The sequence below is a fragment of the Enemella evansiae genome (assembly GCF_002250705.1).
GTDB lineage: Bacteria > Actinomycetota > Actinomycetes > Propionibacteriales > Propionibacteriaceae > Enemella > Enemella evansiae.
Genome location: NZ_NMVP01000004.1, coordinates 55,142 through 112,812, shown reverse-complemented (window position 1 = coordinate 112,812; position 57,671 = coordinate 55,142). Strand labels below are relative to the sequence as shown.

Genomic DNA, 57,671 nt, shown 5'->3' with positions numbered 1-57,671 from the left:
GTCATCGCCTCCGCACCGGCGGCCCAGAGCTCGTTGACCACTGCCTGGATGTCCTGCTGGTGCACCACCAGCAGGTCCTGGTCCACCCCGGGGGCCTGCACCGAGGCCGGCGCGTCGGAGAGCGTCACCGTCACCCCGCGACCCCGCACCGGGGTCAACCCGAGCTCGTCACCGGCGGCCGCCAGCGCGGCGGTGTCACCGGGATTGCCGGCGTTCTGCGCCGACAACCGGTCGACCTCGGCGCGCAGTTCGGACACCCGGTGGGTGAGCTCGGTGTTGCGCGCCGACTCGCTGCGGACCAGCCCGGCGAGATCGGTGTTGCGGGCGGGCCGCAGATCGGTGCCGCGGGCATTGATGCTGCTCACCGCGATCATCAGACCGATCACCAGACAGGTGGCTGTGGTGACCAACGTGCGCCAGCGCACCGCACCTCCTGTTCGCGAATGTGGGAAACCAGACCTCGACCTACTACGCTAGCGTCCCGAACCCACGAGGAGGAGCCTTGCCCGAGTCGAAGGCCCGCAAGTCGGCCGCTGACAAGAAGAAGGCCCAGCGCCACGAGGACGAGGTGGAGACCCGCGCCAAGAAGGCCAAGGTCGCCGCCCCCGGTACCCGGCGCTGGGTGGCTCCGGCCTTCATCGCGGTCGGACTGATCGGGGTGATCTGGCTGGTGCTCTACTACATCGCCGGCCGCGATCTGCCGTTCATGAACAAGCTGGGCGACTGGAACATCCTGATCGGGATGGGCCTGATGGCGGTCTCGCTCGGCATCTCGATGCTCTGGAAATGAGCACGATGGAGCTGCGTACGCCGGCCGAGCTGGCCGAGATGCGGGCCGCCGGCCGGTTCGTCGCCGACACCCTGACCGAGCTGCGGTCCAGTGTCGAGGTCGGTACCAACCTGCTGGACATCGACGCCGAGGTGGGCCGCCGGATCACCGAGGCGGGGGCGACCAGCTGCTACGTCGACTACCACCCGTCGTTCGGGGCGAGCCCGTTCGGGCACTACATCTGCACCTCGGTGAACGACGCGGTGCTGCACGGCCTGCCGCACGACCACAAGCTCGCCGACGGCGACCTGCTCTCCCTCGACCTGGCGGTCGAGGTGAACGGCTGGGTGGCGGACTCGGCACTGTCCTTCGTGGTCGGTACGCCCGATGAGGAGCACGGCGCCGCCGACGAGCGGATGATCGAGACCACCCAGCGGGCGCTGGCCGCGGCCATCAACACCGCCCGGGTCGGCAACCACCTGGGTGACATCTCGGCGGCGATCGGCAAGGTGCTGAAGCGCTCCAGCTATCGGATCAACCTGGACTTCGGCGGCCACGGTGTGGGCCGCACGATGCACGGCGACCCGCATGTCCCGAACGACGGCCGGGCCCGCCGCGGCCCCCGGCTGGAGGCCGGCCTGGTGCTGGCCATCGAACCGTGGGTACTGGCCAGCACCGACCGGATCCGCACCGATGCCGACGGCTGGACGCTGCGCTCGGTCGACGGCTCCCGCGGCGCGCACAGCGAGCACACCGTGGCGATCACCGCCGACGGCCCGATCGTGCTCACCGCGCGCAGCGACGGGCTGGGCATCCCCGACAGCGCCCTGCTGCCCTGACTGACGCTCATCGAGTAGCCAGCCATGTCGGCGGATGAGTTGTCGTCATGGAATTGCTCCTGACCGAGCGAAGCCGTCGACCGGAATCGCACCCCCGATGCGCGATCCCGGCCGTCGACGTCACTGGGTGGCGCCCTGAAGGGCCTTGGTGAAGGCGGCGGTGTCCTTGCTGGTCCAGTTGCACCTCCGGCTTGCCGAGCACCGCGGCGAAGTCGAAGCTCAGTCGTTGATCCCGAACCCGCGACGTCCGGTCGCGTTGAGCTGGTCGAACCGGAACCGGTTGTCCCAGTCGGCCTCGTAGTGCTCGTCGGGGAAGTCGGGCGCGCTCAGCCCGGCCTTGAACGCGGCGAGCTGCGGTTCGGCGTACGCCTCGTTCTTGGCGCACCAGGGCGCGGCCGGGATGTACATCACGTTGCCCCAGCCCTGCTGGTCGGTGACGGCACCGACGGCGTGGATCATGTCGCAGTGCCACCAGACGGTGTCACCGGGGGCGACCGCCGGGATCGGCACGACGGCCTGCATCAGCAGCGGATGCCACTGCTCGTTGATCGGGAAGGTCCGGCTGACCCGCACCCCGCACATGTCGTCGGCGGGCACGTCGTCCAGCAGCGGACGCAGCAACAGGTAGGCCATCGCCCCCGGGATCGGCACGGTGTGCAGGACGCCCTGGTCGGGCTCCATCTCCGAGAGCGCGGTCCACCCCTGGAAGGTGCGGAAGACCGAGGTCATCGTGGTGCCCGGGTACTGGTTGCCCTCGGTGCGGTAGCTGGCGTCCCAGGGGTCGTAGGCCTCGACATCGCCGCGGTAGAGGGCATCGAAGGCCTGCTGGTAGGCACCGGTCATCCACAGGTCGAGGGTGCCGGCATCGATGTGGGTGCCCAGGCCGCTCGAGTCGGTACCCGGCGGGCGCCGGCGGATGCGGTCGGCGTACAGGGCATCGCGGGAGGGATCGAACCAGGTGCGATCCTCGGATTCCCCGTGCCAGAAGGAATTCATGAACGACTGGGTGGCCGCCATCCGCGGGTGCTGGCGGGCCTCCATCTGCGCCGGGGACCAGTAGATCGGGTAGATCTCGGGCTTGGAATCGACGGTGTCGAAGAAGTCGTCACCCGGTCCGCGGTAGTTCTCGAAGAACTGGTTCGCATCGACGTAGTCGACGATGTCGCGGTCCCACTGCTCGGCCTGGGCGCGGTCGAAGGTGCCGCGCACCACCGCGCAACCGCGGCGCTTGATCTTCTGGATCGTCTCCTCGGGCACGGTGCCGGCCTCGATGTCGGCGAAGTCCACCACGGGCCAGGGCTGCTCGCCCCGATCGAGTTCGGCGCGGATCTGCTCGACCTCGGTACGGATCTGGGCCTCGACCTTGGCGAAGACCTCCTCCGGGGTGGTGCCGGCGGCCGCCATCCGGGCGCGGATCGCGTCCTTGACCTCGCGGATCGCGGCGTGCACGTCGTCGGGGACCTGCTCCCAGCGAGGCAGGTCGGGCAGTGTCTTCGAAGCGGTCTGCTGGCTCATCGTGGCGGCTCCTTCGGCGCGTTCCAGTTCGGAAAGACTCCTTACGAAGGACGATGGTGACATCTTGCGGAATCATTTGCAAGGGGTCTTTACGAAAAGCGTCGCGGGTCTAGGGTGGGCATCGTTGACGAGGGAGGGACAGATGGGGCCGAACGGCACCGTTGAGCACTCGGATCCGGCGCCGTCGCTGGACCTGGTGCGTGACACCACCGACCGGCAGGTGCTGTCCTGCTTCTTCACCGCGCCGGAGCCGACCCGCCCGGCCATCGCCCAGCAGACCGGGATCTCCAAGCCGACGGTGTCCTCCAGCATCCGCCGACTGGCCGCCCGCGGGCTGGTCACCGAGGCCGGGTTGGCCACCGGCGGCGTGGGCCGGGCCGGCCAGCGGTACCGGCTGGGTGACCGGTTCGCCGCGCTGGCGCTGCACATCGGCCCGGGGGGCGCCCGGGCCGAACTGGTCGACATCCGGGGTGAGGCGCTGGGGTGCCACCGCGAGCCGGTGGGGGTCTTCGCGGTACGCCCGGGCGAGGTCGCCGACGCGGTCGGTCGGATCCTGACGGCGGTGCGTGCGGAGCAACCGGGGCCGCTGCCGGTCGCCTGCTCGTTCGCCGGGCCGGTCAACGCCGCCGGGGTGGCCATCGACATGCCGCTGTCCCCGTTCCTGGTCGGCAGCCTGGACCTGGCCGGCCTGCTCGGTTCGGCCGGCGGCCCGGCCCCGGTGATCGACAACGACGTGAACTGGGCCGCGCTCGCCCAGCTCGCCGCCGGTGGCGTGGACGCCCCGCATTCCTTCCTGCAGGTGTATCTGGGCGAGGGTCTCGGCGGTGCGGTGGTCGCCGGTGGCCGGGTGGTCACCGGGCACCGCGGCCTGGGTGGTGAGCTGGCCTACCTGCCGACCGTCGCCCCCGACGGCAGCTCGACCTCGCTGCTGGATGCGCTGCGGCAGTCGGGGCTGCTGGTCCGTGGCGCGACCACCGTCGAGGTGGACCGGGTACGCGAGGCGCTCCGCGAGGGTGGCGCGGTGAGCGAGCAGGTGCATCGGGCCGTCGCCGCGGCACTCAGCGGCGCGGTGGCCCTGCTGGACCCCGAGGAGATCGTGCTCGGCGGCCCCTGGGGGGATGAGTTGGACCACGACCGGTTGCAGCGCGAGCTGGACCAGCTCACCCAGGAATCGGTACGCGTGCGATCCCCGCTGATCCCCGTCGACGGCCCCTTCGCCGGGGCACGTCAACGTGCCGTCCAACTCGCCCGCGACGCCCTCCTCGACCGCGTCGCCGCCCCCTCCTGAGCGCACCCGTTCATCGAGCAGCCAACCATGCGCAGCGAGCGTGTCGAGATGAACCCGTACGCCGGCTGGGCGAGCGCCAGTCAAGTCGAAGCCTGGCGTGCTGGACCCGTCCCACCAGCGCTGCCTGCGAGGGTGAGCGTGCTCGATGAGCGTGGGTGCGTACCGGTTCAGCTCGGCACGCTCGCGGCGGCCGACGGTGGGCCGGGGAGCCGACTGCCCAACAACGCCGCGATCGCCGCCACCACAGCCAATCCGAGGAACAGGGGGCGTACCGGAAGCTCCGGACCGGCACCCGCGACGACACCGGTCACGGTGGCCCCGACGGCGGCGAAGGCCTGCACCGCCATGAACATCGCCGTGGTGCCCTGGGCCGCCTGCTCCGGCTGCAGGGTGCGATAGACGCTGGCGAAGGTCGGCGCGGCGACGCAGCCGAAGGCCAACCCGATCAGCGCGAACAGCAGCATCGCCGCCCACAGCGGCCAGGATGGTGCCACCAGCGCGAAGACCCCGAATCCCAGCGCGGTGCCGATCCCGCCGCCGACGACCAACCGGCGCGGACCCCAGCTGTCGCTGAGTCCGCCGGCCCGCGCCATCGACAGCAGCAGACCAACCCCGAGCGAGACCGTCAGCAGGCTGCGCGCCAGGCCGGTGATCCCGAACCGCTCCTCGACCACCAGGGGCAGCACGGTCAGCTGGGTGTACATCAGCACCCCGACCGTGCACATGGCCAGCAGTGCCGCACGGAACGGGCCGCTGCGCAGCAACCGCAGATCGAGCACCGGCGTACCCGACATCCGCAGCGCGTGCCCCACATACCCCGCCAGCAGTAGGCAACCAGCCAGCCCGAGCAGCAGCACCTGGCCGCCGGCGGCACCCGCACCCCAGCGGTTCAGCGCCAGCAGCAGGCCGACGAAACCGGGGGTGAGCAGCGCCATCCCGCGGAGATCGGGCGCCGCGCCGCCGGAACCACCCGCACCGGCGGCGGCCGGTACCCAGCGCAGCGCGGTCACCAGGATCACCAGGCCGATCGGCAGGTTCAGCAGGAAGATCCAGCGCCACCATCCCGCATCACCGAGCACGGTGCCGACCAGCGGGCCGACGATCGGCGCGATGTTGATGACCAGGGAGAACCGGCTCATCACCTTCCCCACCGCGTTGCGTGGCGCCAGGGCAGCGGCGACGGCCATCGCAGCCGGTTCGAGCAGGCCCCCACCGAGGCCCTGCACGACGCGCGCCGCGATCAGCACCGGCGCGGACCAGGCCAGACCGCTGAGCGCCGAGCCCGCGACGAAGGCCGCCAGACCGGTGAGGAAGACCGCCCGGCCGCCGAACCGGTCACTCGCCCAGCCGACCAGCGGCAGGCTGGTACCGGCAGCCATCAGGTACGCCGAGGTCACCCAGACCAGCAGCGACAACTCACCCCCGAAGGCGGCCGCCAGGGTCTGCAGCGAGGCCGTCACGGCGGTGCCGTCGAGGACCGCCAGGAAGGCGGCCAATCCGAGCACCGCGATCACACCGGGAACGGGCCCGGCCGTGTGCCGGGAATGCAGATCGGACGAGTTCTTTACTGTCATGGTCGCGGACTTTACTACACGGTTTAGTCAGATTCCATAGCGGTTCAGAACCGCCCCGTATGCTTCAACCATGAGCAGCACCTCGGCGGCAGACACCTCGGCCGGTTCGGCGACCCGGCGTGCCGCGGTGGACAAGCGGCGCAGCATCCTCGACGCGGCGGCGCCGGTCTTCGGTGAGTTCGGCTACCAGCGCGCCAGCGTCGATGCGATCGCCACCGCCGCCGGAGTGTCCAAACCGACCATCTACAGCTACTTCGGCGGCAAGGAGCAGCTGTTCCGGGCCTCGGTGGCCGACTCGGCCCAGCACCTGAACGCCGAGTCCCTCGCCGTGGTCCAGGCGCTGGACGTCCGCCCGCAGCACTGGGAGACCAGCCTGCGGAAGGCGGCGTACCAGCTCTCGGTCTGCCAACGCAGCGATTGCGCGGCGGCCCTCGGGAGGCTGATCAATGCCGAGGCCACGCGCGATCCCGAGGTGTTCCGCAGCGTTCGCAGGGCCGGGTACCAGCCGATCGTCGACGCCCTGGCCGGCAAGCTGGCGATGCTCGGCAATGCCGGCCTGCTCGACCTGCCGGATCCGGTGCTGGCGGCGAAGCAGTTCTTCGCCCTGATCCACGCCGAGCTGCCGGACCTCACCGCCCTCGGCACCCAGCAGGCCTCGGATCGCGCGGTCCGCACCGCGGTCGAGGCCGGTGTCGCCACCTTCCTCAGGGCGTACGCCGCAGCCGGCGACTAGCGCTGCGCTCGGCCTAGCGGGCGGCGAGCAGGGCCTCGGCGGTCGGCACGTCGGTGATCAACCGGTTGAACAGCCCGGCCCGCGCGCAGGCGCGGATGCTGCGCACCTTGTTCTCCCCGGCGGCGATGGCGATGCAGGCGTCGATCCGCCGCAACTGCTCGGGACTGATCCGGATCATCCGGTCGCTGCCCTCGAACTCCACCGGCGCGCCCTCGTGGTCGACGAAGTTGAGGCAGACATCCCCCGCGGCACTGCGGATCGAGGCGGACCCCAGTGGCACGTGCGCCGAGATCGACCCGCGGGCCAGCGGCGCCGCACCGACCCCGACCAGGGCCACCCGGGCCCGGTCCCAGAGCGCGGTCGTCGCGCGGAAATCAGGGTCCTCCAGCAGGGTGCGGTAGAGCGCCGGTGACGGCACGGCCGGGGCGAACAGCAACCGCGGGATCGCACCGGTGCGCTGGGCGATGGCCCGGGTGATCTCGTTGGTCTGGAAGTGGGCCTCCGGTTCGCTCACCCCGCCGACGGTGGGCGCAAGCAGCACCCCGGGCAGCGGCGGCAGCGGGCCCTGACTGACTTCATAGGTCGTCTCCCCCGAGGCGACCAGCAGCACCTCACCCGGAGCCATGGCCAACTCCTCGAGCACGGCCGCGACCGCCGGCCGCAGATCGTGGCCGGCATGCCCCGCCCGGATCCGCGGCGCCAGGCGTACCCCCTGCAACCCCAGTGACTCCGCCAGCCGATCGGCCAGCTCCGAGGACTCGGTCGCATTCGGCGGCACGACCTCGATACGGACCAGCCCGGCCCGCCGGGCCTCGGCGATCAGTCGGCTCACCGTCGGCCGGGAGACGTTCAGCCGAGCGGCGATCTGCGCCTGGGTCGCGTCCTCCAGGTAGTACATCCGGGCCGCCCGGTACGCCGCCTCGAGATTCAGCGCCGAGGCACGCCGCGGCGGTTCACCCCGGGAGATCTCGACACTCATGGTGCTGAGACTAGCGGTTCGCCACCCCACAGCACGGGAGTCATGCACATTTGTTCTTGTGAACGTTTGTTCTTGACATCTGTGCAGCCTCGTTCTACGGTCGATCCAAGCCAGAGACGACCAATGGAGGTTCTTCCGATGTCAGAGACGACTCAGCTGCCCGAAGAGATGACCGCGGTCGTGGTGCACGGCCCCGAGGACTACCGCCTCACCACCAAGCCGGTCCCGACCCCCGAGCAGGGCGACCTGCTGATCAAGGTGGAGGCCGTCGGCGTGTGCGCCAGCGACCTGAAGTGCTATCACGGCGCCGCCAAGTTCTGGGGCGATGAGAACCGCGACCGCTGGGTCACTCCCCCGGTCACCCCGGGCCACGAGATCGTCGGCACGATCGTCCGCGGCGACGACGAGGCCCTGGCCAAGCATGGCGTCGCGCTCGATGACCGCGTCGCGGTCGAGCAGATCGTGCCCTGCTGGGAATGCCGCTACTGCCTCAATGGCTCCTACTGGATGTGCGGCCCGCACGACATGTTCGGCTTCCGCCACCACGACGGGGGCATGGCCGAATACATGATCATCCCGCCGCAGGCGCTCGTGCACCGGGTGAGCAAGGACCTGCCGCCGCAACACGCGGCCTTCGCCGAACCGCTGTCCTGCGCGCTGCACGCGGTCGAGCGGGCCAACATCACCTTCGACGACGTCGTCGTGGTCGCCGGCGCCGGGCCGATCGGCCTGGGCGCGATCGCCGGCGTGCGGCAGAAGAACCCGATGAAGGTGATCGCGCTGGACATGCTCGACTCCAAGCTCGAACTGGCGAAGGCCTGTGGCGCCGACCTGACGATCAACATCGCCAACGAGGACGCGAACCAGATCATCCGCGACCTCACCGACGGCTACGGTGCCGATGTCTACATCGAGGCCACCGGCCATCCCTCGGCGGTCAGCCAGGGCATCAACCTGCTGCGCAAGCAGGGCACCTTCGTCGAATACTCGGTGTTCAAGGACGACGTGACCGTCGACTGGTCGATCATCTCCGACGACAAGGAACTCGACGTGCTCGGTGCGCACCTCGGCCCGCACTGCTGGCCGGCCGCGATCAAGCTGCTCGAGTCGGGCGAACTGCCGATGGAGCAGATCTGCACCGACCAGTTCGGCCTGGACAAGTTCCAGGAGGCGCTGGATCTGGTCGCCGATTCGGGCGGCGCCTCGGTGAAGGTGTCCCTGCTGCCCTGAGCGATTCCCTGCTCACACACCCAACCCGTCCATCTCGCCCGCCGAGGGCCTCGACCTGCAAAGGCGCAGCCATGAACTCCGAAACCGCCGCAACCTCAACCACCACAGCACATCCGGACGTCAAGCCCTACGGCTCACCCGATGAGACCCGCTGGGATCGGCTCGGCATCCCCGACGTGCTCAAGTGGGGCTTCATCGGCCTGCTGATCTTCATGACCGGCAACGGTGTCGAATCCAACTTCATCACCCCGCACATGGTCGCGGTGCTGGGCAGCCCCGAGGCCACCGTGTCGACGATCATCACCGGTTACAGCCTGGCCGTGCTGGTCGGCAGCTACCTCGGCGGCGCACTCTCCGATCTGTGGGGTCCGCGCCGGGTGATGCTGCTCGGATTCCTTGTCTGGGTGGTCTTCGAGGCACTCTTCCTGATCAGCCTGAGCATCGGCAGCGTGCCGCTCACCGCGATCACCTACACCCTGCGCGGTTTCGGCTATCCGCTGTTCGCGTTCGCCTTCCTGGTGTGGATCAACATCACCGCACCGGTGCAGCGCAACGGCACCGCCGTTGGCTGGTTCTATGTGATGTTCACCGGTGGCCTGCCGACCCTCGGCTCGCTGTTCGCGCTCGGCGTGATCCCCACCTTCGGTGGCGGCACCCGCGGTGAGACCGCGGCGATGATCGGCTCGATCGGCCTGGTCGTGATCGGCTATCTGGTCGCCCGCTTCGGTGTCCGCGCGACCAACGGCGTGGGCCGGATCGCGCCGCCGGAGGAGACCACCGGCCAGGTCCTCACCGCCGGCGTCCGGCTGACCGCCAGGCACCCCAAGATCCTGATGGGTTTCCTGGTCCGACTGATCAACACCGCCCCGCAGTACGGCATGTTCATCATCCTGCCGACCGTGATCGCGGTCGACCTGGGTTGGGGGCAGTCACGCTGGTTGTCCATGACGGTGGCGGTGTACGCGACCAACATTCTGGTGAACGCCGTCTTCGGTGCGGTCGGCGACCGCTGGGGCTGGCGGCGTACCGTCCGGTGGTTCGGCGTCTTCGGCTCGGCCTGCGGCCTGCTGCTGTGGTGGTACGTCCCGCACTGGGTGCCCGCCGGATCGACCTGGGGCTTCCTGGTCTCCGTCGTCGCCGGCTGCGTCTTCGGCTGCCTGCTGGCCGGCTTCGTGCCGATGGGCGCGATCATGCCGGCGCTGACCCCGGAGCACAAGGGTGCCGCGATGGCCATGTACACCACCGCTGCCGGCGGCGCCGCCTTCCTCGGCGCCGGGGTGGTCGCCCTGGTGCTGAACCTCGGCAATGCCATGGGGTGGAGCAGGTTCGCGACCAACAGTGCGGTCGTCTGGGCCTTCGTCGCCCTCTACGCCGCCGCGTTCGTCATGGTCGGTTTCCTCAAGGTGCCGCAGGACGAGAAGGGCGCCCGCCAGCACTGACCGGCGAGCCCGCGATCCCAACCACAGAAGGACAGTTTCGATGACCAAGATCTTCAACGACCCGGCCGAGTTCGCCGAGGACCAGCTGGCCGGCTTCCTCGACCTGTACGCCGACCGCGTGCGTGGGGTGCCCGGTGGCGTGGTCTCGCTGCGCTCCGGCGATCCCCAGGTCGCGGTGGTGATCGGCGGCGGCTCCGGCCACTATCCCGCCTTCTGCGGCACCGTCGGGCCCGGGTTCGCGACCGGTGCCGTGGTGGGCAACATCTTCACCTCCCCCTCGGCGGCCCAGGCCTATTCGGTCGCCAAGGCAGCGGATCAGGGCCGGGGTGTGATCTTCAGCTTCGGCAACTATGCCGGGGACACCATGAACTTCGGCATCGCCGCGGAACGGCTGCGGGCCGAGGGGATCGATGCCCGGATCGTGATCGTCACCGACGATGTCGCCTCCGCGGACGAGGCCGAGAAGCGGCGCGGCATCGCCGGTGACTTCAGCGTCTTCAAGGTGATGGGGGCCGCGGCCGCGGCCGGCAAGGACATCGACGAGGTGGAACGCCTCGGCCGCAAGGCCAACGACGCCACCCGCAGCTTCGGTGTCGCCTTCTCCGGCTGCACGATGCCGGGTGCCGACGAGCCGCTGTTCACCGTGGCGGAAGGAAAGGTCGGGCTCGGGCTCGGCATCCACGGCGAGCCGGGGATCCGCGACGAACCGTTGATGAGCGCCGACGAGCTCGCGGAACTCTTCGTGGACAAGGTTCTGGCCAATCGCCCCGACGACCCCGCGGGTGACACCGTCGCACCGATCCTGAACGGACTGGGCACCACCAAATACGAGGAGTTGTTCCTGCTCTGGGGCCGGATCGCCGCCCTGCTTGCGGAAAAGGGGATCACCGTCGTCCAGCCCGAGGTCGGCGAACTGGTCACCAGTCTCGACATGGGCGGCTGCTCACTGACCCTGATGTGGCTGGACGACGAACTCGACGAGGCCTGGCGCGCCGACGCGTACACCCCCGCCTATCGCAAGCTGGGCGTCGGAATCGCCGATCTCCGCCCACCGAGCCAGGGGGAGCTCGCCGAGGAGGCGGCCGAACAGCAGGCACCCGAGGCCACCGAGGCCGCTCGCGCGGCGGCCGGCACCGCCCGCACCGCCCTGCAGACGATGCAGCAGGTGCTGCACGATGCGGAGTCGGAGCTGGGCCGGATCGACGCGGTCGCCGGCGACGGCGATCACGGCCGCGGGATGGTCAAGGGCATCGATGCCGCGGTCAAGGCCGCCGACGCGGTGTCGGACGGGGCCGGGGTCGCCTGGACGCTGCGCCGCGCGGGCCAGGCCTGGGCCGAGTATGCCGGTGGCACCTCCGGGGTGTTGTGGGGTGCGGCGCTGGAGGCGTTCGGTACCAGCCTGACCGATGATGCCGAGGCGTACTCCGATGCCGACGTGGTGGCCGCCACCCGGGCGTTCGCGGACGCCATCAGCCAGCTCGGCGGCGCCAAGCTCGGTGACAAGACCCTCCTCGATGCGCTGCTGCCCTTCGTCGACACCCTGCAGGAGAAGCAGAACGAGGGCCTCGCCGTGGCCTGGCCGGCGGCTGCCCGGGTCGCCGACGAACAGGCGAAGACCACCGCGGAGCTGCGCCCGCAGGTCGGGCGGGCCCGACCACTGGCCGAGAAGAGCGTCGGTACGCCCGATGCGGGCGCCACCTCGATGGCGCTGCTGCTGGTCGCCCTCGGTGACCAGCTGAACGACACCTCCCACCGAAAGGAGCAACGATGACCAACCGACTGCGTATTGCGATCGGCGGCGATGACGCCGGATATGACTACAAGACAAGGATCAAGGCCGATCTGGAGAACGACGACCGGGTCGCCGAGGTGATCGATGTCGGGGTGAGCGAGGACGAGGACACCGCGTACCCCCATGTCGCCGCCGACGCCGCCCGACTGGTCAAGGAAGGGAAGGCCGACCGCGCACTGCTGGTCTGCGGCACCGGATTGGGGGTGGCGATCAGCGCCAACAAGATCCCCGGGATCCGCGCAGTGACCGCCCACGACTCGTTCTCGGTGGAGCGGTCGGTGCTCTCCAACGACGCCCAGGTGCTGTGCCTGGGGCAGCGGGTGATCGGGTTGGAGTTGGCCCGCCGGCTGGCCAGCGAATGGCTCGGCTACACCTTCGATCCGCAGAGCTCCTCGGCACCCAAGGTCGAGGCGATCAGTGGCCTCGAGACCGACGACACCCGAGAGGACCGAGGATGAGCGAGTCGAACCAGATCGATCTGTCCTTCGCACTGACCGACAAGATCGTGCTGGTGACCGGTGCCGGATCCGGGATCGGCGCCGCGATCGCCACCGCGGTCGCCTCCCGGGGGGCCACCGTGGCCGCGGTCGACCTGGACGAGAACAGGGCGACCGCGACCGCCGACGCCCTCGGTGGCGAGTCGGCCGCCTGGGCCGCCGACGTCTCCGACCCGGTCGCGGTGGAGCGCACGGTGGCCGCGATCCTCGAGCGGTACGGGCGGATCGATGTGCTGATCAACTCGGCCGGGGTGGCCGTGCTGGCACCGGCCGAGGAGCTGAGCCTCGACCAGTGGGACATCACGATGCGGGTGAACCTGACCGGCTCGTTCCTGATGAGCCAGGCCGTCGGCCGGTCGATGATCGAGCACGGCACCGGTGGGCGGATCATCGGCCTGGCCTCCCAGGCCGCCACGGTCGCCCTACCCGAGCATGTGGCGTACTGCGCCTCCAAGGCCGGGTTGCTGGGGATGACCCGCACCCTGGCGCTGGAGTGGGGCAAGCACCAGATCACGGTGAACACGATCTCGCCGACGGTGGTGCTCACCGAGTTGGGCCGCAAGGCCTGGGACAACCCGAAGGGCGAGGCACACAAGAAGGAGATCCCGGCCGGCCGGTTCGCCGAACCCGACGAGATCGCCGCCGCGGCGATCTTCCTCGCCTCCGACGCCAGCGCGATGATTAACGGCACCGACCTGGTCGTCGACGGCGGTTTCACGATCCGCTGACCAGCAGCTACCTCCAGTGGGTGGCAGAATCGCCGCGTGATCGACAAGAACGTCATCGCCGCCCACGACGCCTGGCGGGCGGAGCGACTGGCGCAGGTGACGGGAGCCGTGGGCAACCTCGCGCTCGTGGACTACCAGCCGGTGGGCACCGAACCGGAGGCCGTCCACCGGATGCCTGCGCGGGTACGTCGAGAACCGGGGGAACCGGGCGTACGCGTGACGTCGACCGGCCCCGGGCTTCGGATCCGTACCGCACAGGGCGAGCGGCCGGTCGAGGATGAGACCCTGTTGCCCTTCCTGCAGCCCGACGGGCTGCCGCTGCTCTCGGCGGGGGCGATGACCGCCGACGCCTTCAGCCTCGACGGCAGCGATGTCGAGTTGCGGCTCTACGACGCGCAGGCGCCGGCGTTCACCGACTTCGACGGCATCGAAGCCGCACCCTACGACCCGGCATGGGCCCTCCCGGCGACCTTCGAGGCGCACCCCGAGCCGCAACGGGTGCCCTGGGCTTTCACCCGGGCAAGCGATTCGGGGCACACGAAGGCCGTCCCCGGCACCCTGCACACGACGATCGGCGGCACCGAACACGCCCTCACCGTCTTCGCCGACGGATCCGCGCTCGTGCTGGTCTTCGCGGACTCAACCACCGGGGACGAGAGTTATGCGCCCGGACGCTTCCTGCGCGTCGACCCGGTCGCTTCCGGCGGAACCATCACCCTCGACTTCAACCGCGCGATCGTGCCGCCCTGCGGCTTCAGCGACTTCTACTCGTGCCCGATCCCCCCGGCCGAGAACCGCCTGGCCGTGCCGGTACGGGCGGGTGAGCTGCGGGCCCGCTGGCACAACCGGAGCTGACCAACGGGCCAGGCCCCTGTGCAATCTGCACAACAGCTGCCGGATTCAAGAAGGAATGCACATCGCGTCCGCGGAGGCGTACCCCTAGCTTGGGCCCATCCGCGTCACGCATTCCAAAGGAGCCGTCATGGCCCACTCCGCTCACGTCGACGACTACGCGCTCGGCCGCGTACCGACCACTGCGCGCAAACACTGGTTCGGTATCGCGGTCCAGCGATTCGGCCAGATCTCGGCACTCTCGCAATTCCTGCTCGGCGCCACGCTCGGTTACGCGATGACCTTCACCGACGCCTTCCTGGCGATCCTCGTCGGTTCGATCATCCTCGAGGTGGTGATGTGCTTCGTCGGCCGCAACGAGGGCCTCAACACCGCACTGATGGCCCGCTGGACGGGATTCGGTGAGGTCGGCGCCTCGCTGGTCGGCCTGGCGATCGGGATCAGTCTGATCGGCTGGTTCGGCATCCAGTCCGGCATCTCGGCCGAATCCCTGAACGCGTTGATGCCCGGGGTGCTGCCGGTGTGGGCGTGGAGCGTCCTGTTCGGGCTCGCCGTGACCGCCGTCGTCGCCTTCGGGTTCGGCGGCATGCAGTGGCTGGCGAACATCACCGTGCCGCTCTTCCTGGTCCTCGTCGGCTGGTCGGTGACCCGCGAGCTGAGCCGCCACGACATCGGCGCCCTGCTCCGCAGCGAACCCGCCGGCGACCCGATGACGATCTTCCAGGGCGCGGGCCTGGTCGCCGGCGGTGTCATCGTCGGCGCGATCATCACCGGCGACATGACCCGCTTCAATCGCACGAACGCCGATGTGGTGAAGCAGACGGTGGTGGGGGTGAGCCTCGGCGAGTTCGTCATCGGTCTCGCCGGTGTGCTGCTCGCCCACGCGGCCCGCAGCGGCGACATCGTCGCCATCGTGACCTCCTCGGTCGGCCTGGTCGGCCTCATCATCGTGATCACCGGCACCCTCAAGATCAACGACTGGAACCTCTATTCCTCCTCGCTCGGCCTGGTGAACTTCGTCTCCACCACCTTCGGCAAGCAGCTGCACCGCGCCTCGACGACGGTCGTGCTCGGCATCGTCGGCACCGTGCTCGCCAGCGTGGGCATCCTGCAGCAGTTCACCGGTTTCCTCAACCTGCTCTCGGTCGCGTTCCCGCCGATCGCGGGGATCATGGTCGCCGAATACTTCATCGTCAAACGGTTCCGCCCCGAGCTCGACGCCACCCGCGAGCGCGGGCTGCTGCCCGCGACGGCGCCGCGGATCGTGCCGGCGACGATCGCGATCTGGCTGATCTCCTCGGCGGTCGGCTTCTTCGTCACCTGGGGCATCCCGTCGGTGCTGAGCCTGCTGCTGTCGATGGTGCTCTACATCATCGCGGGCCGGCTCGGGCTGGTCCGCGGCGTCGGTGTCGCGAAGACCCCGGAGAGCGCCACGGCCCAGCAGGCGGACACCGCACACTCGGCCTGACCGGCCCCATCCCCCATCAACGACACGCGAGAGAGAAACGACATGCACATCGGCATCGACGTCGGCGGCACCAACACCGACGCCGTACTCATGGACGGCAACACCAGCCTGGCGGGCGTCAAGCACTCGACCACCCCCGATGTCACCAGCGGCATCGTGCAGGCGATCGAGGATCTGCGCGCCCAGCACGCCTTCGACGGCGCGGACATCGAGGCGGTGATGATCGGCACCACCCACTTCATCAACGCACTCGTGCAGGCCAAGCGGCTCGCACCGACCGCGGCCCTGCGCCTCGGGCTGCCGGCGACCAGGGCGCTGCCGCCGCTCGTCGACTGGCCCGAGGTGCTCGTCGAGGCGCTCGAGGCACGCTGGTATCTGGCGCATGGCGGTTACGAGTTCGACGGCCGGCCCATCTCCCCGCTCGACCCCGAGGAACTGCGCGCCCACGCCCGCGACATGGGTGAACACGGCATCCGGTCGGTGGCGATCTCGAGCGTCTTCAGCCCGGTCAACCATGATCTGGAGCTGCAGGCCGCGGCCATCGTGAAGGAGGAGCTCGGGCCCGAGGTGGCGATCTCGCTGAGCCACGAGATCGGCCGGATCGGCCTGCTGGAGCGCGAGAACGCGACCATCATCAACGCCGCCCTGCGCGAGCTCGCCGGGGAGATCGTCGACGGTCTGACCGCCGCCGTGCGCGCCCATGGGATCGATGCCCCGATCTTCCTGAGCCAGAACGACGGCACGTTGATGGATGAGGATTTCGTACGCCGCTATCCGGTCGCGACGTTCGCCTCCGGTCCGACGAACTCGATGCGCGGCGCGGCCGTCACCAGCGGCCTGGAGACCTGCGCCGTCGTCGACGTCGGCGGGACGACGGCCGACATCGGCCTGCTCATCGGCGGTTTTCCCCGCGAGACCGCCAACGAGGTCAAGGTGGCGGGCATCCGCACGAACTTCCGGATGCCCGATGTGCTCTCGCTCGGCATCGGCGGCGGTTCGATCGTCGACACCGAGACCGGTGAGGTCGGCCCCGAATCGGTCGGCTACCGGCTCACCTCGGAGGCACTGGTGTTCGGCGGCTCGACGCTCACCGCGACCGACATCGCCGTCGCGGCCGGGCGCGCGCAGGTCGGCGACCCGGCCAAGGTGGCCCACCTGGATCCCGAGCTCATCCAGCGCGTACTCACCCGCATCGCCGAACGCATCGCCGAGGCCGTCGACCGGATGCGTACCTCACCCGACCCCATCCCGGTCGTCGCGGTCGGCGGCGGCTCGATCCTGCTGCCCGACTCGCTGCCGATCTTCGGCGCGGTGGCCCGGCCCGAGAACTATGCGGTGGCGAACGCGATCGGTGCGTCGATCGCCCAGGTGGGTGGCGAGATCGACAAGGTGGTGAGCATCGATCCCGCCGGTCGCGACGAGACGATCGCCGCACTCAAACAGGAGGCGGTCGAGAAGGCGGTCGCCGCGGGAGCCCGCCCCGATTCGGTGGCGATCATCGACTTCGACGAGGTCCCGATCCCTTACCTGCCTGGAAACGCGACGCGGGTACGCGCGAAGGCCGTCGGCGATCTGGAGATGGGTGCCCGATGACCTGGACCATCGACCCCCAGGCCATTCCGGCGCTCGCGCGCGGCGCCGCCGTGCTCGGCACCGGCGGCGGTGGTGACCCCTACATCGGCGAGCTGCTGGCGACCCGGGCACTCACCGAGCACGGTGCGGTCACCGTCGTCTCGGTCGACGAGGTGCCCGACGACGCACTCGTGCTGATGGGGGCGCCGACCGTGATGGTGGAGAAGCTGCCGAACCTCGAATCGGTGATGGATCCGGTGCGCGCGCTCGGCACCTATCTCGGCCGGCCGATCAGCCACATCGCCTGCGCGGAGGTCGGCGGCGTCAACTCGATGATCCCGATCGCGGCCGCCGCCACCCTCGGCCTCCCGCTGCTCGACGCCGACGGCATGGGTCGGGCCTTCCCGGAGTTGCAGATGGTGCTGCCGACGCTCTCGGGCATCACCGCGTCCCCGTTCGCATTCGCCGATGAGAAAGGAAATGTCGGCGTCCTGCAGACGATCGACAACACCTGGACCGAACGCATCGCCCGCGTCGCAGCGGTCGAGATGGGGTGCTCGTTGATGATCGCCGGCTTCGCGATGGCGGGGGCGCAGGCGCGCGAGTCGCTCGTCCGCGACAGCCTCACCCTGTGTGCGGGCGTCGGGGACAGCATCCAGGCCGCGCGGGACGCCAAGCGGGATCCGGTGCGCAGCGCGGCCGACCTGCTCGGCGGCCGCGAACTCTGCCAGGGCAAGGTCATCGACCTGCAGCGCGCGACGACCTCCGGCTTCGCCCGCGGCACCGCACGCATCGACGGGACCGCCGGAACGCTCACCCTGCAGTTCCAGAACGAGCATCTGATCGCCGAACTCGACGGCCGCGTACTCGCCACCACACCCGATCTCATCATGGTGCTCGAACACGAGTCCGGGGAGCCGATCACCACCGAGGGGTTGCGCTACGGGCAACGGGTACGCGTCATCGCCGCACCGGCCGACCCACGCTGGCACTCGGCCGCGGCGCTCGCCATGGTCGGCCCCGGCTACTTCGGTTACGACACCCCCGCCGTCCGCTTCGACGGCTCGATCTCGGAGGGCACCGCATGAGCTGGGAACTGACCGTTGCCGACCTGCCGGACCTGGCGCGCGGAGCGACGCTGCTGGGCACCGGAGGCGGCGGTGACCCCTACATCGGGTCGAAGCTCGTCGAACGGGTGCTCGGCCGGGGCGCCATCACCGTCCTCGATCCCGACGACCTCGACGACGACGCGTTCGTCATCCCGACCGCCCAGATGGGTGCGCCGACCGTCATGGTGGAGAAGATCCCGGCGGGCACCGAACCCACCCTCGCCCTGCGTACCCTCGAGGCGCACCTCGACCGCACCGCGGATGCGACGATGCCGATCGAATGCGGCGGTATCAACTCGATGATCCCGTTCGTGGTCGCCGCCGAGACCGGGCTGCCGGTCGTCGACGCCGACGGCATGGGCCGGGCCTTCCCCGAACTGTCGATGGAGACCTTCGCCGTCTATGGCGTGCACGGTTCCCCGCTCGCGCTCGCGGGTGAGCGCGGTGAGCAGGTCATCATCGACACCGGTGATGACGACCGGCAGATGGAATGGCTCGCCCGCGCGGTGACGATCCGCCTCGGCGGCGTCGGGCACATCGCCGAATATGCGATGTCGGGTGCCGACGTGAAACGCACGGCCGTGCCGCGGACGATCTCGATGGCGCTCGCCCTCGGCCGCTCGATCCGGCTCGCCCGCGAGGCGAAGCGGTCACCGTTCGAGGCGATCGCCGAGACCCTCGCGCCCACGCTGTATTCCCACGTGCGGGAACTGTTCGTGGGCAAGGTCGTCGACGTCGAGCGGCGCACCACCGAGGGCTTCGCCCGCGGCCGCGCGCGCATCGCACCGCTCGACGGTGGCACCTCGTTGGAGATCGCGTTCCAGAACGAGAATCTCACCGCCCACCGCGGCGCGGAGCTGCTCGCGATCGTGCCGGACCTGATCTGCGTCGTCGACCACGAATCGGCCGAGCCGATCACCACCGAGGGCCTGCGCTATGGCCAACGGGTACGCGTGCTCGGCATCTCGACACCGGAGTTGATGCGCACCCCGGAGGCGCTCGCGATGTTCGGACCGGCGGCCTTCGGCCTCACCGAGACCTTCCGACCGGTCGAGGGCTGAGCGCGTCTCGCGGCACCGCCGCGGCAGCCCACCTAAGCTGGCCCGGTGCGGCGCATCGACCTGGCGGATCTGGAGACGCTCGCCCTCGGCTGCGCGCTGCTCGGTTCGGCCGGTGGCGGCACGACGACCCATCTCGAGCTGATGGCGGGCCAGGCGGACTGGCCGGTGACGCTGCTGGAGGTCGACGATCTCGACCCGGCGACTCCGTGCCTCGCGCCGGCCTTCGCGGGCTCGACGATGATCCTGGGCGAGCGGCTGCCGGGTGCGGCACCGTTCGCGCGGGTGGTCGCCGCGGTCGAGCAATGGGTGGGTGCGCCGGTACCGGCGGTGTGCGCGCTCGAGGTCGGCGGCCTCAACGGGCTCACCCCCGTCATCGCCGCACAGGGTCGGGCGATCGTCGATGCCGACTGCATGGGTCGCGCGATGCCGGGTTTCGACCAGGTGACGCTGCTCGTGGATCGCCTGCCCGGTCTGGTGATCGCCACGGGGATCGGTGACGGGGTGGCGATCGTGGCGAGCGAGCGCCCCGAGGATGCCGAACGGATCACCCGCGCCGCGCTCGAACAGGCGGGTGGGACGGGCGTCGTCGTGCTCGGCGGCTTCACCGTCGGCGCGCTGCGCGACCATGCGGTGACCGGCAGCATCAGCACCGCCCTCGAACTGGGACGGGTGTTCCGCGATGCCCTCACCGAGCCGCTCGAAACGCTCGCCGGACGCCTCGGCGGCCGGCTGCTCGCGGCCGGCCGGATCCTCGCCTCCCAACCGGATACCGCCGGTGGCCGGGTGCAGTCCTTCGAGATCGAGGGCACCAGCGGCGCGGTGCACCGACTCATCACCCGCTCCGAGGCGATCGCGTTCGTCACCGACGGCGAGCTCCGGAGCGCGGCACCCGACATCATCGTCGTGCTCGACGCGCGGTCCCGCGCGATCCTCGAGGTGCCGAGCCTCGCGGTCGGCCAGCATGTCGCGGTGCTGGAACTCCCGGGACCCCCGTGGTGGCGGACGAGCACCGAACGACTGCGTCACGTCGTGCCCTCCACCTATGGGCTGGCCGAACTGGACCCCGCCGGATGACCGCGCTCGACCTGGCCGCGCTCCAGGCGCACCTCGCCAACGGCGGCGTACGCCATGTCGCCGGCCCGAGCGACACCGAGTTCGCCGCCGCGCGTCTGGCACACACCGATGCCGACCTCGACACGCAGTCCGGGGACGACCTGGCGATCATCGCGACCGCGGCCCCGGTCGAGCCGTGGCGCGTCGATGCGTTGCTGCGCCGGGTCCGCGAGCGCGGGTACGCCGGGTTGGCGATGCCGGGTGCGGCCGGTGTCAGCCCGGGCGCGACGCGGCTCGCGGACCGCCTGGACCTGACCCTGCTCGAGGTCGAACGACCCTACGAACTGGCGGAGGCCTGCTGGCAGCTCACCCTGGCACGCGACGCGCTCACCCTGGAGATCGTCCGCCGGCTGGCGGTCGCATTCCGTTACCAGGCACGGGATCTGCCCGATCTGCTGACCCAGCTGGCCGCCAGCGTCGGACAGGGCATCGCACTCGTCGACGCCGCCGGCGTGCTCGTCGAGGCGGGCGGGCAGCTCGGCGAATCCCACCGCGCGATCGGCTGGGATTCCTGGATCGATCTCGCCCACGACGGTGACACCGCGATCGCGAGCGTACGCGTCGACAGCCTGTCCCGGCCCGGGCTGCGGCTCGCGATCTTCGGCGACGGGATCAGCAGACCCCAGCTGCTGGCCCTCTCGGTGGCCGCCGAGGTGGCGATGCCGGCCGTCGCCGCGCGGATCCTGGTCGATGAGGTCGCGGCGGTGAGTGACGCATCGGTCTCCTCCGATCTGCTGCGCGACTTCCTCGACCTGCGCGGGGTGCCCGATCCGGAGGTGGAACGGCGGATGCTCGAGCGCGGCTGGCGCACCGACGGGCACCACCTGGGGTTCCGCCTGCTCGGCCGCAGCCGGGTGGACACCCGCGAGCTGCTGCGGCTCGTCTCGACCGAGCTCGCCCGCCTGGGTGTCGAATCGCATGCGACCACCCTCGGCCGCGGGGTGACCGGCTGGCTGCGGTTCCCGACCTCCCCGGATGCCGCGACCCTCGAACGTCGCATCGGTGCGTTGCGGGGTGTGCTCGAGTCCGCGCGGCGCGCGTTCAATGTCGCGATGGGGGTCGGTTCGCTGCAACCCGGCGGTCAGGGCCTGGGACTCACCCTCGGCGAGGCGACCGACGCGGCCCGGATCGCGGTGGACCGCTCCTCGACGGGTTGGTTCGTGCGGGTCGACGGTCTCGGTCTCGAGCAGCTGCTGCTCGCCCGGACCGACGACGACACCTTCATGCCGGCGGCCGAATCGCTGCTCGAACCGCTCCGCGGGGACGGCGATGTGCTGCTCAGCACCCTCGCCGCCTATCTGGATCAGGAATCCAGCATCGCCGCGACGGCCGAGGCGCTCGGTGTGCACCGCAACACCGTGACCAGCCGGGTGCAGCGCATCCAGGGCACCCTCGGGGTCGACCTGCACGATCCGGGGGTACGCCTCGCGCTCCATCTCGCGTGTCGGGCCGTGTTGCGCTGATCTGGTTCGACACGCCAGTTCGCCCCCGGCTTACCGAGTGGTCGAACCCCAGAATGCACCCCGCGTGGTCGAGCACCGACGAGCGGATGCGGGTTTGCGGGCCGCGCCGACAATTGCGGGGCCGATTCTGGGGTTTGACCATTCGGTAACCCGCGGGGTGGCTTCGACTCGCTCGTACCTCGCTCGCTCAGCCGACGTTCCGGGATGGCTTCGACTCGCTCGTACCTCGCTCGCTCAGCCGACGGGGGTTCATCTCGACACGCGCCCGCGGCGCCGCTTCGCTCTGCCGCGGGCGCTACTCGGTGAACGTCAGGCCTGGGGTTTGAGGAGTGGGAAGAGGATCGTCTCGCGGATGCCGACGCCGGTGAAGAGCATCACCAGCCGGTCCACACCAAGACCCATGCCACCCATCGGCGGGGCGCCGAATTCCAGTGCAGCAAGGAAATCCTCGTCCAGCTGCATCGCCTCGGGGTCACCTGCGGCGGCGGCCAGCGACTGGGCGGTGAGCACCTCGCGCTGCACCACCGGATCGATCAGCTCGGAGAAGCCGGTACCGCGCTCCATTCCGCCGATGATCAGATCCCAGGCCTCCACCAGCCGCGGCTCGTCGGTCTTCGGCCGGGCCAGCGGCTGCGCGATCGCCGGATAGTCGTGCACGAACGTCGGCTGCTGCAGGTCCGGTTCGACCAGCTCGCCGAACAGTTCCATCACCAGCTTGCCCTCCGACCAGGCCTCGTCGACCTCGACCTCGTGGGCGGCCGCGATCTCCCGCAGCCGCTGTGCCGGGGTGTCCAGGGTGATCTCCTCACCGAGCTTCTCGCTCAACCCGGCATGCACCCCGAGCCAGCGCCACTCCCCGCCCAGGTCGATCTCCCGCTCCCCGACCCGGACCACCCGCGAACCGAGCGCGTCGGCGACGTCCAGGATGATCCGCTTCGTCAGTTCGGCGATCGTGTACTGGTCCCCCCAGGACTGGTACGCCTCCAGCATGGTGAACTCCGGCGCATGCGAGGAATCCACACCCTCGTTACGAAAGATGCGGCCCATCTCATAGACCCGGTCCGCCCCGCCGACCATCGCCCGCTTCAGATACAGCTCCAGCGCGATCCGCAGCGTCATGTCGATGTCGAAGGCATTGAGGTGGGTGCCGAAGGGCCGCGCGGCGGCACCACCGTGCACCAGCTGCAGCACCGGCGTCTCGATCTCCAGATAACCGTCCGCATCGAGCGTACGCCGGATCGAGCGGGTGATCAGCGCCCGCGTACGCACCATCTCCCGCGCCTCGTCCCGGGCGACCAGGTCGGCGTACCGCTCCCGGACCCGGGCCTCCTCGCTCATCTCCTTGTGCAGCGTGGGCAGCGGTCGCAGCGCCTTGGCGGCGAGCTGCCAGCTGGTCGCCATCACCGAGAGCTCACCGCGGCGGGAGCTGATCACCCGACCGGTCACCGCGACGAAGTCACCGAGGTCGACATCGGCCTTCCAGTCGGCCAGTCGCTGCTCGCCGACCTCGGCCAGCGACAGCATCACCTGCAACCGCTCACCGTTGTCGGTGGCGGTGAACCCGTCCTGCAGGCTGGCGAAGCAGAGCTTGCCGGTGTTGCGGATGAACACCACCCGGCCGGAGACGGTGACCACGTCCTGGGTCTCCTCGCCGGCGGTCAGCCCACCCCACTGCTCGCGGACCGCGCGCAGGGTGTGGGTACGCCCGATGCTGACCGGATAGACCTGCTGACCCGAGGACAGCAGCCGTTCCCGCTTGTCACGGCGGATCCTGAGCTGTTCGGGGAGGTCGTCGGCGGGGGTCTTGCTGGCGGCTTCGTCACTCACCCGGACAGCGTAGCGATCCTCTAGTCGCTGACCCGGAGCGCAGACTAGGGTGGCGCGCATGAGCTACGGTCAGAATCCCTACGGTCAGAATCCTTACGGCCAGCCCCAGCAGCCCTACGGTCAGCGGCCGTACGGGGGCCAGCAGCCGAATCCCTATGGACAGCCGGGTCAGGGCGGTCAGCCGCAGAATCCCTATGGCCAGCCGCAGAACCCCTATGGTCAGCCCGGTCAGGGCGGCCAGCCGGGTCAGGGCGGTCAGCAGGGTCAGGGCCAGAACCCCTACGGCCAGCCCGGTCAGGGCCAGCAGAACCCGTACGGTCAGCCCGGTGGGCAGCCCGGCCAGGGCCAGAACCCCTACGGCCAGCCCGGCCAGGGCGGCCAGCAGAATCCCTATGGCCAGCCCGGTCAGGGGCAGAGCCCCTATGGCCAGCGGACGGGGCAGCCGACGACCGGTCAGCCCGGCCAGGCGCAGTCCGGCCAGTCGGCGACCGAGCAGTCCGGCACGGGCACCGGGGACAGCTGGCGCTCCCCGGGTACCAGCGGTGACGAGTCGACCGGGTCGGTCGGGGTGACGATCGTCGAGCACGCGGTCCGCGTACACACCCTGCTCGATGATCCCGAACAGTTCGTCGGCCGTTCCCTCGGTGAGGTGATCGGGGTGGCGGTCCGGCCGCGGGGTGCCGATGTGGCCGCGCTGACCAAGGCGCGCCAGCAGGCCGTCTCCCGGATGGCGGAGATGGCCGAGGCCGCCGATGCGGACGCGGTGATCGGGCTGCGCTTCGATTCCAACTCCGAGGAGATCGTCGCCTACGGCACCGCGGTCACCCTGGAGGAGGACGACGCGCTGCTGATCGAGGAGGAGGCCTTCGTCGCCACCGGCACGCTGGCCGAGGACGACGCGGACGAGGATTCCTATGACAGCGGCGAGAGCGGCGGTTACGGATCGGGTTCCCGGTACGCCTCCGCGGGCGAGTCCGGTGAGAGTGCGCTGTCCGGCACCGGCAGCGCCGGGACCGGTACCGCCGGGGCGGGCGCTGCGGCCGACGACGACGCCGATGACGACATGACCCGGCTCAGCACCTCCTCCCCCTACTCCGGCACCACCGGCCAGGGTGCGGGTCAGGGCGCGGCCGGCCAGGGCACCGGTGAGCAGCACAGCCCCTACGGCGGCAGCGGCAGCAGCAGCTATGGCCAGCAGGGCTCGGGCCAGTCCGGCCAGGGTTGGTCCCCGGCCGGCCAGGGGCAGCAGCAGGGTCAGGGCCAGCAGTCCGGTCAGCAGGGCAACCCCTACGGCGGCGGCTCCTACGGCCAGAGCCAGCAGGGTCAGGGCCAGTCCGGCCAGCAGGGCCAGTCCGGTCAGGGTCAGCAGGGATCCGGTCAGCAGGGCCAGGGCCAGGGCTGGCCGTTCTCCGGCAACAACTGATCCACCGCGCACCGCGCACCACATCGCGATCCAGCGAATCCTGGGTGCATCCCGCCAGCCCTCCAGGGCAAGGGGGATGCACTCGAGGTTCGCTGGATCGCTGTGTGTGGGTCAGCCGCGGCTGCGCGCCTCGTCCAGATAGGCGTACGCCGTCACCCGCGAGATCCCGAGCCGCGCGGCGATCGCCTCGATGGACTTGCGCATCTGCGTCGCCCCCTGACGCTCCAGGGTCTGCAGCACCCCGATCCTGTCGTCGCGGGTCAACTGGCCGACCGGCTTGCCGGTGTCGTGGATGGCGCGGGTGATCATCGCATCCATCACCGAGACCAGATCTCCGCCGAAGTATTCATCGGGCGCCGCCGGCGGCGTATCGACCCGGGGCAGCAGCGCATCGAGGAGCCCGCGCGCCTGCTGGATCCCGCTGAGGTCCACATTGATGCAGAGTGCCGCGATGATCCGCCCCGCCGGATTGCGGAAATAGATCGACGAGCAGCGCAGCTCCCGGCCGTCGCTGGTGAAGCCGCGGTAGCCGAACGCGTCATGGTCCGCATCCGGATCCTTCTGCACCTCCAGGCCGATGCTGGTCGACGGCCCACCGACCTCGCGGCCGGTGACATGCCCGTTCTCGATCGCCATGATCGTGTGCCCCAGGTCGAGCTCGGGCCCGCCCTCGAGGTTGTGCAGCACCGCCTCGCAGCTCGGCCCGCCGGCGGTGGCGATCGCCTTGAGCACGGGCGCGAACGTGGTCAGCACCGCGTCCGCATCGGCGAAGACGCGTGCCTCCGGGCTGATGGGGGGCTCCGCGCGGGCAACGGCAGCGACATTCGGGCCTGGCATGCCCCGATCCTAGAACCAGACAAACAGTTCAGTCCATAGACGTTCTGTTCAGCGAGTGCTACCGTTTCGTCCGCGACGAACCAAAGGGGGCTCGAATGACCACGGCCGACACAGTGGAGCCGCTGACGAAGAAGCAGCGGAAGATGATCGCGGGCGGTGCCATCGGCACGCTGATGGAGTACTACGACTACTACCTCTACGGCCTCGCCTCGGCGGCGGTCTTCCCGACCGTCTACTTCGCCAGCGACAGCCTGGCGGTGGCGCAGCTGGCCTCGTTCGCGACCTTCGCGGTGGGCTTCTTCCTGCGCCCGGTCGGTGGCATCGTCTGGGGAATCGTCGGCGACCGGGTGGGCCGCAAGGCGGTGCTGATGATCACCGTCGTCGGGATGGGCCTGGCCACCGCCGGGATCGGCCTGATCCCACCGGCGGCGTCCATCGGGATCACCGCACCGATCCTGCTGCTGATCTGCCGGATGTTCCAGGGCTTCTTCGTCGGTGGCGAGATGGGTGGCGCCGCGACCATGGTCATCGAACACGCACCGCCACGCCGGCACGGCTTCTATGGCGCCTTCCTGATCAGCGGCGCGGGGATCGCCAACGTCGGCTCCGCCGGCCTGATGGCCGCCCTCGGCGCCGGGAGCACCAACTGGTTCATGACCTGGGGTTGGCGGATCCCCTTCCTGCTCGGCCTGGTGCTGGCGATCATCGCGATCATCCTGCGTGCCCACCTGGAGGAGTCCGACGACTTCAAGCAGGTGCAGGCCGCCCAGCAGCGGACCGGCAAGCGTCTCAACCCGTTGGTCGAGGTGTTCCGGCACCCGAAGAACGCCATCCTCGGTGTCCTGATCGGCCTGCCCCAGTCGATCGCCGGCTACATCGTGCTTACCTACGCGATCTCCTACCTGGTCAGCAAGGGCGTACCCGCCCAGTACGGCATCCTCGGCACGCTGATCGTCGGCGCCCTGCAGATCTTCGTCGCCCCCGCCTGGGGCCTGGTCTCCGACCGCGTCGGGCGGCGCAAGGTCTACATCTTCGGCTGCATCGCCTTCGCCGTGCTGGTCTATCCGGCCTTCATGCTCTATTCGACCGGGAACATGTGGCTGGTCTTCGCCGGCATGATCATCGGATTCGTGATCCCCGGGGTGGCGATGCAGGCCACCCTGCAGACGATGCTGGTGGAGATGTTCGACCCGGAGGCCCGGACCACCGGGGTGAACCTCGGCTACCAGCTCTCCAACACCATCGGCGGTGGCCTGGCACCGTTCATCGCCGTCGCCCTGGTCTCCGCGGCCGGGGGTCAGTTCTGGCCGGTCGTGGTCTATTCGGCGGTGATCTGCGCGATCGGTGCGATCGCCACCGCGGCCGCGAACTTCAGCCAGAACGGCCAGCGACTGCATGCCCTGCGCGGTACCGAGACCGCAGGTGATGGAGTGGGGACAGGACTGACCGCACAAGGAGGACCCCGACAGTGACCAGCACCAACGCAGCCCCCCGGATCGAGGCCGAGCTCCGATTCGGCCCGCAGGACAAGGGCATCCCGGAAGGGGCGATCGGCCTCACCACCCAGGAATTCCTGGCGACCTCGCCCGAGCTGAAGGATTTCTGGACACCACTGGTGGTCCTCGACGACGCCGCGATGACCCACAACATCGACACCATGGCGCGCTGGGTGGCCGAGCGTGGCCTGGAGCTGATGCCGCACGGCAAGACGACGATGGCGCCGACCCTGTGGCAGCGGCAGCTGGACACCGGCAGCACCGGGATCACGCTGGCCACGATGGGCCAGGTCCGGACCGGCCGCAGCTTCGGCCTGACCTCGATCATGCTCGCCAACAGCGCGGTCGACGAACGCTCGCTGCGCTGGCTGGCGGCCGAACTCGCCGACCCGGAGTTCCGCTTCGTCTGCTGGGTCGACGGCCTGCAGAACGTCGAGGCGATGGAGCGGGTGTTGAGCGGTATCGACCTGCCGCGGCCGGTCGACGTCTGCGTCGAGCTGGGCGTACCCGGCCGGCGCGCGGGTGCCCGCACCCTGGCCGACGGGGTCGCGATCGCCGAACGGATCGCGGCGTCCACCGTGCTCCGGTTGGCCGGGGTGTCCGGCTACGAGGGCGTGGTCGGTTCGCACCGCGACCCGCAGACCCTGGCCGCGGCGCGGGATTTCCTGGAGCGGCAGATCGAACTGCATCAGGCCATCTCGCATCTCTACGACGAGGGCGAGGTGATCGTCACCGCGGGCGGCAGTGGCCTGTTCGACGTGGTGGCGGAGGTGTACGCCGCAGCGGGCGCCGGGCAGAGCGCGACCCGGTTCGTGCTGCGCTCCGGGGCGTACATCGTCCACGACGACGGCATCTACGAGGGGATGTCCCCCTTCGGCGCCGCGGCCGATGCCGGGGGGCCGCGATTCCAGGTCGCCATGCACGGTATCGGCCGGGTCACCTCGGCGACCGAACCGGGCCTGGTGCTGCTCGACGGCGGCAAGCGTGATTTCCCTTATGACGCAGGGCTTCCGGTCCCCCGCGGCCAGGCGGCAGACCTCGGTGAACCGTGGCGGCCGGTCGGCGGCAGCATCACCGAGGTCAACGACCAGCACGCCTATCTGAGCACCGACGTGCCGGTCGGCTCGGTGGTGGCGCTCGGGCTCTCCCACCCCTGCACCACCTTCGACAAGTGGCGGGTGCTGCCGGTGGTCGACTCCTGGGAGTCCGGCCGGGTCGTCGACCTGGTCCGGACCTGGTTCTGATGGTGGCGACCGGTGCCGGCCGGATCGTGCTGCGCGGCGGTTCGATCCCGGCCGGCGGGGACACCCAGCCGGCCGCGGTCGCCGTCGAGGGCGAGCGGATCACCGCCGTCGGCGCCGTCGAGGCCCTCCCCGACGACCGGGTGATCGACGCCGCGGGGCGGTTGCTGCTGCCCGGATTCGTCGATGCCCATTCCCATGCCGACGGGATGCTCGGCGATCCGCAGGTGCAGCAGGCGCTGCTGCGCCAGGGGATCACCACGATCATCGCCGGCCAGGACGGGGTGTCCTATGCACCCGGCCCGGGCAGCTATGCCGAGGAATACTTCGCGGCGATCAACGGACCCGATCCGGCCTACCGGGGTGGCGGGGTGGCCGGTTACCTCGATTCGATCGACGGTGCCGGCCCGATCAACGCGGCCTATCTGATCCCGGCCGGCACGATCCGTCACGAGGTCTGCGGCCGGGGCGCCGGGCCGGCGGCTCCGGAGCAGACCGCCGCCATGGTGGCGCTGGCGTCCCAGGGAATGGCCGAGGGGGCCGTCGGGTTGTCCACCGGACTGGACTATGTGCCCGGGATCTTCCAGCAGGCTTCGGAGATCGCGGCGCTCTGCGCACCGGTGGCGACCGCCGGCGGGGTCTATGTGACCCACATGCGCGGCGGATACGAGGCGAACACCGCCGCCGGGATCGGCGAGATCGCCGAGATCGCGAACCTGACCGCGGCGGCCACCGGAGCCGAGCTGCCGGTGCACGTCTCCCACTTCCACGCCGATGCATCGATCGTGCTCGCCCAGCTCGATGCGTTGGCAGCTGCCGGGATCGATACCAGTTTCGATGCCTATCCCTATGTCCGCGGCTGCAGCCTGTTGGCGATGCCGTTGCTGCCGCCGGAGTTGTCGGTGCTGCCGCTGGCGGAGGTGTTGGACGGCCTGACCGATCCGGTACGCCGACCCGAGCTCCGCGCGGCCTGCCTGGCCAGGGTGACCACCAGCGCCAGCCTCGGCCCGGACTGGGCCCGGATGATCACCGTGGCACACGTCGCCCCCACGGTCGCCGGGGGGCCGGATTTCTCATGGGCACACGGTTTGACGCTGCAGGAGGCAGCGACCCGGGCCGGTGCGGCACCGATCGATTTCGCCCTCGACCTGCTCGCCGCGGCCCGGTTGCAGGCGAACGCGGTGATGGCGGTACCGCACGAGCGGGGTGCCGCCGAGCTCGCCCAGATCTTCGGCCGGCCGGAGATGATGGGCGGCTCGGACGGCATCTTCATCGGCGCCCATCCGCACCCGCGGGCCCGCGGCAGTTTCGCGCGCTATCTGCGCGAATATGTGCGGGAGTGCAAGGCCTGGACCTGGGCCGATGCCGTGGCCCACCTGGCCACCGGGCCGGCGCAGCGGTTCCGGCTCGGTGAGCGGGGTGTGATCCGCCCGGGTGCGGTCGCCGACCTGATCCTGGTCGACCCCGGGACCGTCGCCGACACCGCGACCTATGACCGGCCGCTGGGCCTGGCCGTCGGTATCGATGACGTGCTGGTCGCCGGCGTACCGGTGCTGGCCGACGGTGAACTCACCGGCGCACGTCCCGGCCGCGGACTGCGGCGCAGCCCATGACTCGCCGCGGACTGCGGCGCAGCCCATGACGCGCCGCGGACTGCGGCGTACTCCCCCAGATTCCCCAGATTCCCCACAAGGAAAGGAAACCCCATGACCAAGGTTGGCATCCACACCGCCGACGCACCGCAGCCGGCCGGGCCCTACAGCCAGGGCGTGATCGCGAACGGATTCGTCTACACCGCCGGTTTCGGCCCGCAGGACCCGGCCACCGGGCAGGTGCCCGACAGCGTCGCCGACCAGACCCGGCAGGTGCTGCGCAATGTCGCCACCGTGCTCGCCCAGCACGAGCTCACCCTCGATGACTGCGTGAAGACGACCGTGCATCTGGCCGATCTGGCCGACTTCGCCGAGTTCAACGACGCCTATCGGGAGTTCTTCACCGAGCCCTTCCCGGTGCGCACCACGGTCGGCTCGCAGCTGAACAACATCCTCGTCGAGATCGACGTGGTGGCAGCGATTCCGCAGGACTGACCCGGCACCCGGCCGGATCCCTCGACACGCAGGATCGATTCGGCGCTACGCCCGCACCTCGGCGCGATCACCCGACCACAGGGTGTGGAACATGCCCTCGTCGTCGGTGCGGGCGTAGGTGTGCGCGCCGAAGAAGTCGCGCTGCAACTGGGTCAGCGCGGCCGGCAGCCGCGGCGAGCGGAGCGCGTCGTAGTAGGCCAGCGAGGTCGAGAACGCCGGCACCGGGACGCCGGAGGCGACCGCCGCCGAGACCACGGTGCGCCAGCCCGCCTGGGCCCGGCCCAGGGCGTCGGCGAACACCGGGGCCTCGAGCAGGGTGATCAGGTCGGGGTTCTCGGCGTACGCGGCGGTGATCGTGTCCAGGAAGCGGGCCCGGATGATGCAGCCGGCCCGCCAGATCCGGGCGATCTCACCGGGCTGGATCTCCCAGCCGTAGTGGAGGGCACCGGCGGCGATCAGGTCGAAACCCTGGGCGTAGGCGATGATCTTGGCGGCATAGAGGGCGTCGCGGATCTGGTCGATGAACGCCTGCGGATCCTCGATGTCGATCGGTTGATCCGGCCCGGGCAGCGCTCGGCCGATCCGGCGCCGGTCCGGGTCCGAGGACAGCGAGCGGGCGAAGACGGCCTCGGCGATCCCGGAGACCGGTACGCCCAGACCGAGCGCGATCTGCACCGTCCAGCTGCCGGTGCCCTTGGCGCCGGCGGCGTCCAACACCTTGTCCAGCAGGGGTTCGCCGCCGCCGCGCGGGTCGGCCTGGCGCAGCACATCGGCGGTGATCTCGATCAGATAGGAGTTCAGCTCGCCGGCGTTCCACTCGTTGAAGATGTCGGCGATCTCGCTGGTGGTCTTGCCGAGCACCCGGCGGAGCAGGTCGTAGGCCTCGCCGATCAGCTGCATGTCGGCGTACTCGATGCCGTTGTGCACCATCTTGACGAAGTGGCCGGCGCCGTCGGTGCCGACGTGGGTGACACAGGGGCTGCCGTCCTCGGCGCGGGCCGCGATGCTCTCCAGGATCGGGCCGAGGGTGGTGTACGCCTCGGCGCTGCCGCCGGGCATCAGCGAGGGCCCGTTCAAGGCCCCCTCCTCGCCGCCGGAGATGCCGCAGCCGACGAAGTTGATGCCCTGCTCGCGCAGCGCGCGTTCCCGGCGGATGGTGTCGCGGAAGTCGGCATTGCCGCCGTCGACGATGATGTCACCGGGTTCGAAGACCCCGGCCAGCTCGTCGATCACCGCATCGGTCGGGGCACCGGCCTTGACCATGATGATCGCGGTCCGCGGCCTGGCGAGCGCGTCGGCGAAGTCGGCGACGGTCTCGGTGGGGATGAAGCCCGCGTCGGGATGCGCCTTGGCGAGCTCCTCGGTCTTGGCCGTGGTGCGGTTGTGGATCGCCACCGTGTTGCCCTCGCGGGAGGCGAGATTGCGGGCCAGGTTCGACCCCATCACCGCCATGCCGGTGACCCCGATGTTGGCGCGGCCGGTGTTGCTGCCGGCCTTCGTCGCCGTGCCGTCGCTGGGGTTGCTGGAATCAGTCATCGCCGTCCCTTTCCGGGCGTTCGTTGCGCGTGCTCGGTCGAATCTACGCGCCCGGTCCGGGTGCGGCTCAAGACCCGTCTCGGAAGACGTTGCGGATCCGGATCCGCCCCTGCTCACCTGCTATGGCCGCGAACCGGACGACGCCCAGATCCGGCACGATCGCGTCGGCCTCCAACTCCTCGGCCGGGGTGGTGGTGACCACCGCCAGCCGGGCGCAGCCGGCGGCCGCGGCGGCGGCCAGGCCTTTCGGTGCGTCCTCGACGACCAGGCAGTCGGCGGGATCCTGGCCGAGCCGTTCGGCGGCGACCAGGAACGGGTCGGGTGCGGGTTTGCCGCGGGTCACGTCATCGACGGTGACCAGCACCTCGGGCACCTCGATGCCGGCCGCGGCGAGCCGGGCCAGCGCCAGCGACCGGTTCGCGGAGGTGGCGATGGCGGCGCGGTCGGGGGGCAGGGCCGCGAGTGCGTCCGCCGCCCCGGGCAGCGCGATGACATCGGCCACGTCGGCGATCTCGAGCTCGTCGATCCGAGCGATCGCCGCGTCCGCGCGGTCGGCCGGGAGCAGCGAGCGGATCACGTCCCCCGACGGTACGCCGTGGAAGCCCTGCAGCTGTTCGGCGGTGATGTCGTGCTCGATCGCCCAGGTGGTCCAGGTGCGCACGATGGCTGGGGTGGAATCGACCAGGGTGCCGTCCATGTCGAAGATGACCGCGGCGAAGTCCCGGTCGAAGAGGTCGGGGCTGGGATCGTTGCTCTGCACAACCCCGATTCTGGACGCCCGGCCAAGCGTCGTCACCGCGGGGTCGGTGGCCGCGCGACCCCGACAACATTGAGGGCTGTGACGAATCTGGCGGCTGTGACTGTTGATGCTACGTTTATCCACGGCCTGTTGGGGTACCGGAGGGAACAATGAGCGACGATCCCAAGCGGACGAGCGGCGATGCGGAGGAGACCGTGACACCGGTCGGCCGACGCAGCTGGGGACCCGACGAGGACTCCACCGACGACGATCGCCCGGAGCGCCCCGCGCATCGGGCGGCCCGCGCGGCCGATGACGAGTCCGAGCAGGCAGCTACCGACCAGACCAAGGACTCCGTGACCCAGACCAGTGCCGACCAGCAGGGCACCGACGAGCCCGGAGCCGGGCAGGATCCGAAGCCCTCGACCGATCCGGACCGGCCCGCGGCAAAGGACGTGACCGACACGTCCGGTGACAAACCCACCGACGAGCCCACCGAACGGGCCGCCGACAAGCCTGCCGATCGGGGCACCGAGCGGGCCGCCGACAAGCCGGCCGATCGGGCCACCGACAAGCCGGCCGAGAAGCCTGGCGCCGAGAAGCCTGGCGCGAAGGGCGCCGACGAGCGCCCGACGGCACCCCGGCCGAGCGGGCAGCAGTCCGCCCCGGCCCCAAAACCGACCCGCCCGCAGTCCGCACCGGCGCCGCGCCCCCAGTCCCAGGCCCCGCAGGGGCGTACACCGGACCAGCCGCGCACCGAGACCGAACGGCCGAGGTCGCAGCCGGGCCAGCCCGGGCAGTCGGGTGAGCGCTATTCGGCCGGCGAACTGATCGCCCAGCTCACCCCGGCCAGCCCGCCGAAGGCGCGGACCGGCTGGCGGGCCCGCTTCGGGCTCGCACCGACCCAGCGCGAGCTGGACGAGAACCGCGACACCGAGGTCGCCAAGACCGTCTTCACCCGGCCGGTGACGATCATGGTCGCCAACCCCAAGGGCGGCGCCGGCAAGACCCCGACCGCGCTGCTGCTCGCCGCGGCCTTCGGCCTCGCCCGCGGTGGCGGTGTGGTCGCCTGGGACAACAACGAACTGCGCGGCACGATGCCCGACCGGTCCGCGTCCCCGCACCGCCGCAATGTCCGCGACCTGCTGGAATCGATGGAGCGGCTGCAGCGCAGCGACGCCCAGTTCACCGATCTGGCGCACTTCCTGAACCACCAGGCCAGCGGCACCTTCTACACCCTCGGCTCGGCGCAGACCTCCGAGCGGGTGATCAGCGACCAGGACTTCCGCGAGGTGCACGACGTCTTCGCCCGGTTCTTCCAGGTCATCGTCACCGACACCGGCAACAACGAGGCGGCACCGAACTGGGTCGCCGCGGCCGAGGTCGCCGACTGCCTGGTGGTGCCGACGAAGTGGCGCTCGGACAGCCTGATCCCGGCCGCCCGGATGCTGGAGACCCTGCAGGACGCGCATCCCGAGCTGCTGAAGCGGACCGTCATCGCGGCCACCAACGGGCCCGCCGACACCCAGACCAAGGTGAAGGCCAACGGCGCCTCCTGGTTCGGCTCCTCGCACCCGATCGTGGAGATCCCCACCGATCCGCACCTCGCCGAGGGCGGGGTCATCGACTACGCCCAGCTGAAGCCGGCCACCCGGCGGGCGGCCCTGCAGCTCGCCGCCGAGGTCGCGCGACGGCTCTCGGCCAGCGACCGCGACTGACCCGCCTGCCCCGCTCCTCGGCGGGGACCTCGCTCCACCTCATCTCGACCAGTACGCCGGTGTTCCGCTTCGCTGCGGCCCGGCGTACCGATCGATGAGCGTGAACATATTGTGAAGTGAGTACTCACTCACTACTGTGGGCGGGGTGAGTCCGAGAGCCCCCGCCCTGCCCGCGGCCGAGCGTCGCCGGGTCCTGGTCGAAGCGACCCTGCCGCTGCTGCGCGAGCGCGGCGCCCGGGTCAGCACCGCCGAGATCGCCCGCGCCGCCGGTGTCGCCGAGGGCACCATCTTCCGCGTCTTCGCCAACAAGGACGAGCTGCTGGCCGCCTCGATCGAATACGCGATGGACCCCGAGCCGATGCTGGCCGAGCTCGCCGCGATCGACACCGCCCGCCCCCTGGCCGAACGGCTGGAAGCGGTCGTCGCGATCTGGCAGCGGCGGGTCCGCGACATCAGCGTGCTGATGATGGCGATGTACGCCTCGGGCGACGGCTCCCCGGTCCAACCGCGGCACCGCAGCCACGCCGAACACAAGGCCCACAACGACCAGTTGGTCACCGCCATCGCCGCCGTCATCGGCGACGACGCCGACCAGCTCACCCTGGACGCCACCGCGGCGGCCTCACTGCTGCGCTCCCTCGCCTTCGCCACCTCCCACCCGATGATCTCCGACGAGGCGATCACCGACCCGCACACGATCGTGCAGATCATGCTGCACGGCATCCTCACCCAGGAGCGCTCGTGCTGATCCGACTGTCCCGCCGCTTTCTCAAGCCCTACAAGGGATTGCTCTGCGCGGTGGTGGTGCTGCAACTGGTCGGCACCATCGCCTCGCTGTTCCTGCCCACCCTGAACGCCTCGATCATCGACGACGGCGTGGTCACCGGCGACATCGGCCACATCTGGCGGATGGGCCTGATCATGCTGGGGGTCAGCCTGATCCAGGTCGTCTGCGCGATCACCGCGACCCGCTTCGGTGCGATGACCGCGATGAGCTTCGGCCGCGATGTCCGTGCCGCCCTGTTCGGCCGCGTACTCTCCTTCTCCACCAGGGAGATGAACCAGTTCGGCGCACCGACACTGATCACCCGCAACACCAACGATGTGCAGCAGGTGCAGATGCTGATCGTGATGACCGCGACGGTCGTCGTCGCGGCGCCGATCACGATGGTCGGCGGGGTGGTGATGGCACTCCGCGAGGATCCCGGGCTGACCCTGCTGATGGCGGTCGCGGTGCCGGTGCTGGCCGCGGTGATGGTGCTGCTGGTCAGCCGGATGTCGCCGCTGTTCCGCAGCATGCAGACCAAGATCGACACCCTGAACCGGGTGCTGCGCGAGCAGATCACCGGCATCCGTGTGGTCCGCGCCTTCACCCGCGAATCCCAGGAGACAAGGCGATTCGAGGAGGCGAACGCCGATCTGACCCGGACCGCGACCAGTGTCGGCCGGCTGATGGCGCTGATGTTCCCGGTGGTCACCTTCGTGCTGAACGCCTCCTCGGTCGCGGTGATCTGGTTCGGCGCCCAGCGGATCGCCACCGGTGACCTGCAGGTCGGCCAGCTGACCGCCTTCCTCACCTATCTGGTGCAGATCCTGATGTCGGTGATGATGGCCTCGTTCATGCTGTTCATGGCCCCGCGCGCCTCGGTATCGGCCGAGCGGATCAACGAGGTGCTGGACACCGAGAGCTCGGTCGTGCCGCCCGCCCGGGGCGTACGCCCGACCGAGACCCGGGGTGTGGTCGAGTTCGACGACGTCAGCTTCTCCTATCCTGGCGCGGATCGCTCGGTGCTGCACCACATCGGCCTGCTCGCCGAGCCGGGGCAGACCACCGCCATCATCGGCTCCACCGGCGCCGGCAAGTCCACGCTGGTCAACCTGGTACCACGGCTGTTCGACGCCACCGAGGGCGAGGTCCGGGTCGACGGGGTGGACGTCCGCGACCTCGACCCGGAGGAACTGTGGCGCCGGATCGGCCTGGTCCCGCAGAAACCCTTCCTGTTCTCGGGAACCGTCGCCAGCAACCTGCGCTACGGCAACCCCGACGCCACCGACGACGAACTCTGGGAGGCACTGCGGATCGCCCAGGCCGAGGACTTCGTGTCCGCCATGGACGGTGGCCTGGCCGCCGAGATCAGCCAGGGCGGCGGCAACGTGTCCGGCGGCCAGCGACAGCGGCTCTCGATCGCCCGCGCGCTGGTCAAGAAGCCGGAGATCTATCTCTTCGACGACTGCTTCTCCGCGCTCGATGTGGCCACCGACGCCCGGCTGCGGGCCGCGCTGCGGCCGTTCACCCGCAACGCCTCGGTGCTGCTGGTCGCCCAACGGGTCTCCACCATCGCCGATGCCGACCAGATCATCGTGCTGGAGGACGGTTCGATCGTCGGCCGCGGCCGACACGAGGAGCTGCTGCAGACCTGCCCGACCTATGCCGAGATCGTCGATTCCCAGCTGAGCGCCGAGGAGGCCGCATGAGCAGCACCGGGCAGAGCGCCAAGGCGCCCGAGCGCCCGAAACACCGGCCGACCGGACCGCAACTGGGCGGGCCGGGTGCTCCCCGGGCGGCGGAGAAGGCGATCAACTTCGGCCCCTCGCTGCGCCGGTTGATGGGCCGGCTGCGACCCGAGCGCGCGCTGGTGCTCGGCGTGCTGCTGCTGGCCGCGATCGGGGTCGGGATGAACGTCGTCGGCCCGCGGATCCTGGGCATGGCGACCGATGTCATCTTCACCGGCATCCTCGGCACCATGATGGCGACGATGGCGCCCGGGTCGACCAAGGCGCAGATCGTCGCCGGCCTGCGGTCCCGCGGTGACGACACCACCGCCGATCTGCTGCAGAACTCGGCCGCCGTGCCCGGGGTGGGCATCGACTTCAACCGGCTCGGCTGGATCGTCATCTTCGCCCTGGCCCTCTATGTCATCTCCGCGTTCCTGCTGTGGCTGCAGGCCTACCTGCTGAACGGGGTGGTGCAGCGCACCGTGCAGCGGATGCGCAGCGATGTGGCCGGCAAACTGAACCGGCTGCCGCTGCGCTACTTCGACAACCAGCCCCGCGGTGAACTGCTGTCCCGGGTCACCAACGACATCGACAACGTCTCCCAGTCGATGCAGCAGACCCTGTCCCAGTTGGTGAACTCGCTGCTCACCCTGGTCGGCGTACTGCTGATGATGCTGCTCGTCTCACCGCTGTTGACGCTGATCGCGCTGATCACCATCCCGGTCTCGATGATGCTGACCGTGGCGATCGGCAAGCGCTCACAGAAGCTGTTCGCGCAGACCTGGAAGTCGACCGGTGAACTGAATGCGCACATCGAGGAGGCCTACACCGGGCACGCACTGGTGAAGGTGTTCGGCCGGCAGCAGGAGGTCGAGCAGGTCTTCGCGGAGCGGAACAATCAGCTCTACAAGGCATCCTTCGGATCACAGTTCGTCTCCGGCATCATCATGCCGACGATGATGTTCATCGGAAACCTCAACTACGTGGTGATCGCGGTGATCGGCGGGCTGCGGGTGGCCAGTGGCGGGATGACGCTCGGCGAGGTGCAGGCGTTCATCCAGTACTCCCGTCAGTTCACCCAGCCGCTCACCCAGGTCGCCTCGATGGCGAACCTGCTGCAGTCCGGGGTGGCCTCGGCGGAGCGGGTGTTCGAGGTGCTCGACGAGGCCGAGGAGGTGCCCGAGGGCGGCTCCGAGCTCGCCCCGGTCCGGGGTCACGTCCGGTTCGAGGAGGTCGACTTCTCCTATCGCGCGGATCGGCCGCTGATCGCCGAGCTGTCACTGGATGTGCCGCCGGGTTCGACGGTGGCGATCGTCGGGCCGACCGGTGCCGGCAAGACCACCCTGGTCAACCTGGTGATGCGGTTCTACGAACTGGACGGTGGCCGGATCCTGCTGGACGGGGTGGACATCGCCACCCTGCCGCGGCAGGCGCTGCGCTCCCAGATCGGGATGGTGCTGCAGGACACCTGGCTGTTCGGCGGCACGATCCGGGACAACATCGCCTACGGCCGCCCGGATGCGACCGACGAGGAGATCCTGGCCGCGGCGAAGGCGACCTACGTCGACCGGTTCGTGCACTCGTTGCCGGAGGGTTATGACACGGTGATCGACGAGGAGGGGTCGGGGGTGTCGGCCGGTGAGAAGCAGTTGATCACCATCGCCCGCGCCTTCCTGGCCGACCCGGCGCTGCTGATCCTGGACGAGGCGACCAGCTCGGTCGACACCCGCACCGAGGCCCTGGTGCAGCAGGCGATGGCCGCGCTGCGCAGCAACCGGACCAGCTTCGTGATCGCGCACCGGCTCTCCACCATCCGCGACGCGGACACCATCCTGGTGATGGAGAACGGTTCGATCGTCGAGCAGGGTACGCATGCCGAGCTGCTGGCCGCCGAGGGCGCGTACGCCCGGCTCTACCAGGCCCAGTTCGAGGCCCCGATCGAGGACGAGGAGCTCGCCAGCTGAGGCGTACGCCCGGTGGGCCGTCCTTTCGTGAAACCCCCTTACCTGGTGTGAAACCCCTGCTGCAGTGGGGGTTTCACGCCCGGACAGGGGGTTTCACGAGTTGTCATCGATCGGCCGAATCGGTGGACAACCTTTTTGGCCATCCACAACCTGCCCCAGAGCCTTTCCGCTGTGGGGCGCCTCTGCTGGGCTGGTGCGATGGAGATCGTCACCACCGCCGAGTTGCTGAAGAGCGGGATCGACCACCCCGGCATCAGGAAGCTGGTGACCTCGGGTGATCTGCAGCGGGTACGCCGCGGCGTCTACCTGCGCGGGCCGGATCAGCAGCTCGTCGCCGAGGAGCAGCATCGCGCCCTGATCCGGGCGGTGCTCTGTGATCGGCCCGATGCGGTGTTGAGTCATGTCTCGGCTGCGGTCGTCCACGGTCTACCCGTGCCGTTGCGCAGCCTCGGCCGGGTCCACCTGATCCGCCGCGCCAAGCATCCCGGCGGCAAGCGCTTCAACCACAGCTACCTGCACCGGGTGGTGCAGGAGATCCCCACCTGCGTCATCGCCGGGCTGGTGGTCACCGATCTGGCCACGACCGTCCTCGATCTGATCCGGGTTCTCGATCCCGCTGATGCGGTGGCGGTCGCCGATCGCGCGCTCGCCAAGAAGCTGCAGCGCCAGGTGCTGCTCGACCGGGTCGCCGCCGAGGCCGGGCGCCGCGGAAACGCTCAGGCACGCCAGGTGTTGCGATTCGCCGATCCGCTGGCGGAGAGCCCGGGCGAATCGTGGGCCCGCTGGGCGTTCCATCGAGCGGGGTTGCCGGCCCCGAGGTTGCAGGTCGAATTCTTCGACGACGCCGGGAACTTCGTGGCCCGCCCGGACTTCGACTGGCCCGATCTCGGCGTCTCGGCCGAGTTCGACGGTGAGGTCAAGTACGGACGGCTGCTCGGACCGGGACAGGATGTGGCCTCGGTGATCCGCGCGGAGAAGGACCGGGAGGAGCGGTTCCGGCGGGCGAGCGGCCGGTGGCTGGTCCGGGTGGTCAATCGGGAGCTGGCCGATGTGGCGGCGCTGCGGCGTACCGTGCTCGACGCGGCGGGATATGCGGGCCGAACCGCCGGCTGAGACACCCCACGGCCTTGCCGCGAAACCCCCTCTCCGGGCGTGAAACCCCCACTGCAGTGGGGGTTTCGGCGCAGTAAGGGGGGTTTCAAGGAGAGGCGCTCACCACGCGGACGTCAGTTGGCGGAGAGCTCCTTGGCCAGGGCGGTCCGGTCGGCTGCGGGCATCCGGCGTACCAGCTCCACATAGACCGCCCGGCGCTCGTCGGCGGGGCCGGTGACGAGTTCGAGGATCTCGTCGGCGATCAGGGCGCCGCGGCTGGTCATCGGCTGGTACAGCCACTGCCGCCCGTCCCGCTCGCGCTGCACGATCTCCTTCTTCGCGAGCCGGTCCAGCACCGTCATCACGGTGGTGTAGGCCAGGTCACGGTCGGCGGCCAGCACCGTGTGCGCCTGCCGCACCGACATCGGCTCCGGGGCATGCCAGAGCACCTCCATCACCTTGGCCTCCAGCTCACCGAGCAACGTCATGGACCCCTCGATTCGTGAATATTGCGCTGGTCACATTAGCCCGCTTCGATTCCTGATCCTACGACGTCTCGTAGTAAGTTGCATGGCATGAGCACCGAGACACTCGCGCGGTGGCAGTTCGGGATCACCACCGTCTACCACTTCCTGTTCGTGCCGATCACGCTCGCCATGTCCTTTCTGGTGGCGATCTTCCAGACCATGTGGGTACGCACCGGCAACAACGCCTACCTCCGGCTGACCAAGTTCTACGGCAAGCTCTTCCTGATCAACTTCGCGATGGGTGTGGTCACCGGCATCGTGCAGGAGTTCCAGTTCGGGATGAACTGGTCGGACTACTCCCGCTTCGTCGGTGACATCTTCGGCGCCCCGTTGGCGCTGGAGGCGCTGCTGGCGTTCTTCCTGGAGTCCACCTTCCTGGGTCTGTGGATCTTCGGCTGGGACCGGTTGCCGAAGAAGATCCACCTGGCCACCATCTGGATCGCGGCAATCGGCACCAACATCTCGGCGATCTTCATCCTGGCCGCCAACTCCTGGATGCAGAACCCGGTCGGCTGGCGCTTCAACGAGCTCACCAACCGGGCCGAGCTGACCGACTTCGGTGCGGTGCTGCTGAACCCGGTGCTGCTGGTCACCCTGCCGCACCAGCTCGCCGCCGCCTGGATGGTCTCCGGCGCCCTGGTCGCCGCGATCGGCGGCTGGCACCTCTACCGGCTCGGGCGCGGCGACGGCAACCACGAGCAGCGCGAGGAGAAGACCCACCGCACCGCCGTTCGGATCGGCGCCGTCGCGATGCTGATCGGCAGCCTCGGCGTACTGATCTCCGGCGACCTGCAGGGCAAGGTGATGACCGAGGTGCAGCCGATGAAGATGGCCGCCGCCGAGGCGCTCTACGAGACCGAGCAACCGGCCGATTTCTCGCTGCTCACCATCGGCACCCTGGACGGGCAGCGCGAGGTGTGGTCGATCAAGATCCCGCGCCTGCTGTCGTTCCTGGCGCACTCCAACTTCACCGGTGAGGTGCAGGGCATCAACCCGCTGAACCGGCAGTACCAGGCCGAGTTCCAGCCCCAGCTGCAACAGGTCTACGGTCCCGAGATCGCCAACCGGATGACCACCTACAACCCGAACATCCCGCTCACCTACTGGACCTTCCGGATCATGATGGGCCTGGGCTTCCTGGCGATGGGTATCGGGGTGTTGACGCTCTGGCTGACCCGCGGGAATCGCCTGCCACGCAGCAAGATCTGGTTCGCGATGATGGTCACGTTCCCGCTGGCGCCGCTGTTCGCGAACTCGTTCGGCTGGATCTTCACCGAGACCGGCCGCCAGCCCTGGGTGGTGTTCGGCGTGATGCCGACCGCCGCCGGTGTCTCCCCCGGTGTCACCCCCGGGATGGTGCTGTTCTCGATGATCACCTTCACCCTCGTCTATGGCGTGCTGGCGGTGATCGAGGTGGGCCTGTTCCTGAAGTACATCCGGATGGGGCTGCCCGAGGTCGAAGAGCCCAAGGTCCTCGAGGACGAGGACTCCCCGATGTCGTTCGCGTACTGAGTTTCTGAGTGAGGAATCGACAATGACACTCGCACTGCTCTGGTTCATCCTGATCGCCATCCTCTGGATCGGATTCTTCGTGCTCGAAGGCTTCGACTTCGGGGTCGGCATGCTGGTCGGCATCCTCGGCAAGAAGGACAAGGACCGCCGGGTGATGATCAACACCATCGGCCCGCTCTGGGACGGCAACGAGGTCTGGTTGATCACCGCCGGCGGGGCCATGTTCGCGGCCTTCCCGGAGTGGTACGCCACCTTGTTCAGCGGGCTCTATCTGCCGCTGTTCCTGATCCTGATCGCGCTGATCTTCCGCGGCGTCGCCTTCGAATACCGGCACAAGCGCGAGAGCGCCGCCTGGCAGCGCGGCTGGGACCGCTGCATCATCTTCGGCTCCTTCGTGCCCGCCCTGGTCTTCGGCATCGGCTTCGCCAACTTCGTCCGCGGGCTGCCGATCGTGCACGACGTCGCCGGACGGCGCTGGGTGATGGAGGGCACCGTCGGCAACTTCTTCGGCCTGTTCATGCCGTACGCCCTGCTCGGCGGGGTGCTGTTCGTCACCTTGTTCCTGTTCCACGGCGCGATCTTCATCTCGCTCAAGACCAAGGGCGAGATCCGCTTCGCCGCCCGGAAGTTCGCCGACCGGATCGGCCTGGTCGCGATCGCACTGCTGGCGATCTTCAGCGTCTGGACCGCTGCGGCGTACGGCAACGGCGTGGTGAGCTGGATCGCTGCGGTGGTGGCGATCCTGGCCGCCACGGCCGGGTACCTGCTGATCAAGCGGGGCCGGGAGGGCTGGGCGTTCACCGGGACCGTGCTGGCGATCATCGCCATGATGGTGCTGATCTTCAGCTGCATGTTCCCGAACGTGGTCCCGGCGCTGGATCCGGTGAACGACATGTCCATCCAGGATGCGGCCTCGACCGGCTACACGCTGCGGATCATGACGATCGCCTCCGCGGTGTTCCTGCCGATCGTGCTCGGTTACCAGGCGTGGACCTTCTGGGTGTTCCGCAAGCGGATCAGCACCCAGAACCTGCCGGTGGTCGAGTCCGCGGAACAGCAGCCGACCGGCTGAGCCGGCCGCCTGCGCGCGAGCGACTACGCTGCCCCCGATGGCCGGACCGATCGATCCACGACTGCTCACCCGGGCCCGGGCCACCCGCGGCTTCCTGATCGCCTCGGTGGTGGTCGGGTCCGCGACGGCCCTGCTCGTGGTGGCCCAGGCCTGGCTGCTGTCGCGGATCGTGGCGCGGGTCTTCGACGCCGGTGCGCAGCCGTCGGCGGCCGAGGCGGCCCGGTTGCCGTTCGGCGGGCTGGCCGCCGCCCTCGGCATGCTGGCGCTGGTGATCGCCGGGCGCGCGGTGCTGGCCTGGTTCGGTTCCTGGCTGGCGCACCGCTCGGCGGCGGCGGTGAAATCCCAGCTGCGGGCCGACATCATCGATGCCCGGCTGGCCGCCCCCGGGGCGACCCGGGTGCCGACCGGGCAACTGGTCGCGCTGCTCGGCCAGGGCCTGGACGCCCTGGACGGCTACTACGCGCGCTATCTGCCACAGCTGGTGCTGGCGCTGACCGTGCCGCTGATCGTCGGCGTGACGATCCTCACCGCCGACCTGACCTCGACGATCGTGGTCGCGCTGACACTGCCGCTGATCCCGCTGTTCATGGTGCTGATCGGGCTCGCCACCAAGGTCAAGCTGGATCGCAGCTGGCGTACCCAGACCCGGTTGGCGAACCACTTCGCCGACCTGGTCGCCGGGCTGCCGACGCTGCAGGTGTTCGGCCGGGCGAAGGCGCAGGAGAAGGGCCTGGTGCTGACCGAGCAGAAGCACCGCAGCGAGACCATGTCGACGCTGCGGGTGTCCTTCCTGTCCTCCTTCGCCCTGGAGCTGCTGGCGACCTATTCGGTGGCCCTGGTCGCGGTACCGATCGGGCTGCGGCTGGTCGAGGGCAATATCGACCTGACCACCGGGCTGTTCGTGCTGATCCTGGTGCCGGAGTGCTATCTGCCGGTCCGCCAGGTCGGGGTGCACTACCACGACTCGATCGACGGGATCACCGCCGCCGACGAGGCGTTCGCGATCATCGAGGGCGCCGACGCGGTCCGCGGCCGGGAGCGCGGCGCGGCCCCGGATCCGGCCGCCGTCGAGGTGCAACTGGCCGGGATCGGCGTACGCCACCCAGGTGCCGAGACCGACGCGCTGACCGACTTCTCGTTGGCGGTACGCCCCGGTGAGGTCGTCGCCCTGTCCGGGCCCTCGGGGTCGGGCAAGTCGACCGCGCTGGCCGTGCTGATGGGCTTCCTCACCCCGACCACCGGCCGGGTACTGGTCGGTGACACCGATCTGGCCACCATCGACCCGGCCGCCTGGCGGGCCCGGTTGGCCTATGTCGCCCAGCAGCCCGGGGTGATCAACGCATCGCTGGCCGAGAACGTCCGGCTGGGCGATCCGGCGGCCGACGATGCGGCGGTGGCCGAGGCGCTGCGGCGGGCCGGGGCCGGTGAGCTGGATCCGGCGCGCGCGGTCGGTGACGACGGGGTGGAACTGTCCGCCGGTGAGCTGCGCCGGGTCGCGGTGGCCCGGGCGCTGCTCCGGCTGGATGCCGGGGCCGGACTGCTGGTGCTCGACGAACCGACCGCCGGCCTGGATGCCGCGGCCGAGCAGGCGGTGATCGAGGCGGTACGCCGCAGCGGCGCCTCGGCGCTGGTGGTCAGCCACCGCGATGCGGTGCTCGCCGCCGCCGATCGGGTGGTCCGGTTGACCACGGCACAGCCCGATGAGGTGCGCCGATGAGCACCCTCGCCCTGTTCCGCGGGTTGGCGGCCGAGGTGCCCCGGGCCCGGTTGCGGTTCGCCGCCGCGCTGCTGCTGTCCTTCCTCACCTCGCTGGCCGCGGTGACGCTGATGGGTGCCTCCGGCTGGATGATCTCCCGGGCCGCCGAGCATCCGCCGGTGCTCTATCTGCAGGTGGCGATCGTCATCGTGCGGGCCTGCGGGCTCTTCCGGGCGGTCTTCCGGTACGCCGAGCGGCTGGTCTCGCACGAGCTGGCGCTGCAGCTGCAGAGCGCGCTGCGGATCCGCACCTACGCCACGCTGGCGAGCACCACCCTGCTCGGCCGGCGCCGCGGTGACCTGCTGATCCGGGTGGTCTCCGATGTCGCCGCGATCATGGATCTGGTGGTCCGGGTGGCGGTGCCGTTCGCCTCCGCCGGATTGCTGGTGGTGGCGGCCAGCGTGGCGATGTCGGTGCTCTCCCCGGTGGCCGGGGTGGCGCTGCTGATCTCAGCGGTGCTGGCCGGCTGGCTGGTACCGATCGCGGCGGCCGGTGCCTCGGCGCGCGCGGACCGGGAAACCGTCGGGCTGCGGGCGGAGCTGGCCGTGCTGACCCGGGAGGTGAACCGGGCGGCGTACGATCTGGCCGCCTATGGTGACACCGGCCGCCGGGATGCACTGCTCGCCGTCGATGCCCGGCTGCGGGCCGCCGAGTCGCGGGCCGCGGTGGTCCGCGGGGCCGCTGCCGGCGCCCAGGTGCTGGCCGCCGGGGCGGCGGTGCTGGTCGCGGTCTGGGTCGGCGTACCGGCGGTGGCCGACGGGTCGCTGGCCCGGGTGAACCTGGCGGTGCTGGTGCTGGTGCCGCTGGCGCTGCACGAGGTCCTCGTCCCGCTCACCCAGTCGGCGCAGACGCTGACCCGGGCCCGGGCCGCGCTGGACCGGGTCCGCGAGCTGCTCACCGCTCCCCCGGTCGGCCGCGGGGACCGCGCCGATGAGACCCCGGCCGCCGAACCGGTGCTGGAACTGGACCGGGCCGCGGTGGGCTGGCCGGGTGCCGGTGCGGTGCTCGATGACGTGTCGCTGGTGGTACGCCCCGGTGAGCGGGTCGCGCTGACCGGTGCGAGCGGGATCGGCAAGACGACGGTGGCGACCACGCTGATGGGGATGATCCCGCCGCTCGCTGGGGCGATGACGGTTCGCGGCACCATCGGCTATCTCGCGCAGGACGCGCACATCTTCAACACCTCGGTGGCCGAGAACGTCCGGATCGGCGATCGGGACGCCGACGACGAGCGGGTCGGTGTGGCGCTGCGCGCCGCGGGGCTGGAGCTGCCGTTGCGGCGGATCGTCGGCGAGGAGGGTTCGATGCTGTCCGGCGGTGAGGCCCGCCGGCTGGCGCTGGCCCGGGTGCTCGTCGGGGACAGTCAGTGCTGGATCCTCGATGAGCCCACCGAGCACCTGGACACCGACACCGCGGCCCGGTTGCTGGACGATCTCTGGGCGCTGTCGGCGGACCGCGCGGTGCTGGTGATCACCCACGACCCCCGCGTCGCCGCCGCCTGCGACCGGATCGTGCACCTCGGCTGACCCGACCCGCTCATCGAGTAGGCAGCCATGCGCAGCGCAGCGGAGCAATGGCTGCCGTGTCGAGATGAAGCGCCCCGTCAGACCACACCCTCGACCCCTCGCTTACCAGTTGGTCGAACCCCAGAATTCGCCCCCAGTGTTCGAGCACCGACGAGCGGATGCGGGTCTGCGGCCCGCGTCAAGAAACGCGGGATGGATTCTGGGGTTTGACCAGTCGGTAGAACCCTCGCGCTCATCGAGTAGGCAGCCATGCGCAGCGAAGCGGAGCAATGGCTGTCGTGTCGAGATGAAGTGCCCGCTCAGGTACCGCAGAAGGTCACATGCGGGCCCGCGTCGGCCGGGGCGGGCCGGGAGAGATCGTCCAGACCCGGGCGGGCGGCGTACGGCTCGCGCAGCGCGTCGACGAGCCGCTGATAGGGCGCGAGGTCGCCGGCGGTCGCGGCCGCGAGCGCCTCCTCGACGACGTGGTTCCGGGCGATGTAGGCCGGGTTGATCCGGTCCATCGCCGCGGCCACCTCACCCGGTTCGCCGACGAGCAGCGCCTCGCGGCGGGTGGCCCACGGCGCGAGGACGGCCGGGTCGGGGAACAGCTCGGCGGCGGTACCCGCCGACAGGGCCCGGAAGAAACCGGTGAGGTCGACCCGGTGCTGCTGGAGCAGCGCGAGCCCGTCGGTCACCAGGTCCTCATCCGGCGCGGGCAGGCCGAGCTTGCGGGAGAACCCGGCGACGAGCGCCTCCTGATAGCTCCCGGCGAACCCGACGACGATCTCGGTGGCGGCCTCGACCGCGGCCTCCCGATCGTCGGCGATGAGCGGCAGCAGCGTTTCGGCGAGCCGGGCCAGGTTCCACTGCGCGATCGCGGGCTGGTTGCCGTAGGCGTACCGGCCGCCGGCGTCGATCGAGCTGAACACGGTCGCCGGATCATAGCCATCCAGGAATGCGCACGGGCCGTAGTCGATGGTCTCCCCCGAGATCGTCATGTTGTCGGTGTTCATCACACCGTGGATGAACCCGACCTGCATCCACTGCGCGATCAGCTCCGCCTGGACCCGGCTCACCTGGCGCAACAGCGTGAGCCCGGGTGTGGTGTCCGCCGGGTCGGCGGCATCCGGGAAGTGACGCTGCAGCGCGTACGCCGTCAGCCGTTCCAGCAGCGTCGCGTCCGAGGGAGTCTCCGGGTGGGCGGTGAGCTGGGCCGCCAGCTGGAAGGTGCCGACCCGCAGATGGCTCGCGGCGACCCGCGCCAGCACCGCACCCGGCTGCCGGACGCCGTCCCGCGGGACCCGCTCACCGGTGGTGCAGACCACCAGGGCGCGGGAGGTCGGAATGCCGAGGGCGTGCATCGCCACCCCCATCAGGTGTTCCCGCAGCATCGGCCCGAGGACCGCCTTGCCGTCGCCACCGCGGGCGAAGGGGGTCCGCCCGGATCCCTTCAGGTGCAGGTCTTTCCGGCGGCCGGCGGTGTCGACGATCTCACCGAGCAGCAGCGCCCGGCCATCACCGAGCAGCGGCGAGTAGCCGCCGAACTGGTGCCCGGCGTACGCCTGCGCAACGGTCGGCACGTTCTCGGGCACGTCACCGACGAGCAGTCGCGTGCCCTCCGGTGTCCGCAGGGCGGCCGGGTCGACGCCGAGCTCGGCGGCCAGGGATTCGTCGATCACCACCGGGCACGGCTCGGGGAAGCTCGCGGCACGGCGGGCCACGGACAGTTCGGGCACCGCTGCGGCGTACCCCTGGGTGAGGGTGAACGGGCCGGCGGCGACACCGGTCGCCGGCGGAGCGAGATGGACCTCGGCCATGACGTGCTCCTTCGTGTGGGCGTCATTCGAGCCTAGGTCACCGGTGGTACCGGTGATCGCCGACACCAACTGATGTAATGGTTTTTGACCATCTATCCATTAACCTCCCACTAACCTCCCACACTGAGTCCATGACGGAATGGACCTGGCTGGGCGACCACCCCGCGGTCGATCTGGCGAACACGATCCGGATCGTCGACGGTCAGCGGGTCGAGCTCATCGGCACGGTCGACGCCTTCGCCGAGTGGGCGGACCTCGAACCCGCGGCACTGCCCCCGGCCCGGCCGAGGACCGAGGCCGAACTCACCCGCGTACACCGCCTGCGAGACAGCGCGGTCCGGTTGCTGGATGCGGCCGTGACCGGGCGTGAACTGCCCGCCGCCGACGTCCGCGCGGTGAACGATGCGGTGCGCGCCTCCGCCACGACCCGGCTGATCGGCGGACGGGTGGGTGCCACCGAGACCGAAGCCCGCGACGGTACCGGGTTGGACGGGTTGCTCGGCGTACTCGCCGCCACCGTCGTCGACCTGCTCGGTCGGGACCACTTGGCCAACCTCGCGGTCTGCCATGCTGACGGGTGCGGCCAGTTCTTCCACCGGGCCCGACCGAACCAGCGCTGGTGCAGCCCCGGATGCGGGAACCGGGCGCGGGTCGACCGGCACCGGCACCGCCGACGCGCGACCCCCACGCCGTGACCGAGCTGGCCGCGATCAACTGGCCCGGCTTCTTCGCCGTCCTGGTGCTGGCCTACCTGACGCCGGGGCCCGAGTTCCTGATCGTGCTGCGCTCGGCGACCCGGGGCTGGCGGGCGGGCCTGGCCGCGGGAGCAGGTGCCCAGACCGGGCTCACCGTGCACATGCTGATCGCCACACTCGGCCTCTCCCTGCTGCTCACCCGCTATCCGAGCGCGCTGCTCACCATCCAATTGGCGGGATCGCTCTATCTCGGGTACCTGGGCTGGCGTCTGCTGCGCAGCGCCGGCACCGAGGCCGGACCCCGCCCGTCGACCGCCACCGCATTCCGCCAGGGCCTGGCCACCGACCTGCTGAACCCCAAGGTGGTCGTCTTCTTCGCCGCCGTGCTCCCGCAGTTCGTCAACCTGTCCGCGGGCCGGGTCCGCGAACAGATGCTGTTGCTCGGCGTCGTGGACGTGCTGTTCGGGTTCCTCGCCTGGCTGCTGGTGACGGCCGTCGGCGTACGCCTGAACACCTGGCTCGCCGACCCGGCGCACCGCCGCCATTGGGATCGGGTCGGCGGGGCGCTGCTGCTCGCGGTGGCGATCACGCTCGCCGTCTCCGGAATGTTCCGGTGGTGACCGATTCGCGGGCCGTGTGAGGCTGGCCACACACCCCCGGGACCGTGCCCGGGCCCGAAAGAAGGACTTCGATGAGGGCAACCACGTTCCTGCGCCGCACAGCAGCCGGAGCCGCGATCGTCGCGCTCGGCACACTGGCCGGCTTCACCCCCGCACTCGCCGCGACCACCAACGACTACGTCGCCCTCGGTGACTCCTATTCCGCCGGTGACGGTGGCGGCAACTACATCATCGACGGCACCACCTGCTTCCGCTCACCCAACTCCTTCGCCGGTCAACTGGCCGCGGAGAAGGGGTTCAACCTGGACCTGCAGGCCTGTTCCGGTGCGATCACCTCCGACATGCCCAAGCAGTACCCGTCACTGTCGGCCGAGACCGACTTCGTGACGCTGACCATCGGCGGCAACGACATCGGCTTCGCACCGGTGGTCACCGAATGCGCGAAACCGTCCTGGTGGGGAGATTGCAGCAAGGCGGTGAACGAGGCCGTCGCCAAGACCAACAATGTGCTGCCCAGCAAGCTCGCCGACGTGTACGCCCAGGTGAAGACGAGGGCGCCGAAGGCGAAGATCGTGGTCGCCGGCTATCCGCGGTTGTTCAACGGCCAGGACTGCTCCTGGGCCACCTTCTTCTCCGCCGACGAGATGCGCCGGATGAACGATGCGGCCGATCTGTTGAACAGTCGGATCCAGCAGCAGGCGGCGAGTTCCGGGTTGACCTTCGTCGATGTCCGCCAGCAGTTCACCGGGCACGCCGTCTGCGACGCCCAGCCCTATCTGCACAACCTGTCGCTGAACGTGGTCGAGTCGTTCCATCCGAACAAGGCCGGCTATGCGGCGTACGCCGACGCGATCGGTCCGAAGCTCGGCACCCCGCGCACCTCGCTCGCCTCCGCGGCGTACGCCGGCGGGCAGGCCGTGATGACCGACAGCCGCAGCGGGAAGAGCGTGCGCGCCAACCTCGGCGGCCGGACCGCCGCCGACCCGTCCCGCAGCCGGACCAGCAATCCGGATCTGCGCTCGGCGGAGGCCCGTGCCGCGGCCCGGAAGGCCGGGATCAGTGACCGCGAGCTGAATGAGCTGGCCGCCGGCCAGGAAAAGGCGCTGCGCGGCCAGCAGGTCAGCCAGGCCGAGGCCCAGGCGCTGCGCCGCGCCAAGGGCTGACCCCGCCGCGATCCATCGAATCCTGCGTGCATCCCCCTCCCCCTGCAGGGCTGGGGAATTGCACTGTGGGTTCGATGGATCGCGGGCGGGGGGCTGGTGGCAGACTGGTGGCATGCTGGTCGCCTTCTCCGTCGCCCCCTCCGGTTCCGAATCCGTGCACGAGGCGGTCGCCGCCGCCGTCCGCGTGGTCCGCGAATCCGGCCTGCCCAATCAGACCGACTCGATGTTCACCACCATCGAGGGCGAGTGGGACGAGTGCATGGACGTGGTGAAACGCGCCACCGAGGCGGTGCAGCGCTACGGCAACCGGGTCTCGCTGGTGCTCAAGGCCGACATCCGGCCCGGCCACACCGGTGAGCTCACCGGCAAGATCGAGCGACTCGACCAGGCGCTCCAGCAGTCCGCGGACTGAGCCGCGCTCAGTGCTCGACCTCGGCCAGGTCCGCCTGCGCCGAGACCCCACGGAGCATGATGCCCGCGAAGATCGCCACCGCGAAGAGGATCACCGCGGCGATACCACCGGTCCAGGCAAGGGCGCTGGTGAACGAATCGACCGCGGCGCTCGCCAGCGCCGCACCGATCTCACCCGGCAGCTGCTGGGCGTACACCAGTGCCGCCGCCAGGGTCTCCTTCGCCCCCTCGAGCACCGTCGCGGGCAGCCCCGCGGGCGCGGCCTCCGCGAGACCCCGGCGATAGAAGCCGAGCAGCACCGACCCGAGGATCGCGGTGCCGAACGCGGTGCCTAGTTCGTACGCCGTCTCGCTGATCGCGGCGGCCTGACCCGCCTGTTCCGGGCGTACCGAACTCATGATCAGGTCGTTGGTGAGCGTCATCCCCACCCCGGCACCCAGGCCGACGAGGCAGAGGGTGATGGCGATCATCCACGGCGGGGTGTCCGGGGTGAGCCGGAGCAGCATCGCGAAACCGCCGGCGGTGATCAGGACGCCGAGGGCGACGATCAGGGCGGTCGGGAATCGCTTCACCAGCGCCGCGGCGATGAACCCGGCGCAGGCGGAGACGGCGGCCTGCGGCAGCATCCAGAGCGCCGAGGAGATGACGCTGAGGCCGAGGACGAGCTGCAGGAACTGGGTGAGGGCGAACATCGCACCGACCAGGGAGAACACCGAGAGCAGGTCGGTGATCACCGCACCGGTGAAGGCCCGCACGCGGAAGAGCCGGACATTGATCACCGGCACCGGCATCCGCAGCTGGCGGATCACGAACAGCACGAGCAGCACGAGGCCGGCGAAGAAGGTGAGGAACGCGACCCCGGGGCCCTTGCCCTCGGCGAAGGTCTTCACGCCATAGACGAAGGAGATCATCCCGGCGAGCGAGAACAGGATGCTGGGCAGGTCTATCCGGCCCGGGTTCGGGTTCCGGCTCTCGGGAACCAGGAACGGCGCCAGCGCGAGCAGCAGCACCATCACCGGGATGTTCATCAGGAAAGCCGCGTGCCAGCTGAACACCTCGATGATCCAGCCGCCCACGATGGGGCCGGCGGCGGCGCCGAGCGCACCCATCGCGGACCAGACGGCCATCGCGGTACGCCGCTGGTCACGGTCGGCGAACATGTTGCGGATCAGCGAGAGCGTGCCGGGCATGATCATCGCACCGGAGATGCCGAGCAGGGCGCGGGCGGCGATCAGCATCCAGGGTGCGGTCGAGAGGGCACCCAGCACCGAGGCGATCGCGAAGAAGACCGCGCCGATGAGCAACACCCGGCGCCGCCCGAACCGGTCCCCCAGTGAGGACATGGTGATCAGCAGGCCGGCCAGCATCAGCGCATAGATGTCGAGCATCCACAGCTGCTGGGTGCCGCTGGGCTTCAGCTCCGCGGTGATGTCGGCCAGCGCGAAGATCAGCACCATGCCGTCGATCGCGATGAGCAGCATCGGCAGCACCAGGACCGCCAGTCCCACCCAGGTGCGGGTCGTCGCCCGCTGCGGGGTCTCCGTCGTCAGTTCCATCGGTTCCGTCTCTCGGTCGGGGGTTACTTCACCATTTAGTGTACTACACCAAATGGTATAGTAATGACCGTCGAGGAGGAGGACCGATGGCACGACCGAGCGCACGACCCAAGCTGATCGATGCGGCCCTGACGGTGGTGGCGGAGCGGGGCGTCACCGCCCTCACTCTCGACGCGGTGGCCGAACAGGCCGGAGTGACCAAGCGCGGCCTCATCTACCACTTCCCCAGCAAGCACGCCCTGCTGGTCGGCATCCACACCGAACTGGCCGCGCGGATGGAGCGCCGACTCCTCGACGCCACCGGGCGGGAGCCGGAGACCGCGAGCCTGGTGGATCGTACGCGCGGCTATGTGCGCGCGGCGGTGGATGCTCCGACCACCGTCGAGCTGCGGTTGATCATGGAGGCCGCGAACGAGCCGGACTGGCTGGCACCCTGGGAGCGGGTCTACCGGCGCTGGTTCCCCGAGGAGGAGCAGTCGGTCGACGAACTCGATGCGGTGGCGCTGCGCTGTCTGGTCGCGCGGATGGCCGCCGACGGCTCCTGGGGATACGAGAGCATGCTGAGCACCCCGATGACCCCGCAGGCCCGCGAGCGACTCACCGAGAGCATCCTCGACACCCTCGGCGACGCCTGATCGACCCGTTTCAGCCCTCGTTGTCGGCGTGTCACTGCACCGCGATCTGCGCTCCACCGAGGCAAGCAGCTCGTCCCCGGCCGACACGGGGGCCGCGAAATGCAGTACGCCCGGGCCGAGGCCCGGGCGTACTGTGCGTGAACGCTGGCTGAGCGAGGGCGGATCGAGCGGGTCGAAACCACCTCGGCCCAGGATCAGAGCGGCTGGTAGACCACCGTCATCACACCCTGGCTGACGTTGCCGATGGCCGAGAAGGCGGCCTTCGACAGGTCCAGGCAACGGCCGGCGATGTAGGGGCCGCGGTCGTTGATCCGGACGGTGACGGTCTTGCCGTTGGAGGGGTTGGTGACCTTGACCATGGTGCCGAAGGGCAGCGTCTTGTGTGCCGCGGTCAGCGCGTTGGTGTTGAACACCTCGCCGTTGGCGGTCATCTGACCCTCGTCGTACATGGAGGCCTGGCAGGTGGAGCCGACGGCCGGGCTGCCACCGGTGGAACCGGAACCCGAACCCGAGCCGGAGCCGGCGTTGGTGCCCGCGGACTTCGACGGCGGGCTGGAGGGGCGCGACGAGCTGGTCGTGGGGGCCTTGCTCGGGCTCTTCGACGGGGTGGTGCTCTTCGGGGTCGGGGTGGCGGTGCTGCCGGTACCGACCAGCACGACCTCATCGACCGGCTGCTTGTCGACGCGGCTGGAGGTCATCTTGTTCTCGATGCTCTTGCCGTTCTCGAAGCGCTCGGTCCAGACCTCGATGGTCTTGCCCGGTACGCCCTTGGTGTCGACCTTCTCGGTGCCCTTGGGCAGCGAGGAGCTCTCCTTGCGGACGGTCTTGAAGGGGATCTCGATCTCGCGGGTGGTCTCCTTGGTGTCGACCTTGTTCACCGCGACGGTGAGCCCCTCGGTGATCGGGGTGTCGACGCCGGGATCGAGCCGGTCGGTCGGCGCGTATTCGATCTGCGCCTCGGCGAGCGCCTGGCCGACGGTCTCGGCCGGGGTGATCACGGTGCGCGATTCACCGGCGACGACCACGGTGATCTGCTTGGCGGTCTCGATGTTGAGATCCAGACCCTCGCGGCCGATCGCGGCGCTGCGGGAGGTGGAGAGCTTGGACTCGTCGCGGATCGACATCTCCGCGAGCGCCTGCTCCACGGTGGTGGCAGTGGTCCACATGGAGGACTTCTCGCCGTCGACCGAGAGGTTGAGCTGGCGGCCGTAGCGGACGCTGATCTGCTGGCCGTCGGCGAGCTTCTCACCGAGGGCCGGTGCGACCTGGTCACGCTCACCGACCTGGATGTTCTGGGCCTGGAGGGCTTCACCGACGGTTCCGGACCAGGTGCGGACCTTCATCGGCACCCCGTCCTGGGACACCTCCACATCCTTGGCCATCGCCTGGCTGACGCCGAAGACGCCACCCGAAGCCACCAGGACACCACCGGCGACCGCCAGGGGGATTACCTTGCGCAACTCGACTCCCGTGAGAACTCTGCTGTTTGGTGCCGAGGCGCACAAGCACGTATCACCCCGACTCATTCGTCACGGAATGGTAACTGCTCCGAGCCGTTTCCCAAAAATCTGCTGAGAAAACCCACAGTTGGGGGCTCCCCGCCCGAACATGTCAGGGGTTATGCACGGTCAACAAGGCCGCGGACTGTGCGATCTGCCCCAAGAGCTGACCGGCTCAGCGGGCGTACGCCTTGAACCGGCGCAGCCGGAGGCTGTTGCTGACCACGAAGACCGAGCTGAGTGCCATCGCGGCCCCGGCGATCATCGGGTTCAGGAAACCGAGCGCGGCGAGCGGCAGTGCGGCCACGTTGTAGGCGAAGGCCCAGAACAGGTTCGCCTTGATGGTGCCCAGGGTCGCCCGGGAGAGGCGGATCGCGTCGCCGGCGAGCAACAGGTCGCCGTGCACCAGGGTGAGGTCGGCGGCCTCGATGGCGGCGTCGGTTCCGGTACCCATCGCGATGCCGAGGTCGGCGGTGGCGAGCGCGGCGGCGTCGTTCACGCCGTCGCCGACCATCGCGACCCGGCGGCCCTCGGCCTGCAGGGCCCGGACGGTGTCGACCTTGTCGGTGGGCAGCACCTCGGCGATCACCTCGTCGATGCCGACCTCGGCGGCGACCTGTTCGGCGGCGGTGGCGGAGTCGCCGGTGAGCAACACCGGGCGCAGGCCCAGCGCGCGCAACCGGCGGATCGCCTCGGCCGAGCTCGGGCGTACGGTGTCGGCCACCTCGATGACGCCGATCGGGTCGTCGTCGGCGATCACCACCACGGCGGTACGCCCGGCGGCGCGGCCCTCGTCGAAGGCGGCGCGCAGCTCGGCCGGGAGCTCGCCGTCGACCAGGGCCGGTCGGCCAACCTTGATCCGGCGGCCCTCGACGGTCGCCTCGGCACCCAGGCCGGGTCGGTTGATGAAGTCGGTCACACCCACCGTCGGCTGAGTGAGCGCCAACCCCTCCGTCGGCTGAGCGAGCGCCAGCGAGTCGAAGCCACCCACGATGGCCCGCGCGATGGGGTGCTCGGAGTTGTCCTCGACGGCGGCGGCCAACCGCAGCACCTCGGCCTCGTCGACACCGGCGACCGGGCGTACGCCGGCCACCGACATCGCGCCGGTGGTGACGGTGCCGGTCTTGTCCAGCACCACGGTGTCGACCCGGCGGGTGTCCTCGAGGACCTCGGGGCCCTTGATCACGATGCCGAGCTGGGCGCCCCGGCCGGTACCGACGAGCAGGGCGGTGGGGGTGGCCAGACCGAGCGCACAGGGGCAGGCGATGATCAGCACCGCGACCGCCGCGGTGAAGGCGAAGGCGGCACCGGCGCCGAGCAGCAGCCAGGTCACCAGGGTGATCAGCGACAGGGCGATCACGATCGGCACGAAGATGCCGGAGATCCGGTCGGCGAGGCGCTGCACCTGGGCCTTGCCGGTCTGGGCGGCCTCGACCATCCGGGCGATCTGGGCGAGCTGGGTGTCCTGGCCGACACGGGTGGCGCGGACCACGATCCGGCCCTCGGCGTTCACGGTCGCTCCGATCACCTCATCGCCGGGGCCGACCTCGACCGGTACCGATTCACCGGTGACCAGCGAGTTGTCGATGCTGCTGCGCCCGGAGGCGACGACACCGTCGGTGGCGACCTTCTCCCCCGGGCGGACGACGAACTCGTCGCCGACCGCGAGCTGATCGACCGGGACCCGGTGCTCGGTGCCTTCGCGGAGCACCGACACCTCGTTGGCGCCCAGGGTCAGCAGCGCGCGGACCGCTTCGCCGGCGCGGCGCTTTGCGCGGGCCTCGAAGTAGCGACCGGCCAGGATGAAGGTGGTGATGGCGGTGGCGGCCTCGAGATAGATGTTTCCGAGTCCGTCCCCCTGCTCCAACCGGAAGCTGAACGGGTGGGTCATGCCGGGATGGCCGGCGGTGCCGAAGAAGAGCGCATAGACGCTCCAGGCGTACGCCGCCAGGGTGCCCATCGAGATCAGGGTGTCCATGGTGGCGGTGCCGTGGCGCAGGTTGACCCAGGCGGCGCGGTGGAAACCGCTGGCGCCCCAGAGCACGACCGGGGTGGCCAGGCCGAGGCTGAGCCATTGCCAGCCGTTGAACTGCAGCGGCGGCAACATCGCGAGCAGGATCACCGGCACCGAGAGGACCGCGCTGACGATCAGCTTCTCGCGCAGTGCGGCGGTGGGGTCGTCCGCGTCCGAGCCGGTGGGGGTCGTCGAGGGGACGCTGGCACGGTAGCCGGCCCCCTCGACGACCTTGATCAGCTCGTCGATTCCATGATCACCAACGTTGTTGATCTTGGCTTTCTCGGTGGCGTAGTTGACCGTGGCGCTGACCCCGTCGACCTTGTTGAGCTTCTTCTCGATCCGGGTCGCACAGGACGCACAGGTCATCCCGTCGATCTCCAGTTCGACGCTCTGCGGTCGCTGGTCC

The 57,671-nt window shown here is 69.9% G+C and carries 48 protein-coding genes (2 of these 48 running past the window's edge); 35 read left to right on the top strand and 13 right to left on the bottom strand.

Annotated features, from left to right (window positions below; all coding sequences use genetic code 11):
- On the bottom strand, window positions 1-425 hold the 5' portion of the coding sequence (locus BI335_RS05585; RefSeq protein ID WP_229119456.1) for a DUF881 domain-containing protein. 277 nt of this gene lie to the left of the window's left edge; 425 of the gene's 702 nt are visible here — the first part of the coding sequence; its start codon is at window positions 423-425; its stop codon lies off the left edge, out of view.
- Window positions 426-502: 77 nt separating this feature from the next.
- On the opposite strand from BI335_RS05585, the gene BI335_RS05580 reads away from it, so the two are divergent.
- The gene (locus BI335_RS05580) at window positions 503-790 is read left to right on the top strand and encodes a cell division protein CrgA (protein WP_094355214.1); all 288 of its coding nucleotides are present in this window, start codon (window positions 503-505) and stop codon (window positions 788-790) included.
- On the top strand, window positions 787-1,608 hold the full coding sequence (gene map, locus BI335_RS05575; RefSeq protein ID WP_229119455.1) for a type I methionyl aminopeptidase: 822 nt from the start codon (window positions 787-789) through the stop codon (window positions 1,606-1,608). The genes BI335_RS05580 and map overlap by 4 nt, the downstream gene beginning before the upstream one ends.
- A gap of 219 nt (window positions 1,609-1,827) precedes the next feature.
- Here map and BI335_RS05570 read toward each other — a convergent pair whose 3' ends face one another.
- The gene (locus BI335_RS05570; RefSeq protein WP_094355215.1) at window positions 1,828-3,123 is read right to left on the bottom strand and encodes a DUF1479 domain-containing protein; all 1,296 of its coding nucleotides are present in this window, start codon (window positions 3,121-3,123) and stop codon (window positions 1,828-1,830) included.
- Between the two features lie 142 nt (window positions 3,124-3,265).
- Here BI335_RS05570 and BI335_RS05565 point away from each other — a divergent pair, with 142 nt between their 5' ends.
- Complete coding sequence (locus BI335_RS05565; protein WP_094355216.1) at window positions 3,266-4,411, top strand: ROK family protein; 1,146 nt, start codon at window positions 3,266-3,268, stop codon at window positions 4,409-4,411.
- Between the two features lie 167 nt (window positions 4,412-4,578).
- On the opposite strand, the gene BI335_RS05560 is transcribed toward BI335_RS05565, so the two are convergent.
- The gene (locus BI335_RS05560) at window positions 4,579-5,985 is read right to left on the bottom strand and encodes an MFS transporter (RefSeq protein WP_094355217.1); all 1,407 of its coding nucleotides are present in this window, start codon (window positions 5,983-5,985) and stop codon (window positions 4,579-4,581) included.
- 70 nt (window positions 5,986-6,055) lie between these two features.
- Between BI335_RS05560 and BI335_RS05555 the strand changes: the two genes are divergently transcribed.
- Window positions 6,056-6,718, top strand: coding sequence for a TetR/AcrR family transcriptional regulator (locus BI335_RS05555; protein ID WP_094355218.1), 663 nt, complete (start codon window positions 6,056-6,058; stop codon window positions 6,716-6,718).
- A 13-nt stretch (window positions 6,719-6,731) separates the two neighbouring features.
- On the opposite strand, the gene BI335_RS05550 is transcribed toward BI335_RS05555, so the two are convergent.
- Entirely contained in the window at window positions 6,732-7,697 is a 966-nt protein-coding gene (locus BI335_RS05550; protein ID WP_094355219.1) for a sugar-binding transcriptional regulator, read from the bottom strand.
- Between the two features lie 138 nt (window positions 7,698-7,835).
- Between BI335_RS05550 and BI335_RS05545 the strand changes: the two genes are divergently transcribed.
- From BI335_RS05545 to BI335_RS05490, 12 genes are all read left to right on the top strand, one after another.
- Window positions 7,836-8,927 (top strand): zinc-binding dehydrogenase, encoded by a 1,092-nt coding sequence (locus BI335_RS05545; protein ID WP_094355220.1) that lies wholly within the window; start codon window positions 7,836-7,838, stop codon window positions 8,925-8,927.
- Window positions 8,928-8,998: 71 nt separating this feature from the next.
- Complete coding sequence (locus tag BI335_RS05540; protein ID WP_094355221.1) at window positions 8,999-10,366, top strand: RbtT/DalT/CsbX family MFS transporter; 1,368 nt, start codon at window positions 8,999-9,001, stop codon at window positions 10,364-10,366.
- A 40-nt stretch (window positions 10,367-10,406) separates the two neighbouring features.
- A complete protein-coding gene (locus BI335_RS05535) occupies window positions 10,407-12,137 on the top strand; it encodes a dihydroxyacetone kinase family protein (RefSeq protein ID WP_094355222.1) in 1,731 nt (576 codons plus the stop codon).
- A complete protein-coding gene (locus BI335_RS05530; protein ID WP_094355223.1) occupies window positions 12,134-12,616 on the top strand; it encodes a ribose-5-phosphate isomerase in 483 nt (160 codons plus the stop codon). Before BI335_RS05535 ends, BI335_RS05530 begins: the two co-directional genes overlap by 4 nt.
- Window positions 12,613-13,383: a GolD/DthD family dehydrogenase gene (locus tag BI335_RS05525; protein ID WP_094355224.1), complete on the top strand. Its 771-nt coding sequence runs from the start codon at window positions 12,613-12,615 to the stop codon at window positions 13,381-13,383. The genes BI335_RS05530 and BI335_RS05525 overlap by 4 nt, the downstream gene beginning before the upstream one ends.
- A 36-nt stretch (window positions 13,384-13,419) precedes the next feature.
- On the top strand, window positions 13,420-14,238 hold the full coding sequence (locus BI335_RS05520; RefSeq protein ID WP_094355225.1) for a DUF1684 domain-containing protein: 819 nt from the start codon (window positions 13,420-13,422) through the stop codon (window positions 14,236-14,238).
- Window positions 14,239-14,365: 127 nt separating this feature from the next.
- On the top strand, window positions 14,366-15,703 hold the full coding sequence (locus tag BI335_RS05515) for a purine-cytosine permease family protein (RefSeq protein ID WP_094429879.1): 1,338 nt from the start codon (window positions 14,366-14,368) through the stop codon (window positions 15,701-15,703).
- A 42-nt stretch (window positions 15,704-15,745) separates the two neighbouring features.
- Window positions 15,746-17,296 carry a hydantoinase/oxoprolinase N-terminal domain-containing protein gene (locus BI335_RS05510; protein ID WP_094355227.1) on the top strand — a complete coding sequence of 517 codons (1,551 nt, stop codon included), beginning with the start codon at window positions 15,746-15,748 and terminating at the stop codon, window positions 17,294-17,296.
- On the top strand, window positions 17,293-18,363 hold the full coding sequence (locus BI335_RS05505; RefSeq protein ID WP_094355228.1) for a DUF917 domain-containing protein: 1,071 nt from the start codon (window positions 17,293-17,295) through the stop codon (window positions 18,361-18,363). The genes BI335_RS05510 and BI335_RS05505 overlap by 4 nt, the downstream gene beginning before the upstream one ends.
- Window positions 18,360-19,445, top strand: a complete 1,086-nt coding sequence (locus BI335_RS05500) for a DUF917 domain-containing protein (protein ID WP_094355229.1) — start codon at window positions 18,360-18,362, stop codon at window positions 19,443-19,445. Before BI335_RS05505 ends, BI335_RS05500 begins: the two co-directional genes overlap by 4 nt.
- Before the next feature lie 45 nt (window positions 19,446-19,490).
- Window positions 19,491-20,519, top strand: coding sequence for a DUF917 domain-containing protein (locus tag BI335_RS05495; RefSeq protein WP_229117942.1), 1,029 nt, complete (start codon window positions 19,491-19,493; stop codon window positions 20,517-20,519).
- Window positions 20,516-22,021 (top strand): helix-turn-helix domain-containing protein, encoded by a 1,506-nt coding sequence (locus tag BI335_RS05490; RefSeq protein ID WP_094355230.1) that lies wholly within the window; start codon window positions 20,516-20,518, stop codon window positions 22,019-22,021. Before BI335_RS05495 ends, BI335_RS05490 begins: the two co-directional genes overlap by 4 nt.
- A gap of 309 nt (window positions 22,022-22,330) precedes the next feature.
- Here BI335_RS05490 and lysS read toward each other — a convergent pair whose 3' ends face one another.
- Complete coding sequence (lysS, locus tag BI335_RS05485; protein ID WP_094355231.1) at window positions 22,331-23,908, bottom strand: lysine--tRNA ligase; 1,578 nt, start codon at window positions 23,906-23,908, stop codon at window positions 22,331-22,333.
- Here lysS and BI335_RS05480 point away from each other — a divergent pair.
- The gene (locus BI335_RS05480) at window positions 23,907-25,271 is read left to right on the top strand and encodes a heavy metal-binding domain-containing protein (protein ID WP_094405901.1); all 1,365 of its coding nucleotides are present in this window, start codon (window positions 23,907-23,909) and stop codon (window positions 25,269-25,271) included. The genes lysS and BI335_RS05480 overlap by 2 nt on opposite strands.
- A 111-nt stretch (window positions 25,272-25,382) precedes the next feature.
- On the opposite strand, the gene BI335_RS05475 is transcribed toward BI335_RS05480, so the two are convergent.
- Window positions 25,383-26,108: a helix-turn-helix transcriptional regulator gene (locus tag BI335_RS05475; RefSeq protein ID WP_094355233.1), complete on the bottom strand. Its 726-nt coding sequence runs from the start codon at window positions 26,106-26,108 to the stop codon at window positions 25,383-25,385.
- A gap of 95 nt (window positions 26,109-26,203) precedes the next feature.
- Here BI335_RS05475 and BI335_RS05470 point away from each other — a divergent pair, with 95 nt between their 5' ends.
- The 4 genes from BI335_RS05470 to BI335_RS05455 all read left to right on the top strand — a co-directional run bounded on the left by BI335_RS05470 (window position 26,204) and on the right by BI335_RS05455 (window position 30,932).
- Window positions 26,204-27,580: an MFS transporter gene (locus BI335_RS05470; protein WP_094355234.1), complete on the top strand. Its 1,377-nt coding sequence runs from the start codon at window positions 26,204-26,206 to the stop codon at window positions 27,578-27,580.
- Complete coding sequence (locus BI335_RS05465; RefSeq protein ID WP_229117941.1) at window positions 27,577-28,848, top strand: type III PLP-dependent enzyme domain-containing protein; 1,272 nt, start codon at window positions 27,577-27,579, stop codon at window positions 28,846-28,848. Before BI335_RS05470 ends, BI335_RS05465 begins: the two co-directional genes overlap by 4 nt.
- Window positions 28,848-30,458, top strand: coding sequence for an N-acyl-D-amino-acid deacylase family protein (locus tag BI335_RS05460; RefSeq protein WP_094355235.1), 1,611 nt, complete (start codon window positions 28,848-28,850; stop codon window positions 30,456-30,458). The genes BI335_RS05465 and BI335_RS05460 overlap by 1 nt, the downstream gene beginning before the upstream one ends.
- A 93-nt stretch (window positions 30,459-30,551) precedes the next feature.
- Window positions 30,552-30,932 (top strand): RidA family protein, encoded by a 381-nt coding sequence (locus BI335_RS05455; protein ID WP_094355236.1) that lies wholly within the window; start codon window positions 30,552-30,554, stop codon window positions 30,930-30,932.
- 45 nt (window positions 30,933-30,977) lie between these two features.
- Here BI335_RS05455 and gndA read toward each other — a convergent pair whose 3' ends face one another.
- Together gndA and BI335_RS05445 are read right to left on the bottom strand one after the other, a co-directional pair.
- Window positions 30,978-32,468: an NADP-dependent phosphogluconate dehydrogenase gene (gene gndA, locus BI335_RS05450; protein ID WP_094355237.1), complete on the bottom strand. Its 1,491-nt coding sequence runs from the start codon at window positions 32,466-32,468 to the stop codon at window positions 30,978-30,980.
- A gap of 67 nt (window positions 32,469-32,535) precedes the next feature.
- Window positions 32,536-33,228 (bottom strand): HAD-IA family hydrolase, encoded by a 693-nt coding sequence (locus tag BI335_RS05445; RefSeq protein ID WP_229117939.1) that lies wholly within the window; start codon window positions 33,226-33,228, stop codon window positions 32,536-32,538.
- Between the two features lie 149 nt (window positions 33,229-33,377).
- Here BI335_RS05445 and BI335_RS05440 point away from each other — a divergent pair, with 149 nt between their 5' ends.
- From BI335_RS05440 to BI335_RS05420, 5 genes are all read left to right on the top strand, one after another.
- Window positions 33,378-34,925 (top strand): hypothetical protein, encoded by a 1,548-nt coding sequence (locus BI335_RS05440; RefSeq protein ID WP_094355238.1) that lies wholly within the window; start codon window positions 33,378-33,380, stop codon window positions 34,923-34,925.
- A gap of 145 nt (window positions 34,926-35,070) precedes the next feature.
- Entirely contained in the window at window positions 35,071-35,673 is a 603-nt protein-coding gene (locus tag BI335_RS05435) for a TetR/AcrR family transcriptional regulator (protein WP_172421750.1), read from the top strand.
- The gene (locus tag BI335_RS05430; RefSeq protein WP_094405900.1) at window positions 35,667-37,400 is read left to right on the top strand and encodes an ABC transporter ATP-binding protein; all 1,734 of its coding nucleotides are present in this window, start codon (window positions 35,667-35,669) and stop codon (window positions 37,398-37,400) included. The genes BI335_RS05435 and BI335_RS05430 overlap by 7 nt, the downstream gene beginning before the upstream one ends.
- Window positions 37,397-39,385, top strand: a complete 1,989-nt coding sequence (locus tag BI335_RS05425; protein ID WP_094355241.1) for an ABC transporter ATP-binding protein — start codon at window positions 37,397-37,399, stop codon at window positions 39,383-39,385. The genes BI335_RS05430 and BI335_RS05425 overlap by 4 nt, the downstream gene beginning before the upstream one ends.
- A 198-nt stretch (window positions 39,386-39,583) precedes the next feature.
- Entirely contained in the window at window positions 39,584-40,498 is a 915-nt protein-coding gene (locus BI335_RS05420) for a type IV toxin-antitoxin system AbiEi family antitoxin domain-containing protein (protein WP_094405899.1), read from the top strand.
- A gap of 113 nt (window positions 40,499-40,611) precedes the next feature.
- Here BI335_RS05420 and BI335_RS05415 read toward each other — a convergent pair whose 3' ends face one another.
- Window positions 40,612-40,965: a BlaI/MecI/CopY family transcriptional regulator gene (locus BI335_RS05415; RefSeq protein ID WP_094355242.1), complete on the bottom strand. Its 354-nt coding sequence runs from the start codon at window positions 40,963-40,965 to the stop codon at window positions 40,612-40,614.
- An 87-nt stretch (window positions 40,966-41,052) separates the two neighbouring features.
- Here BI335_RS05415 and BI335_RS05410 point away from each other — a divergent pair, with 87 nt between their 5' ends.
- From BI335_RS05410 to cydC, 4 genes are read left to right on the top strand one after another with little or no spacing between them, the layout of a single operon-like run.
- Window positions 41,053-42,516, top strand: coding sequence for a cytochrome ubiquinol oxidase subunit I (locus BI335_RS05410; protein WP_094355243.1), 1,464 nt, complete (start codon window positions 41,053-41,055; stop codon window positions 42,514-42,516).
- A gap of 22 nt (window positions 42,517-42,538) precedes the next feature.
- Complete coding sequence (gene cydB / locus BI335_RS05405; RefSeq protein ID WP_094355244.1) at window positions 42,539-43,588, top strand: cytochrome d ubiquinol oxidase subunit II; 1,050 nt, start codon at window positions 42,539-42,541, stop codon at window positions 43,586-43,588.
- A gap of 37 nt (window positions 43,589-43,625) precedes the next feature.
- Window positions 43,626-45,305, top strand: coding sequence for a thiol reductant ABC exporter subunit CydD (gene cydD, locus BI335_RS05400; protein WP_094405898.1), 1,680 nt, complete (start codon window positions 43,626-43,628; stop codon window positions 45,303-45,305).
- Entirely contained in the window at window positions 45,302-46,870 is a 1,569-nt protein-coding gene (gene cydC, locus BI335_RS05395; protein WP_094405897.1) for a thiol reductant ABC exporter subunit CydC, read from the top strand. Before cydD ends, cydC begins: the two co-directional genes overlap by 4 nt.
- A 299-nt stretch (window positions 46,871-47,169) precedes the next feature.
- Here the strand turns inward: cydC and BI335_RS05390 are convergent, their stop codons facing one another.
- Complete coding sequence (locus BI335_RS05390; protein ID WP_094429883.1) at window positions 47,170-48,669, bottom strand: protein adenylyltransferase SelO; 1,500 nt, start codon at window positions 48,667-48,669, stop codon at window positions 47,170-47,172.
- A 131-nt stretch (window positions 48,670-48,800) separates the two neighbouring features.
- Here BI335_RS05390 and BI335_RS05385 point away from each other — a divergent pair, with 131 nt between their 5' ends.
- The 4 genes from BI335_RS05385 to BI335_RS05370 all read left to right on the top strand — a co-directional run bounded on the left by BI335_RS05385 (window position 48,801) and on the right by BI335_RS05370 (window position 51,559).
- Complete coding sequence (locus tag BI335_RS05385; protein WP_166646755.1) at window positions 48,801-49,364, top strand: CGNR zinc finger domain-containing protein; 564 nt, start codon at window positions 48,801-48,803, stop codon at window positions 49,362-49,364.
- Entirely contained in the window at window positions 49,361-49,984 is a 624-nt protein-coding gene (locus tag BI335_RS05380; protein WP_166646756.1) for a LysE family translocator, read from the top strand. Before BI335_RS05385 ends, BI335_RS05380 begins: the two co-directional genes overlap by 4 nt.
- 71 nt (window positions 49,985-50,055) lie before the next feature.
- Window positions 50,056-51,147 carry an SGNH/GDSL hydrolase family protein gene (locus BI335_RS05375; RefSeq protein WP_094429876.1) on the top strand — a complete coding sequence of 364 codons (1,092 nt, stop codon included), beginning with the start codon at window positions 50,056-50,058 and terminating at the stop codon, window positions 51,145-51,147.
- Window positions 51,148-51,259: 112 nt separating this feature from the next.
- Complete coding sequence (locus tag BI335_RS05370) at window positions 51,260-51,559, top strand: thiamine-binding protein (protein ID WP_094429875.1); 300 nt, start codon at window positions 51,260-51,262, stop codon at window positions 51,557-51,559.
- Window positions 51,560-51,566: 7 nt separating this feature from the next.
- Here the strand turns inward: BI335_RS05370 and BI335_RS05365 are convergent, their stop codons facing one another.
- Window positions 51,567-53,114, bottom strand: coding sequence for an MFS transporter (locus BI335_RS05365; protein WP_094429874.1), 1,548 nt, complete (start codon window positions 53,112-53,114; stop codon window positions 51,567-51,569).
- Window positions 53,115-53,200: 86 nt separating this feature from the next.
- Here BI335_RS05365 and BI335_RS05360 point away from each other — a divergent pair, with 86 nt between their 5' ends.
- Window positions 53,201-53,749, top strand: coding sequence for a TetR/AcrR family transcriptional regulator (locus tag BI335_RS05360; RefSeq protein ID WP_094405891.1), 549 nt, complete (start codon window positions 53,201-53,203; stop codon window positions 53,747-53,749).
- 194 nt (window positions 53,750-53,943) lie between these two features.
- Here the strand turns inward: BI335_RS05360 and BI335_RS05355 are convergent, their stop codons facing one another.
- On the bottom strand, window positions 53,944-55,209 hold the full coding sequence (locus tag BI335_RS05355; protein WP_144009731.1) for a septal ring lytic transglycosylase RlpA family protein: 1,266 nt from the start codon (window positions 55,207-55,209) through the stop codon (window positions 53,944-53,946).
- A 214-nt stretch (window positions 55,210-55,423) separates the two neighbouring features.
- On the bottom strand, window positions 55,424-57,671 hold the 3' portion of the coding sequence (locus tag BI335_RS05350; RefSeq protein WP_094405890.1) for a heavy metal translocating P-type ATPase. The gene runs 11 nt beyond the window's last position; the window shows 2,248 of its 2,259 coding nt (coding positions 12-2,259); its start codon lies beyond the right edge, outside the window; its stop codon occupies window positions 55,424-55,426.

Coding starts and splice junctions, on each gene's coding strand:
- map (WP_229119455.1), top strand. CDS start 787: ATGAGCACGATGGAGCTGCGTACGCCGGCCGAGCTGGCCGAGATGCGG.
- BI335_RS05570 (WP_094355215.1), bottom strand. CDS start 3,123: ATGAGCCAGCAGACCGCTTCGAAGACACTGCCCGACCTGCCTCGCTGG.
- BI335_RS05565 (WP_094355216.1), top strand. CDS start 3,266: ATGGGGCCGAACGGCACCGTTGAGCACTCGGATCCGGCGCCGTCGCTG.
- BI335_RS05560 (WP_094355217.1), bottom strand. CDS start 5,985: ATGACAGTAAAGAACTCGTCCGATCTGCATTCCCGGCACACGGCCGGG.
- BI335_RS05555 (WP_094355218.1), top strand. CDS start 6,056: ATGAGCAGCACCTCGGCGGCAGACACCTCGGCCGGTTCGGCGACCCGG.
- BI335_RS05550 (WP_094355219.1), bottom strand. CDS start 7,697: ATGAGTGTCGAGATCTCCCGGGGTGAACCGCCGCGGCGTGCCTCGGCG.
- BI335_RS05545 (WP_094355220.1), top strand. CDS start 7,836: ATGTCAGAGACGACTCAGCTGCCCGAAGAGATGACCGCGGTCGTGGTG.
- BI335_RS05540 (WP_094355221.1), top strand. CDS start 8,999: ATGAACTCCGAAACCGCCGCAACCTCAACCACCACAGCACATCCGGAC.
- BI335_RS05535 (WP_094355222.1), top strand. CDS start 10,407: ATGACCAAGATCTTCAACGACCCGGCCGAGTTCGCCGAGGACCAGCTG.
- BI335_RS05530 (WP_094355223.1), top strand. CDS start 12,134: ATGACCAACCGACTGCGTATTGCGATCGGCGGCGATGACGCCGGATAT.
- BI335_RS05525 (WP_094355224.1), top strand. CDS start 12,613: ATGAGCGAGTCGAACCAGATCGATCTGTCCTTCGCACTGACCGACAAG.
- BI335_RS05515 (WP_094429879.1), top strand. CDS start 14,366: ATGGCCCACTCCGCTCACGTCGACGACTACGCGCTCGGCCGCGTACCG.
- BI335_RS05510 (WP_094355227.1), top strand. CDS start 15,746: ATGCACATCGGCATCGACGTCGGCGGCACCAACACCGACGCCGTACTC.
- BI335_RS05505 (WP_094355228.1), top strand. CDS start 17,293: ATGACCTGGACCATCGACCCCCAGGCCATTCCGGCGCTCGCGCGCGGC.
- BI335_RS05500 (WP_094355229.1), top strand. CDS start 18,360: ATGAGCTGGGAACTGACCGTTGCCGACCTGCCGGACCTGGCGCGCGGA.
- BI335_RS05490 (WP_094355230.1), top strand. CDS start 20,516: ATGACCGCGCTCGACCTGGCCGCGCTCCAGGCGCACCTCGCCAACGGC.
- BI335_RS05480 (WP_094405901.1), top strand. CDS start 23,907: ATGAGCTACGGTCAGAATCCCTACGGTCAGAATCCTTACGGCCAGCCC.
- lysS (WP_094355231.1), bottom strand. CDS start 23,908: ATGCGCGCCACCCTAGTCTGCGCTCCGGGTCAGCGACTAGAGGATCGC.
- BI335_RS05475 (WP_094355233.1), bottom strand. CDS start 26,108: ATGCCAGGCCCGAATGTCGCTGCCGTTGCCCGCGCGGAGCCCCCCATC.
- BI335_RS05470 (WP_094355234.1), top strand. CDS start 26,204: ATGACCACGGCCGACACAGTGGAGCCGCTGACGAAGAAGCAGCGGAAG.
- BI335_RS05460 (WP_094355235.1), top strand. CDS start 28,848: ATGGTGGCGACCGGTGCCGGCCGGATCGTGCTGCGCGGCGGTTCGATC.
- BI335_RS05455 (WP_094355236.1), top strand. CDS start 30,552: ATGACCAAGGTTGGCATCCACACCGCCGACGCACCGCAGCCGGCCGGG.
- gndA (WP_094355237.1), bottom strand. CDS start 32,468: ATGACTGATTCCAGCAACCCCAGCGACGGCACGGCGACGAAGGCCGGC.
- BI335_RS05440 (WP_094355238.1), top strand. CDS start 33,378: ATGAGCGACGATCCCAAGCGGACGAGCGGCGATGCGGAGGAGACCGTG.
- BI335_RS05425 (WP_094355241.1), top strand. CDS start 37,397: ATGAGCAGCACCGGGCAGAGCGCCAAGGCGCCCGAGCGCCCGAAACAC.
- BI335_RS05420 (WP_094405899.1), top strand. CDS start 39,584: ATGGAGATCGTCACCACCGCCGAGTTGCTGAAGAGCGGGATCGACCAC.
- BI335_RS05415 (WP_094355242.1), bottom strand. CDS start 40,965: ATGACGTTGCTCGGTGAGCTGGAGGCCAAGGTGATGGAGGTGCTCTGG.
- BI335_RS05410 (WP_094355243.1), top strand. CDS start 41,053: ATGAGCACCGAGACACTCGCGCGGTGGCAGTTCGGGATCACCACCGTC.
- cydB (WP_094355244.1), top strand. CDS start 42,539: ATGACACTCGCACTGCTCTGGTTCATCCTGATCGCCATCCTCTGGATC.
- cydD (WP_094405898.1), top strand. CDS start 43,626: ATGGCCGGACCGATCGATCCACGACTGCTCACCCGGGCCCGGGCCACC.
- cydC (WP_094405897.1), top strand. CDS start 45,302: ATGAGCACCCTCGCCCTGTTCCGCGGGTTGGCGGCCGAGGTGCCCCGG.
- BI335_RS05390 (WP_094429883.1), bottom strand. CDS start 48,669: ATGGCCGAGGTCCATCTCGCTCCGCCGGCGACCGGTGTCGCCGCCGGC.
- BI335_RS05385 (WP_166646755.1), top strand. CDS start 48,801: ATGACGGAATGGACCTGGCTGGGCGACCACCCCGCGGTCGATCTGGCG.
- BI335_RS05375 (WP_094429876.1), top strand. CDS start 50,056: ATGAGGGCAACCACGTTCCTGCGCCGCACAGCAGCCGGAGCCGCGATC.
- BI335_RS05370 (WP_094429875.1), top strand. CDS start 51,260: ATGCTGGTCGCCTTCTCCGTCGCCCCCTCCGGTTCCGAATCCGTGCAC.
- BI335_RS05365 (WP_094429874.1), bottom strand. CDS start 53,114: ATGGAACTGACGACGGAGACCCCGCAGCGGGCGACGACCCGCACCTGG.
- BI335_RS05360 (WP_094405891.1), top strand. CDS start 53,201: ATGGCACGACCGAGCGCACGACCCAAGCTGATCGATGCGGCCCTGACG.